Annotated in this window: 49 protein-coding genes (2 of these 49 cut by a window edge); 26 read left to right on the top strand and 23 right to left on the bottom strand. The window is 72.3% G+C overall.

Annotated features, from left to right (window positions below):
- From ACQEVC_RS21250 to ACQEVC_RS21265, 4 genes are all read left to right on the top strand, one after another.
- Positions 1-869: the 3' portion of a cysteine desulfurase gene (locus ACQEVC_RS21250; protein WP_432880155.1), read on the top strand. Its footprint begins 436 nt before the window's first position; 869 of the gene's 1,305 nt are visible here — the last part of the coding sequence; its start codon lies off the left edge, out of view; it ends in the stop codon at positions 867-869.
- Positions 869-1,357, top strand: a complete 489-nt coding sequence (gene sufU / locus ACQEVC_RS21255; protein ID WP_318399292.1) for a Fe-S cluster assembly sulfur transfer protein SufU — start codon at positions 869-871, stop codon at positions 1,355-1,357. Before ACQEVC_RS21250 ends, sufU begins: the two co-directional genes overlap by 1 nt.
- Positions 1,354-1,731, top strand: coding sequence for a metal-sulfur cluster assembly factor (locus ACQEVC_RS21260; RefSeq protein WP_318399293.1), 378 nt, complete (start codon positions 1,354-1,356; stop codon positions 1,729-1,731). The genes sufU and ACQEVC_RS21260 overlap by 4 nt, the downstream gene beginning before the upstream one ends.
- Before the next feature lie 87 nt (positions 1,732-1,818).
- Positions 1,819-2,772, top strand: a complete 954-nt coding sequence (locus ACQEVC_RS21265; RefSeq protein WP_432891600.1) for a DUF559 domain-containing protein — start codon at positions 1,819-1,821, stop codon at positions 2,770-2,772.
- Positions 2,773-2,824: 52 nt separating this feature from the next.
- Here the strand turns inward: ACQEVC_RS21265 and ACQEVC_RS21270 are convergent, their stop codons facing one another.
- On the bottom strand, positions 2,825-6,073 hold the full coding sequence (locus ACQEVC_RS21270) for a penicillin acylase family protein (protein ID WP_432880159.1): 3,249 nt from the start codon (positions 6,071-6,073) through the stop codon (positions 2,825-2,827).
- A gap of 260 nt (positions 6,074-6,333) precedes the next feature.
- On the opposite strand from ACQEVC_RS21270, the gene ACQEVC_RS21275 reads away from it, so the two are divergent.
- Complete coding sequence (locus ACQEVC_RS21275; protein WP_432880161.1) at positions 6,334-6,960, top strand: LysE family transporter; 627 nt, start codon at positions 6,334-6,336, stop codon at positions 6,958-6,960.
- A gap of 228 nt (positions 6,961-7,188) precedes the next feature.
- Positions 7,189-7,836 carry an acVLRF1 family peptidyl-tRNA hydrolase gene (locus ACQEVC_RS21280; protein ID WP_432880164.1) on the top strand — a complete coding sequence of 216 codons (648 nt, stop codon included), beginning with the start codon at positions 7,189-7,191 and terminating at the stop codon, positions 7,834-7,836.
- 25 nt (positions 7,837-7,861) lie between these two features.
- On the opposite strand, the gene ypfJ is transcribed toward ACQEVC_RS21280, so the two are convergent.
- The gene (gene ypfJ / locus ACQEVC_RS21285) at positions 7,862-8,773 is read right to left on the bottom strand and encodes a KPN_02809 family neutral zinc metallopeptidase (protein WP_432880167.1); all 912 of its coding nucleotides are present in this window, start codon (positions 8,771-8,773) and stop codon (positions 7,862-7,864) included.
- 243 nt (positions 8,774-9,016) lie between these two features.
- Here ypfJ and ACQEVC_RS21290 point away from each other — a divergent pair, with 243 nt between their 5' ends.
- The 4 genes from ACQEVC_RS21290 (at position 9,017) to ACQEVC_RS21305 (ending at position 14,306) form a co-directional block, all read left to right on the top strand.
- Entirely contained in the window at positions 9,017-10,624 is a 1,608-nt protein-coding gene (locus ACQEVC_RS21290) for an ABC-F family ATP-binding cassette domain-containing protein (RefSeq protein ID WP_432880169.1), read from the top strand.
- Between the two features lie 557 nt (positions 10,625-11,181).
- On the top strand, positions 11,182-11,409 hold the full coding sequence (locus tag ACQEVC_RS21295) for a helix-turn-helix domain-containing protein (RefSeq protein ID WP_007462679.1): 228 nt from the start codon (positions 11,182-11,184) through the stop codon (positions 11,407-11,409).
- A 46-nt stretch (positions 11,410-11,455) separates the two neighbouring features.
- Positions 11,456-12,220 (top strand): enoyl-CoA hydratase/isomerase family protein, encoded by a 765-nt coding sequence (locus tag ACQEVC_RS21300; protein WP_346259017.1) that lies wholly within the window; start codon positions 11,456-11,458, stop codon positions 12,218-12,220.
- Positions 12,221-12,350: 130 nt separating this feature from the next.
- Positions 12,351-14,306: an ABC transporter ATP-binding protein gene (locus tag ACQEVC_RS21305; protein WP_432880176.1), complete on the top strand. Its 1,956-nt coding sequence runs from the start codon at positions 12,351-12,353 to the stop codon at positions 14,304-14,306.
- Between the two features lie 4 nt (positions 14,307-14,310).
- Here the strand turns inward: ACQEVC_RS21305 and mug are convergent, their stop codons facing one another.
- The 7 genes from mug to ACQEVC_RS21340 form a co-directional block, all read right to left on the bottom strand.
- Positions 14,311-14,925: a G/U mismatch-specific DNA glycosylase gene (gene mug / locus ACQEVC_RS21310; protein ID WP_432880179.1), complete on the bottom strand. Its 615-nt coding sequence runs from the start codon at positions 14,923-14,925 to the stop codon at positions 14,311-14,313.
- A gap of 155 nt (positions 14,926-15,080) precedes the next feature.
- Positions 15,081-15,842: an SDR family oxidoreductase gene (locus ACQEVC_RS21315; protein ID WP_432880182.1), complete on the bottom strand. Its 762-nt coding sequence runs from the start codon at positions 15,840-15,842 to the stop codon at positions 15,081-15,083.
- 210 nt (positions 15,843-16,052) lie between these two features.
- Entirely contained in the window at positions 16,053-16,541 is a 489-nt protein-coding gene (locus ACQEVC_RS21320) for a hypothetical protein (protein ID WP_432880184.1), read from the bottom strand.
- A 1-nt stretch (position 16,542) separates the two neighbouring features.
- Positions 16,543-17,385 carry a DUF692 domain-containing protein gene (locus ACQEVC_RS21325; protein WP_432880187.1) on the bottom strand — a complete coding sequence of 281 codons (843 nt, stop codon included), beginning with the start codon at positions 17,383-17,385 and terminating at the stop codon, positions 16,543-16,545.
- Complete coding sequence (locus ACQEVC_RS21330) at positions 17,382-18,320, bottom strand: TIGR04222 domain-containing membrane protein (protein ID WP_432880190.1); 939 nt, start codon at positions 18,318-18,320, stop codon at positions 17,382-17,384. Before ACQEVC_RS21330 ends, ACQEVC_RS21325 begins: the two co-directional genes overlap by 4 nt.
- Before the next feature lie 119 nt (positions 18,321-18,439).
- A complete protein-coding gene (locus ACQEVC_RS21335) occupies positions 18,440-19,018 on the bottom strand; it encodes a TetR/AcrR family transcriptional regulator (protein ID WP_318399308.1) in 579 nt (192 codons plus the stop codon).
- An 86-nt stretch (positions 19,019-19,104) separates the two neighbouring features.
- Positions 19,105-19,902 (bottom strand): thioesterase family protein, encoded by a 798-nt coding sequence (locus ACQEVC_RS21340; RefSeq protein WP_432880192.1) that lies wholly within the window; start codon positions 19,900-19,902, stop codon positions 19,105-19,107.
- 72 nt (positions 19,903-19,974) lie between these two features.
- On the opposite strand from ACQEVC_RS21340, the gene ACQEVC_RS21345 reads away from it, so the two are divergent.
- The 3 genes from ACQEVC_RS21345 to ACQEVC_RS21355 all read left to right on the top strand — a co-directional run bounded on the left by ACQEVC_RS21345 (position 19,975) and on the right by ACQEVC_RS21355 (position 22,808).
- Positions 19,975-20,841, top strand: a complete 867-nt coding sequence (locus ACQEVC_RS21345) for a carbon-nitrogen hydrolase family protein (RefSeq protein ID WP_432880195.1) — start codon at positions 19,975-19,977, stop codon at positions 20,839-20,841.
- A gap of 83 nt (positions 20,842-20,924) precedes the next feature.
- Positions 20,925-21,569, top strand: coding sequence for an HAD family hydrolase (locus ACQEVC_RS21350; protein ID WP_432880198.1), 645 nt, complete (start codon positions 20,925-20,927; stop codon positions 21,567-21,569).
- 288 nt (positions 21,570-21,857) lie between these two features.
- Positions 21,858-22,808 (top strand): serine protein kinase RIO, encoded by a 951-nt coding sequence (locus tag ACQEVC_RS21355; RefSeq protein ID WP_432880201.1) that lies wholly within the window; start codon positions 21,858-21,860, stop codon positions 22,806-22,808.
- A gap of 4 nt (positions 22,809-22,812) precedes the next feature.
- Here the strand turns inward: ACQEVC_RS21355 and ACQEVC_RS21360 are convergent, their stop codons facing one another.
- Entirely contained in the window at positions 22,813-23,058 is a 246-nt protein-coding gene (locus ACQEVC_RS21360) for a DUF2630 family protein (protein ID WP_432880204.1), read from the bottom strand.
- 355 nt (positions 23,059-23,413) lie between these two features.
- Here ACQEVC_RS21360 and ACQEVC_RS21365 point away from each other — a divergent pair, with 355 nt between their 5' ends.
- From ACQEVC_RS21365 to ACQEVC_RS21380, 4 genes are all read left to right on the top strand, one after another.
- Positions 23,414-24,586 carry a pectate lyase family protein gene (locus ACQEVC_RS21365; RefSeq protein WP_432880207.1) on the top strand — a complete coding sequence of 391 codons (1,173 nt, stop codon included), beginning with the start codon at positions 23,414-23,416 and terminating at the stop codon, positions 24,584-24,586.
- Positions 24,587-24,590: 4 nt separating this feature from the next.
- Positions 24,591-25,631 carry a pectate lyase family protein gene (locus tag ACQEVC_RS21370; RefSeq protein WP_432880209.1) on the top strand — a complete coding sequence of 347 codons (1,041 nt, stop codon included), beginning with the start codon at positions 24,591-24,593 and terminating at the stop codon, positions 25,629-25,631.
- Between the two features lie 307 nt (positions 25,632-25,938).
- On the top strand, positions 25,939-26,583 hold the full coding sequence (locus tag ACQEVC_RS21375; RefSeq protein ID WP_432880212.1) for a hypothetical protein: 645 nt from the start codon (positions 25,939-25,941) through the stop codon (positions 26,581-26,583).
- A 6-nt stretch (positions 26,584-26,589) separates the two neighbouring features.
- On the top strand, positions 26,590-27,546 hold the full coding sequence (locus tag ACQEVC_RS21380; RefSeq protein WP_432880215.1) for a nucleoside-diphosphate kinase: 957 nt from the start codon (positions 26,590-26,592) through the stop codon (positions 27,544-27,546).
- Positions 27,547-27,562: 16 nt separating this feature from the next.
- Here ACQEVC_RS21380 and ACQEVC_RS21385 read toward each other — a convergent pair whose 3' ends face one another.
- The 4 genes from ACQEVC_RS21385 to ACQEVC_RS21400 all read right to left on the bottom strand — a co-directional run bounded on the left by ACQEVC_RS21385 (position 27,563) and on the right by ACQEVC_RS21400 (position 32,847).
- Positions 27,563-28,345 (bottom strand): TIGR03089 family protein, encoded by a 783-nt coding sequence (locus tag ACQEVC_RS21385; protein WP_432880218.1) that lies wholly within the window; start codon positions 28,343-28,345, stop codon positions 27,563-27,565.
- Positions 28,346-28,511: 166 nt separating this feature from the next.
- On the bottom strand, positions 28,512-29,423 hold the full coding sequence (locus ACQEVC_RS21390) for an NADP-dependent oxidoreductase (RefSeq protein WP_432880220.1): 912 nt from the start codon (positions 29,421-29,423) through the stop codon (positions 28,512-28,514).
- 139 nt (positions 29,424-29,562) lie between these two features.
- Positions 29,563-32,364 (bottom strand): aconitate hydratase, encoded by a 2,802-nt coding sequence (locus tag ACQEVC_RS21395; RefSeq protein WP_432891603.1) that lies wholly within the window; start codon positions 32,362-32,364, stop codon positions 29,563-29,565.
- Between the two features lie 270 nt (positions 32,365-32,634).
- Positions 32,635-32,847, bottom strand: coding sequence for a hypothetical protein (locus ACQEVC_RS21400; protein ID WP_432880223.1), 213 nt, complete (start codon positions 32,845-32,847; stop codon positions 32,635-32,637).
- Positions 32,848-32,900: 53 nt separating this feature from the next.
- Here ACQEVC_RS21400 and ACQEVC_RS21405 point away from each other — a divergent pair, with 53 nt between their 5' ends.
- Complete coding sequence (locus ACQEVC_RS21405; RefSeq protein WP_432880226.1) at positions 32,901-33,638, top strand: hypothetical protein; 738 nt, start codon at positions 32,901-32,903, stop codon at positions 33,636-33,638.
- The gene (locus tag ACQEVC_RS21410) at positions 33,635-34,321 is read left to right on the top strand and encodes a hypothetical protein (RefSeq protein WP_432880229.1); all 687 of its coding nucleotides are present in this window, start codon (positions 33,635-33,637) and stop codon (positions 34,319-34,321) included. Before ACQEVC_RS21405 ends, ACQEVC_RS21410 begins: the two co-directional genes overlap by 4 nt.
- Here ACQEVC_RS21410 and ACQEVC_RS21415 read toward each other — a convergent pair.
- Positions 34,281-34,595 carry an ankyrin repeat domain-containing protein gene (locus ACQEVC_RS21415; RefSeq protein ID WP_432880231.1) on the bottom strand — a complete coding sequence of 105 codons (315 nt, stop codon included), beginning with the start codon at positions 34,593-34,595 and terminating at the stop codon, positions 34,281-34,283. The genes ACQEVC_RS21410 and ACQEVC_RS21415 overlap by 41 nt on opposite strands.
- Before the next feature lie 176 nt (positions 34,596-34,771).
- Positions 34,772-35,665, bottom strand: coding sequence for a LysR family transcriptional regulator (locus tag ACQEVC_RS21420; protein WP_432880234.1), 894 nt, complete (start codon positions 35,663-35,665; stop codon positions 34,772-34,774).
- A gap of 71 nt (positions 35,666-35,736) precedes the next feature.
- Between ACQEVC_RS21420 and ACQEVC_RS21425 the strand changes: the two genes are divergently transcribed.
- Both ACQEVC_RS21425 and pulA read left to right on the top strand, forming a co-directional pair.
- The gene (locus ACQEVC_RS21425) at positions 35,737-36,633 is read left to right on the top strand and encodes a dihydrodipicolinate synthase family protein (protein ID WP_432880237.1); all 897 of its coding nucleotides are present in this window, start codon (positions 35,737-35,739) and stop codon (positions 36,631-36,633) included.
- A gap of 56 nt (positions 36,634-36,689) precedes the next feature.
- On the top strand, positions 36,690-42,326 hold the full coding sequence (gene pulA / locus ACQEVC_RS21430; RefSeq protein WP_432880239.1) for a pullulanase-type alpha-1,6-glucosidase: 5,637 nt from the start codon (positions 36,690-36,692) through the stop codon (positions 42,324-42,326).
- 61 nt (positions 42,327-42,387) lie between these two features.
- Here pulA and ACQEVC_RS21435 read toward each other — a convergent pair whose 3' ends face one another.
- Entirely contained in the window at positions 42,388-42,567 is a 180-nt protein-coding gene (locus tag ACQEVC_RS21435) for a hypothetical protein (protein WP_432880242.1), read from the bottom strand.
- 166 nt (positions 42,568-42,733) lie between these two features.
- On the opposite strand from ACQEVC_RS21435, the gene ACQEVC_RS21440 reads away from it, so the two are divergent.
- Entirely contained in the window at positions 42,734-42,973 is a 240-nt protein-coding gene (locus tag ACQEVC_RS21440) for a winged helix-turn-helix domain-containing protein (protein ID WP_432880245.1), read from the top strand.
- A 190-nt stretch (positions 42,974-43,163) separates the two neighbouring features.
- Positions 43,164-44,963 (top strand): glycoside hydrolase family 15 protein, encoded by a 1,800-nt coding sequence (locus ACQEVC_RS21445; RefSeq protein ID WP_432880248.1) that lies wholly within the window; start codon positions 43,164-43,166, stop codon positions 44,961-44,963.
- Here the strand turns inward: ACQEVC_RS21445 and ACQEVC_RS21450 are convergent.
- A complete protein-coding gene (locus tag ACQEVC_RS21450; protein ID WP_432880250.1) occupies positions 44,947-45,969 on the bottom strand; it encodes a phosphotransferase in 1,023 nt (340 codons plus the stop codon). The genes ACQEVC_RS21445 and ACQEVC_RS21450 overlap by 17 nt on opposite strands.
- A gap of 290 nt (positions 45,970-46,259) precedes the next feature.
- Positions 46,260-47,894: a peptide ABC transporter substrate-binding protein gene (locus tag ACQEVC_RS21455; RefSeq protein WP_432880253.1), complete on the bottom strand. Its 1,635-nt coding sequence runs from the start codon at positions 47,892-47,894 to the stop codon at positions 46,260-46,262.
- A gap of 260 nt (positions 47,895-48,154) precedes the next feature.
- Between ACQEVC_RS21455 and ACQEVC_RS21460 the strand changes: the two genes are divergently transcribed.
- A complete protein-coding gene (locus ACQEVC_RS21460) occupies positions 48,155-49,111 on the top strand; it encodes an ArsR/SmtB family transcription factor (RefSeq protein ID WP_432880255.1) in 957 nt (318 codons plus the stop codon).
- Between the two features lie 20 nt (positions 49,112-49,131).
- Here ACQEVC_RS21460 and ACQEVC_RS21465 read toward each other — a convergent pair whose 3' ends face one another.
- The 3 genes from ACQEVC_RS21465 to ACQEVC_RS21475 all read right to left on the bottom strand — a co-directional run bounded on the left by ACQEVC_RS21465 (position 49,132) and on the right by ACQEVC_RS21475 (position 53,036).
- Positions 49,132-49,614: a hypothetical protein gene (locus ACQEVC_RS21465; RefSeq protein ID WP_432880258.1), complete on the bottom strand. Its 483-nt coding sequence runs from the start codon at positions 49,612-49,614 to the stop codon at positions 49,132-49,134.
- 20 nt (positions 49,615-49,634) lie between these two features.
- Positions 49,635-51,368, bottom strand: coding sequence for a RyR domain-containing protein (locus ACQEVC_RS21470; RefSeq protein WP_432880260.1), 1,734 nt, complete (start codon positions 51,366-51,368; stop codon positions 49,635-49,637).
- 150 nt (positions 51,369-51,518) lie between these two features.
- Entirely contained in the window at positions 51,519-53,036 is a 1,518-nt protein-coding gene (locus ACQEVC_RS21475; RefSeq protein WP_432880262.1) for an aminopeptidase P family protein, read from the bottom strand.
- 213 nt (positions 53,037-53,249) lie between these two features.
- Between ACQEVC_RS21475 and asnB the strand changes: the two genes are divergently transcribed.
- Entirely contained in the window at positions 53,250-55,208 is a 1,959-nt protein-coding gene (asnB, locus tag ACQEVC_RS21480; RefSeq protein WP_318399334.1) for an asparagine synthase (glutamine-hydrolyzing), read from the top strand.
- Between the two features lie 80 nt (positions 55,209-55,288).
- On the opposite strand, the gene ACQEVC_RS21485 is transcribed toward asnB, so the two are convergent.
- Positions 55,289-56,416 (bottom strand): lytic polysaccharide monooxygenase auxiliary activity family 9 protein, encoded by a 1,128-nt coding sequence (locus ACQEVC_RS21485; protein WP_432880265.1) that lies wholly within the window; start codon positions 56,414-56,416, stop codon positions 55,289-55,291.
- Positions 56,417-56,961: 545 nt separating this feature from the next.
- Between ACQEVC_RS21485 and ACQEVC_RS21490 the strand changes: the two genes are divergently transcribed.
- Positions 56,962-57,332: the 5' portion of a PfkB family carbohydrate kinase gene (locus tag ACQEVC_RS21490; protein ID WP_432880269.1), read on the top strand. Its footprint extends 568 nt past the window's final position; 371 of the gene's 939 nt are visible here — the first part of the coding sequence; it begins with the start codon at positions 56,962-56,964; its stop codon lies off the right edge, out of view.

A 57,332-nucleotide genomic window follows, 5' to 3' on the forward strand; every position in this document is an offset into this window, starting at 1 on the left:
AGATGGAGCACCACTCCAACATCGTGCCGTGGCAGTTGCTCTGCGAGCGGACCGGTGCCACGCTGCGCTGGTTCCCGGTCACCGACGGCGGCCGGCTCGACGAGTCCGGGCTGGAGGAGCTGGTCAACGAGCGGACCAAACTGGTCTCGATCGTGCACATGTCCAACATCCTCGGCACGATCAACGCCACCGCCCGGATCACCGAGCGGGTCCGGCAGGTCGGCGCGCTGCTGCTGCTCGACTGCTCGCAGTCGGTGCCGCACCTGCCGGTCGACGTGGTCGACCTGGACGCCGACTTCATCGCGTTCACCGGCCACAAGATGTGCGGGCCGAGCGGGATCGGGGTGCTCTGGGGCCGGGGCGAGCTGCTGGCCGCGATGCCTCCGGTCTTCGGCGGCGGATCGATGATCGAGACGGTCGCGATGACCGGCTCGACGTACGCGCCGCCGCCGGCCCGGTTCGAGGCGGGTACCCCGCCGATCGCCGAGGCGGTGGCGCTGGGCGCGGCGGTGGACTACCTGACCGGGATCGGCATGAAGGCGATCCAGTGGCACGAGAAGGAACTGACCGCGTACGCGCTGGACGCCCTGGGGACCGTGCCCGGGCTGCGGATCTTCGGTCCGTCGGTGCCGGTGGGCCGGGGCGGGACGATCTCGTTCGCGCTGGACGGTATCCACCCGCACGACGTGGGTCAGGTGCTGGACGCCGAGGGCATCGAGGTGCGGGTCGGTCATCACTGTGCGCGACCGGTCTGCGTCCGGTTCGGCGTACCGGCGACGACCCGCGCCTCGTTCTACCTGTACACCACGACCAGCGAGGTCGACGCCCTGGTGCGCGGGCTGGAACAGGTACGGAAGGTGTTCGGGTAATGCAGGTCGACCAGCTCTACCAGGAGATCATCCTGGATCACTACAAGCATCCGCACGGGCGCGGGCTGCGCGAGCCGTACGCCGCCGAGGCGCACCACGTCAACCCCACCTGCGGGGACGAGGTGACCGTCCGGGTCGCGCTGGACGACGATACGCTCAGTGACGTGTCGTACGACGGTCTCGGCTGCTCGATCAGCCAGGCGTCGGCGAGCGTGCTGCACGAGCTGCTCACCGGCAGGCATACCGGGGACGCGTTCGCGGTGCACGCCGCGTTCGTCGAGCTGATGTCCGGGCGTGGGCAGGTCACCCCGGACGAGGAACTGCTCGGCGACGCGGTGGCGTTCGCCGGGGTGGCCCGCTATCCGGCGCGGGTGAAGTGCGCGCTGCTGCCCTGGATGGCGTTCAAGGATGCCGCGGCCAGGGCCGGAGTGGACGTCGAGGCCGCGGGCGAGGACAGTAACGAGCGGAGCGAGGTGAAGACGGCATGACTGATCAGGACACGACGACCGCGTCGGCCGAGTCGACGGGGTCGACCGGCAGGGCAGCGGTCGCCGACATCGAAGAGGCGATGAAGGACGTCGTCGACCCCGAGCTGGGCATCAACGTGGTCGACCTCGGTCTGGTCTACGGGGTGCACGTCGACGACGAGAACGTCGCGACCCTGGACATGACGCTCACCTCGGCGGCCTGCCCGCTGACCGACGTGATCGAGGACCAGGCCCGGCAGGCGCTGACCACCGGACCCGGCGGCGGCCTCGTCAACGACATCCGGATCAACTGGGTCTGGCTCCCCCCGTGGGGCCCCGACAAGATCACCGACGAGGGCCGCGACCAACTTCGCGCCCTCGGCTTCAACGTCTGAGCGCTCGACTGTCGCAGATCTTGACGAGTTGTTGTCGTGGGAACGACAACAACTCGTCAACATCTCCGGTGAACTTCCCCGGTGCGGATGCCGGGGGAGCAGGGCGGCGAGCTGGACTGGTTGTTGTTCGAGCAGGCGCAGGTGTTGGGGTGGGGGCAGGCTGTCGCGGCGCTCTCGCCCGGCAGGGTGCGGCACCTGCTCGCGACCGGGCGATGGCGACGGTGGTGTCGCGGCGTACTGGTGGCGCATCCGGGTGAGTTGACCCGGGCCCAGCAGCTCTGGGTGGCGGTGCTGTCGGTCGGCTCCGACGCGGTGCTCGCCGGACTGAGCGCTGCCGCCGAGGCGGGGCTGCGCGGTTTTCGACGGGAGCCGATCGACGTACTGGTGCCGGAGCGGCACAGCACCTCGACCGCCCGTCGCCGACTCGAACCCGGAATGCCCGGGGTACGGGTGCACCGGACCAGGTCGCTGCCGCCGGAGCAGGTGCAGGCGGCCCGGCCACCCCGGACCGGTACGGCCCGGTCGCTTGTGGACGCGGCCGGCTGGGCGCGTACCGACGACGAGGCGCGGTCGGTGATCGCGGCCGGTTGCCAGCAGCGCCTGGTGCTGCCCGGAGAGATCATCAAAGTGGTCGAAGAGCTGCCTCGGGCCCGTCGGCGGGCGCTGGTGCTGGAGACCGCCCGGGACGTCGAAGGTGGCGCGGAGGCCCTCTCCGAGATTGATTTCGTGCGGCTCTGCCGGCGGTACGGCCTGCCCCGGCCCGACCTACAGGAACGGCGCCGTGATGCCGGCGGTCGGGTGCGCTACCTGGACGCGTACTGGCGTCGCTGGGGACTGCACGTCGAGGTCGACGGTGCGTACCACATGGAGGTACACCACTGGGAGGCGGACATGCGCCGGCAGAACGAGGTGTGGCTGGCCGGCGACCGCCTACTCCGCTTCACGGCCCACCAGATCCGCCACCACCCCGCCCAAGTAGCTGATCAACTACAGCACGCCCTCACCGCCGCAGGCTGGCGCCGGGCAACCCGTAGACCTTGACGACTTGTTGTTGCACGAACGACAACAAGTCGTCAAGATCTCGCGGCCGACCTCAGTGTGCGTACGCCTGGAACTCCCAAAGGGAGAAGCCGTAGCCGGTGGCTCGGGTGAGGGCGTGCAGACGGAGGTGGCGGGCGGGGGTGGCGGGGAAGTCGACGTTGTCGGTGCCGCCGTCGCCGGCCGTGGTCGACCAGACCGGGTGCCAGCTCGTACCGTCGGTGGAGACCTCGATCCGGTACGACCGCGCGTACGCCGCCTCCCAGTGCAGCACCACCCGACCCACCGGCCGGGTCGACCCGAGGTCGACGGTGATCGACTGGTTGTCCGCCCAGGAGCTGGCCCAGCGGGTACCCGGATCGCCGTCCACCGCCCGGGCGGCACCGTTGCCGAGCTGGCTGCTCGACGCGCTCACCGGCCGCCCGGCGGCGAGATTGGTCAGCTCGTCGCCGCGCCCGGCCGGGAACGAGACCACCTGCTGGTACGTCGGCCGGTTCTGCCAGGCGATGGTGGCGTGCCGGATCCCGCCCAGCGGGGACTGCACGATGGCGTCGGCGCACCACTGGTCCCCGGCGGCGCAGTGCTCGTCGCCGGGATAGACCTCGGCCGCCGGCTGGGCAGCGGCGGTACGCAGGGTCTCCAGCAGGATCTGCCGGCAGGCGGCCAGGCTCCCGTCGCCGCAGTACGTCCGGCCGAGCCCGCCCGCGACCGGCTCGCCGAGCACCGCCCGCAGGTCGGCGTCAACATAACCCCACCAGCCGTACTGGAAGGACGAGCCCTTGTGCGTCTGGGCGTCGGCGGCCGAACCGGGCAGGTCCGGGGTGTCGCCCTGCTGGTGCCCGGAGGGGGACTCGTTGATCTGCATCGCGTTGACCAGCGCCCGGTAGAGGTCGCCGCCGAGCGGCCCGGCGAACTGGCCCCGGACCAGTAGCGGCCACCAGGCGTCGAAGACCCGGATCGCCTCGGCGTGCTGGTACGACTTCGAGCCGGCCGAGGTCTCCACCCGGAGCGCCCCGGCCTGCCGCCACGCCTTCAGCCGGCCGATCGCCCCGGCCAGGCCGGCGTCGCCGACCGGTTGGCTCTCCAGCACCCGGACCAGCTCGTCGAGCACCTCGATCCCGCGCAGGTCGGTCAGGCCGGCCCGCTGCACCAGCGCGGTCAGCGAGGCCCGGTCGAACTTCTGCCCGGCGTCGATCGCCGCCCGGATCGGCTTGTCCAGCAGGTCGCCCCGGTGTACCGGACCGAAGCTGAAGTTGCCGTCCGAGGCGCCGTAGTCCGCGGCCTGCTTGTTGTTCCAGCTCACGTAGTAGTCCTGGTCGACCGAGTTCGGGTGCGCCGACGCCGGGTGGTAGCTCGCGGTGTTGCCGGCCGGGTCGAAGCCCTGCCACTCGTACGCCGGCTCGGCCCGGATCGGCAGGTTCGGGTTCGACCCGGCGGCCCGCACCGGGTTCAGCCCGGAGTTGGCGTACGCCGCCTGGCGCGAGTTGACGTAGAACCAGTTGAAGGCGTACCCGATCTCGGAGGCCGCAGCGGTGAACTGGGCGGCGGAGCCCATCGCGGCGGGGTCGTTGAACATCTGGAACCCGATCGCCGAGTCGGCCTCGTGCCGGTACGTCGACCGGAGCTGGGTGAACGCGTGCGGCACCCCGCCGACCGTGCCCCGCCAGGCCACCAGCCCCAGCCTGGTCCGTCGGGCGATCATCGTGTACGAGCCGGCCGCCGTGCCGTCCGCGACGGTCGGCCGCCAGGAGTTGACGTGCGAGAGTTCCTCCATCGCCAGGCACTGCCCGCGATAGCGGTAGAAGTTGCTGGCCAGCGTCGGTGCGCTGCCGTCGGTGGTGCAGAGCGGCACCGCGTAGGTGTCGGTGATGTCCTGGGTGGCCGAGGTGGCGCTCCAGGCGTAGTCCTGGCCCCGGCCGAGCAGTACGTAGAGGTTGACCCCGGCGAACGCCGCCCCCCGGGCGCTGATCCCCGGCCCCTGCAACTCCTGCATCATCAGCAGTTGCGGCGCGAAGTAGCCGGTCTGCGGGCCGAATACCGCGATCGGGTGGCCGGTGGCCGAGTGCGCACCGGAGATCACGGCGGCGTTCGACATCCCCCGTGGTGTGATGGTCAGCCCCGACAGCGCGGCGGCCAGCTCGGACGGTCCGCCGGTGGCCTGCCGGGCCGACCCGCTGGGGTTGGCGGTGACCGCCTCCGGTCGGGCCGAGCCGGGGTCCGGCAGTACCACGCTGGGCGCGTCCGGGTCGGCGGCGCCGTACGGGAAGCTCTGCCCGTCGTGCAGGGTCAGCACCGTCTCCGGGTTGTTCTGCATCCGGAACGCGGTCCACACCCGGTCGCCCTCGACCGGACCGTACTTCGCCCGGGCGGCGATCCGGACCAGCGCCGACTGCATCTCGTGTCCGCCACCGCCGCCGAACAGCCCGCCGACCACGCCGGAGATCGCGATCAGGTCGGTCATCTGGAACGGCTCCGGCCCACCCGCGTTGGTGATCGCGTCCAGGTGCCCGGTCAGCACGTACTCGCCGGGGCAGTTGCGGTTGGCCATGCAGTGCCGGATGTAGGCGTTGATCCCGGCGATGTACTCCTGCACGTCGGCGTAGAGCTGCTCGCCCCGGGGACCCCGCTGGCGCAGCGCGGCGACCTGGGCCGCGAGGTCCGCCTCGGTGTACGGCGAGTTCCGCCAGACGCTCTGTTCGAGGGCCCGGTTGCCCGGTGCCCCACCGGCGAACGGGGTGAGGGTGCCCCGGCCGACGTGCCGGAGCAGGTCCATGGTGAAGAGCCGGTCCTCGGCGCCGACGTAACCGGCGCCGAACATCGTGCCGCCCCGGGTGGTACCGGTGACGTGCGGGACGCCGGTCGCCCGGTCCCGCAGCACGGTGACGTCGGCCCGTGGCGAGTAGCTGCGTTCGACCTGGCCGGGCGGCACCCCGAAGGAGGCGTCGTTGAAGAACGCCCCGAGCTGCTCCTCACGCAGCCCGGCGTACCCGTAGACCAGGTTGGCGTACCGGTCGAGCTGGTCGCCGGCGTGCCGGGGCAGCACCCCGAGCGCCTGGTTGGCCAGTACCTCGACCAGGGTGGCGTTGCCGTTCTGGCCCGGCGGCAGGATGTCGGCACACTCGCCCAGGCAGTAGTCGCCGGCCGCGAAGGCGATGGTGGCCGGCGCGTCGGCGGGGGCGGCGGGCGGCGCGGTGAGCGGGCCGGACGGCGGGGCGGCCGGTGCCGGGGCGGCGGTGAACGCGAGCACGGCCGCGCTGAGCACCCCGATCCCGGCGGCGGCGCGGCGGCGCTGACGGTGAGCCATCGGGAATCCTTCCGACGGTACGAGTGAATGTGAGCAACATTCAGCTACCGGATGGTAACGAGTTCACCGGGTCGATAGATAGTCCTGGATCGGCTCGGCAGCGCTGGCGGATAATCCGTCGCGGGCGGCCGCACGACCGGCCAGAATCGTCCCGTGATCACGCCTGCCTCGTGGACCTCCGCCTTCGCCGCCGTGCCCGACCGGGCCGCCCGGCGACAGCGGAAGCGCACCCGGTCGGCGTCGATCACCGCGGCACCGTCATGACCGACGCGCTCGTCGCCGGTTTGCTCGCCGGATACGGCGTCGCCATACCGGTCGGCGCCATCGCCATCCTCGTGATCGGACTGACCGCGCGTACCTCGATCCGGGTCGGCGCCGCCGCCGCGCTCGGGGTCGCCACCGCCGACGGGCTGTACGCGGCCGTCGCCGTGCTCGGCGGCGCCGCGCTGGCCGGCCTGATCGAGCCGATCGCCGAGCCGCTGCGCTGGGTAGCGGTCGGCGTACTGCTGCTGCTGGCCGGTACGGGTGCCTGGGGCGCCGTCCGGCACCGGACCGACCCGGGCCGGGCGGCCAGGACCGACCGGAGCCTGGGCACGCCACTGCGGGCGTACGGCGGGCTGCTGGCACTGACCCTGCTGAACCCGATGACGATCCTCTACTTCGCCGCCCTGGTGCTCGGCCGGCGGGCCGGCACCGACTGGTCGGGCGGTGCGGAGGCGGCATTCGCGCTCGCGGCGTTCGTCGCCTCGGCGAGCTGGCAGCTACTGGTCGCCTCCGGCGGTTCGCTGATCGGCCGGGTGCTCTCCGGACCCCGGGGAAGGCTGGGCACCGCGCTCGTCTCCAGCGCGCTGATCGCCGCACTCGCCGTCCACCTGCTGCTGCGCTGACCGGGACCTGCGGCCGGTCGCCGAAGCTCTCCGGACGGGACGCGCACCAGCCGGTGAAGTCGCCGACCCCCCGCACACCTCTTCCAGCAACTCGACCGCCGGGCCCACGACGAACCGGCGGTGCGGGCCGGGTACGACCCGGCGGCCGGTGCGACCTGCTGCCCGAAGCTTATGGACGGGCCGGACCCGGCGGCCGGGTGCCGGCGGTGGACGTCGTACCGTTCGGGGATGAACAGCCGACCCGCTGCCGGCGGCGGCCGGTGGGTGGACGTGCCCCCGGCCCGGCTCGCCCGCTGGCTCGACGGCTTCGCCGAGCGGCACGGCGGGCCGCCGGAGGTCGACGCCGGGCCGGACGGGTTGCGGCTGACCGCCCCGGACGGCACGCTCGCGGTGCTGCATCCGCCGCCGGGCGTGCCCGCCCCGGACGATCTGCCCGCCTTCGCGGCGCAGGTCGCCGCACCTCGGCGGCTGGGCCTGTTGCTGGCCCGCAAGGGTGCGGTGGCGGTCGGCGTCGCCGAGGGCGACCGCCTCGTCGTCTCCAAGGTGGACAGCCGCTACGTGCAGGGCCGCACGGCGGCCGGTGGCTGGTCACAGCAGCGGTTCGCCCGGCGCCGGGACAACCAGGCCAAGGCCGCCGCGGCCGACGGGGCGGAGCTGGCCGTCCGGCTGCTGCTGCCCGAGGCAGGCCGGCTCGCCGCCGTGGTGGCCGGCGGCGACCGGCGGGCGGTGGAGACCATCCTGGCCGACCGGCGGCTGGCCCCGGTGGCGGCGCTGCGGGCCGAGCGGCTGCTCGACGTACCCGAACCCCGGCACACCGTACTGGTCGACGCGATCTCCGCCGCCCGGGCGGTACGCGTGCTGGTCCGCGATCCGTAGCCGGCGATACTCCACGGCGCAGTGGTCAGCGGGCGGTGCCGAAGGTGTCGCAGGTGGTCGGGTCGCCGCTGGAGTAGCCGGTGCCGAACCACTTCTGCCGGTCGGCCGAGCTGCCGTGGGTGAACTGCGACTCGTCGATCCGGCCGCCGGACCTCCGCTGGATCGCGTCGTCGCCGATCGCCGCCGCCGTGTCCAGCCCCTCCTGGATGTCCCGCTCGGTGAGGCTGGTGAAGATCTTCACGCCCCGGTCGTCGGCGGTGCCGGTGGCGTTGCGGGCCCACGCGCCGGCGTAGCAGTCCGCCTGGAGTTCCAGCAGCACCGAGAGCCGGTTGGCCTCGTCGGGGCTGGCCTGCCGCTGGTCGCGTACCCGTTGCTCGGTGCCGAGCAGGTCCTGCACGTGGTGGCCGTACTCGTGCGCCAGCACGTACGGCTGGGCGAACTCGCCGGGGGCGCCGAGCTGCTCGGCGAGTACCCGGTAGAAGCTCAGGTCGATGTAGACCTGGTCGTCGAGCGGGCAGTAGAACGGCCCGACCCCGGAGTCGGCCTGGCCGCAGCCGGTGCTCACCGCCTGCGCGAAGAAGACCGTGTCGGATTCCTGGTAAGGCCGGTCGAAGTGCTGCGGCATCGCCCGCTGCCAGTACGCCTGGATGGAGTTGACGTAGAGGGTGTTGCGGCAGTCGAGCTGGCCCAGCGCGTCCTCGGCCTGGCACCGCTGCTCCAGCGCGGTGTTGTCGCCCTGCTCCTCGCCGCCCCCGCCGGTGAGCTGGCTGACCCCGAAGCCGCCGCCGACCAGGGTGACCAGGACGGCGATGATCAGGCCGACCACGCCGCCCCGGCCACCGCCGATCGGGATGGGGATCCCGGCCAGCCCGCCGCCGGAGCCGCGCCGGTCCTCCACCTGACTGGTATCGATCTGCGCGTCCTTGTTGAGTTCCATCCCGTACCCCGATCGCCCTGATCGCCGATGCCTCGCCCGATGTCTGCTCCTGCCCGATGTCGCGGTTTGTCGATACCCGGTGATCTTGATCGGTAATCCGGCCCCGGCTCCCGCCGGGCGCCCGGTACAATCGGACCGTGCTGCTCTGCGAAGGCTGAACGCCCCGAGCCGACGGATCCGTGGTCCGCCGGCTCGTTCGTGTGCCCTGAGTCAGCCTTCGACCCCGAGAGCGAGTCCTCCGACATGATCACTGCGAGCGGCCTGGAACTCCGTGCCGGCGCCCGGATCCTGCTGTCCGACACCACGCTGCGGGTCCAGCCCGGCGACCGGATCGGCCTGGTCGGCCGAAACGGCGCCGGCAAGACCACCACCCTGAAGGTGCTGGCCGGCGAGGGCCAGCCCTACTCCGGGCAGATCGACCGGCGCAGCCAGGTCGGCTACCTGCCGCAGGACCCCCGTACCGGCGACCTCGGGGTCACCGCGCGGGACCGGGTGCTCTCCGCCCGGGGGCTGGACGTGCTGATGGCCCGGATGAAGGAGATCGAGGAGCAGTTGGCCGACGGCAGCGGTGACGACCGGCTGGTCCGCCGGTACGGCGCGCTGGAGGACCAGTTCGCCTCCCTCGGCGGGTACGCCGCCGAGGCGGAGGCGGCGCGGATCTGCGCCAACCTCGGCCTGCCCGATCGGATCCTCGCGCAGACCATCGGCACCCTCTCCGGCGGCCAGCGCCGCCGGGTCGAGTTGGCCCGGATCCTGTTCCGGGACGCGGCCGAGAACGGCGGCGGGATCCTGCTGCTCGATGAGCCGACCAACCACCTGGACGCCGACTCGATCACCTGGCTGCGCGGGTTCCTCTCCGGGCACAAGGGCGGCCTGATCGTGATCAGTCACGACGCCTCGCTGCTGGAGGCCGTGGTCAACAAGGTCTGGTTCCTGGACGCGACCCGCTCGGTGGTGGACGTCTACAACGTCGGTTGGCAGAAATACCTGGAGCAGCGGGAGACCGACGAGCGTCGCCGCCGCCGGGAGCGGGCCAACGCCGAGAAGAAGGCCGGCGCGCTGATGGCCCAGGCCGACAAGATGCGGGCCAAGGCGACCAAGACGGTGGCCGCGCAGAACATGGCCCGCCGGGCCGAGAAGCTGCTCTCCGGGCTGGAGGAGGCCCGGGTCGCCGACAGGGTGGCCAAGGTCCGGTTCCCCAGCCCGGCGTCGTGCGGCAAGACGCCGCTGACCGCCACCGGGCTCTCCAAGTCGTACGGCTCGTTGGAGATCTTCACCGACGTCAACGTCGCCGTCGACCGGGGCTCCCGGGTCGCGATCCTCGGGCTCAACGGCGCCGGCAAGACCACCCTGCTGCGGATCCTCGGCGGGCTGCTGCAGCCGGACACCGGCGAGGTCCGGCCGGGCCACGGGCTGCGGCTGGGCTACTACGCGCAGGAGCACGAGACCCTCGACGTGGACCGCAGCGTGCTGGACCACATGCGCAGCGCCGCCAGCGAGCAGTCCGACACCGACCTGCGCAAGATCCTCGGCGCGTTCCTCTTCTCCGGCGACGACGTGGACAAGCCCGCCGGGGTGCTCTCCGGCGGCGAGAAGACCCGGCTGGCGCTGGCCACCCTGGTCTGCTCGGGCGCGAACGTGCTGCTGCTGGACGAGCCGACCAACAACCTCGACCCGGTGAGCCGGGAGCAGGTGCTCGATGCGATCGCCCGCTATCCGGGGGCGATCGTACTGGTCACCCACGATCCGGGCGCGGTGCTGGCGCTCAAGCCCGACCGGGCGATCCTGCTGCCCGACGGCGACGAGGACGCCTGGAGCGACGACCTGCTCGAGTTGGTCGAGCTGGCCTAGCGGCGGTCCCGCCGCCGGCCGGCGGCGGGATTCCGGGTACTGACCGACGACGATCTGCTGCGATCGGTACCGTCGCGCCGGTGACGACGTGACGATGAGGACGGTCAGTACGACAATGTCTCGGGGTTTGCCGGCGGCGAGCCACAGACGACACTGCGCGGACCGGAACACCATTCTGCGGAATCCGCCCCTACGGAATCCGAGCCGGCAACGAAACTCTCCGCGACGGGAGCCGAAACTTGACGTCGGCAGAACGAAACTCGCCGGATGATGAGGCGAAACTCCCGTTGCGTGGAAGGAAACTCGACCGGGGGCCGGGAAAACCGCGGCGACCCGGGTCGCGACCGGACGCTCGCGGCTCGAAATCCCTGCTGACGTGCGGTGGAAGCTCGGATGGTGGGTGTGGACGGCGTCGGTGGCGCAATCACTCAATCGGGAAACTGACACTGCTGTGCGTGTCGGTTGGCGCAGAGTTGATATCTAGCGCATGATCGTTCGAGGCGGTCTAATAGGTGGGACCGTATCGAACCGCACAGTCTGGGACGTGAGGAATCAACATGGCAGCCACTGGCACAGCCACCAGCACTGAGAAGGGTCGCCGGATCGTCGGAGCCGAGCGCCAGACGCTCGCCAAGGACCTGGTCAAGCGGTATACCTCCGGCGAAAGCATCCGCGCCCTGGCGGCCTCGACCGGCCGTTCCTACGGGTTCATCCACCGGGTGCTCACCGAGTCTGGTGTACAGCTTCGTCAGCGTGGCGGCGCGCGTCGTCGGAAGAAGGCGTGACCCGCTCAGCAGCCGGGTCCGGACCCGTACGCCCACGGACGTCTTCGTGACCGTCGGCGTACGACTCAACTGCGACGGGCCGGTCGCGACACTGACGTTGTGCCGGCCCGACGTACTCAACGCACAGACCCCACAGATGTGGCGGGCGATGCGCGACTTCTCCCGGGACCTCCCGGGCGACGTACGCGTCGTGGTGGTACGGGGCGAGGGTCGGGCCTTCTCCGCCGGGCTCGACCTCTCGGTGGCGACCGGCCGCTCCGGGGCGGAGAACTCGCTGGCCGAGATGGCCGCGTTGCCGCCGGAGGAGTGTGCCGAGCGGATCGCCGGCTTCCAGGCCGGGTTCACCTGGCTGCACCGGCCCGACCTGATCTCGATCGCGGCGGTGCAGGGGCACGCCATCGGGGCCGGCTTCCAGCTCGCGCTCGCCTGCGACCTGCGGGTGCTGGCCTCCGACGCCACGTTCGCGATGGCCGAGGTCACCCTCGGCCTGGTGCCCGATCTCGCCGGCACCAAGCGGCTGGTGGATCTGGTCGGCTACGCCCGGGCCCTGGAGATCTGCGTGACCGGCCGGCGGATCGACGCGGCCGAGGCGGAACGGCTCGGCCTGGCCACCGTGGTCGTGCCCCCGGACGACCTCGACGCGGCGGTCCAGGACCTGACCGCGGCGATCCTGAGCGGCAACCGGGACGCGGTGGTGGAGATCAAGGCGCTGCTCGCCGGCGCCTCCGGGCGCTCTCCGGCGGAGCAGCAGCGGGCCGAGCGCGAGGCGCAGGCCCGGCGTATGCGCGATCTTGTCGGAGCCGGCGAATAGGCTGGAGCCCGACGGCTGCATGATCAGCCGACGGGGTGTGTGATCAAGGGACCATTCGGGAAGAATCGGGCCGCCACTCCGGTTGTCGTAGTCGTCGAGGACGACTGGGAGGTCGCGCGTGGTGAACCCGATGGGTGCTGGTGCCAGCATGGGCGGTTGGAACATGCTGCGCTCGTTGCGCAACCGCGACGAGGTGACCGCACACCGGGTGAGCCGGCGCAGCGTACGGCGAATTGTCGAGTTCGCCCGGCCGTACCGGCGGGACATCGTGGTGTTCCTGGTCACGGTGGTGTTCGCCGCGGTCATCGGGGTGGCGACCCCGGTGCTGGCCGGTGACGTGATCAACGCGATCTCGCGGGGTGGCTCCGACGCGGGTGGCCTGGTCGTCCGGCTGGCCCTGGTGATCGCCGGCCTCGCGGTGGTCGACGCGCTGCTCTCACTGGCTCAGCGCTGGTATTCGGCGCGGATCGGCGAGGGGATCATCCTCAACCTGCGGACCCGGGTCTACGACCACGTCCAGCGGATGCCGCTGCAGTTCTTCACCCGCACCCAGACCGGGGCGCTGGTCAGCCGGATCAACAACGACGTGACCGGCGCGCAGCGGGCCTTCACCAGCACCCTCTCCGGGGTGGTCAGCAACATCATCCAGCTCGTGCTCACCGCCGCCGTGATGTTCACGCTCTCCTGGCAGATCACCGCGCTCTCCCTGGTGCTACTGCCGATCTTCATCATCCCGGCCCGCCGGGTCGGCCGCCGGCTGGCGGAGATCACCCGGGAGTCGTACGACCTCGACGCCAAGATGAACGCCACCATGACCGAGCGGTTCGGGGTGGCCGGGGCACTGCTGGTCAAGCTCTTCGCCCGGCCCGACGTCGAGGCGCGACGGTTCGGCGACCGGGCCGAGCGGGTCCGCGACATCGGCATCCAGTCCGCGATGTACTCCCGCACGTTCTTCGTGGCGATGCTGCTGGTGGCCTCGCTGGCCCAGGCCCTGACCTACGGCCTCGGCGGCTGGCTCGCCGTCCAGGGCAACGTCAGCGCCGGCACGGTGGTGACGCTCGCCCTGCTGCTCACCCGGCTCTACGGCCCGCTGACCGCGCTGTCGAACGTCCGGGTGGACGTGATGAGCGCGCTGGTCTCCTTCGACCGGGTCTTCGAGGTGCTCGACCTGACCCCGTCCATCGCCGAGAAGCCGGGTGCGGTCGAGATCCCGCGCGGCGCGCGGCGGCTGGAGTTCTCCGACGTACGGTTCCGCTATCCCACCGCCGCCGAGGTGTCGCTCGCCTCGCTGGAGGAGGTCGCCACGCTGGACCGTAGGGTCAACGAGCCGGTGCTGCGCGGCGTCTCGTTCACCGTCGAGCCGGGCCAGCTGGTGGCCCTGGTCGGGCCCTCCGGTGCCGGCAAGTCCACCACCTCGATGCTGGTCTCCCGGATCTACGACGTGACCGACGGGGCGGTCCGGGTCGGCGGCATCGACGTCCGGGACGCCACCCTCGACTCGCTGCGCGACACCATCGGGGTGGTGACCCAGGACTCGCACCTGTTCCACGAGACGATTGCCGAGAACCTGCGCTACGCCAAGCCCGACGCGACCGACGACGAACTCTGGGCGGCGCTGCGCGGCGCCCAGGTGGAAGAGCTGGTCCGCTCGCTGCCGGACGGGCTCGACACCATGGTCGGCGAGCGGGGTTACCGGTTCTCCGGCGGCGAGAAGCAGCGCATCGCCATCGCCCGGCTGCTGCTCAAGGCCCCGTCGATCGTGATCCTCGACGAGGCGACCGCACACCTCGACTCCGAGTCGGAGGCGGCGGTGCAACGGGCGCTGTCGGTGGCGCTGAGCGGGCGTACCGCGCTGGTCATCGCGCACCGGCTCTCGACCGTACGGGAGGCCGACCAGATCCTGGTGCTGGACCGTGGGCGGATCGTCGAACGGGGCCGGCACGAGGAACTGGTCGCCGTCGGCGGCCTCTACGCCGAGCTGTACCGGACGCAGTTCGCCGTCGCCGACTCCCCGGCCCCGTACGCCGACGCGGTCGGCCCGGAGCCGGTGATCACGATGCCGCGCCCCGACTACGACCCGGTCTGACCGCCTACTGCGCCAGCGGCGCCGGCTCCGCCAGGGTCGCCGCCCGCAGCGCCGCGAACTCGGCGGCCAATCCCGGCCCGGTGTAGTGCGCGTTCAGCCCGCTCGGGTTCGGCAGCACCCACAGCCGCGCCCCGCCGAGCGTCTCCGGTTGCCGGCCGATCCTCGCGGTACGCCGCTCGAACGCCGTCCGGTACGCCGTGACCCCGAGCACCGCCACCCAGCGCGGCCGGTACCGCCGGAGCTTGCGGACCAGCAGCCGCCCGCCCTCGACGAGTTCCTCCCGGGTCAGTTCGTCGGCCCGCGCGCTGGCCCGGGCCGCCAGATTGGTGATGCCCAGCCGGTAGCCGAGCAGTTCGGCCTGGTCGGCCGGGTCCACCAGGTGCGGCGTGAACCCGCCCCGGTGCAGGGCGGGCCAGAACCGGTTGCCGGGCCGGGCGAAGTGCCAGCCGGTCGCGGCCGAGTAGAGACCCGGGTTGATTCCGCAGAAGAGCACGTCCAGGTCCGGGGCGATCAGGTCGGGGAGCAGCCGATCGGCCGCCGCCGCCACCTCGGCCGGGGTCGGTCGGGGCCGGGACGGCCGGTCCGCCGTCAAGGCCGTTGGTTCTTCCGGGCCGCCCATACCACCACCAGCACCACAGCGGTCACCACCATCAGACAGCAGAGCCCCCCGACGACGGCGGCCACGATTATGCCGACGCTCGAAATCACGCTCACCTCCCCGACGGGTGGCAACACTATCCCGGCCCACAACGGGGTCGGCGGGCGGAGACCAGCTCAGAGGCCGCGCAGCGCGCCGCCGTCGACCGGGATGGTGACCCCGGTCAGATAGCTGGCGGCGGGGGAGAGCACGAACGCCGCCACCCGGCCGAACTCGTCCGGGTCGCCGATCCGGCGCAGCGGTATCGCCGCCTCCGCGTCGGCCCGGGCCCGTTCCGGGTCCCCGCTGGCGGCGAAGAGTTCCCGGTTGCGGTCGGTGAGGATCCGGCCCGGGAGCAGGCTGAGTACGCGTACGCCGCGCGGACCGTACTCGTCGGCCATGTCCTTGGCCACCCCGGCCAGCCCCGGCCGCAGCCCGTTCGAGATGCCGAGTCCCGGAATCGGTGCCCGCACCGAGTTGGAGAGCACCAGGCCGAGCGCGCCGCCGCTGGGCAGTACCGCCGCGATCGTCCGGGCGGCCCGGACCGTGCCGAGGAAGACGGTCTCGAAGGAGTCCCGCCACTGCGCGTCGGTGGCCTGGGCGGCGCTGCCCGGCGGCGGTCCGCCGACCGAGACGAGGCCGCCGTCGAGCCGACCGAACCGTTCCAGGGCGGTGTCGACCAGCCGGGTCGCGGTGTCCGGGGTGGCCAGGTCGGCGGTGAGCCCCAGCACCCGGTCGTCCGGGCCGAGCCGTCCCGCCGCCGCGGCCACCTGGTCGGGGTCCCGGGCCGAGATCACCACCCGGGCACCGTCGGCCACCAGGGCCCGTGCGGTGGCGAAGCCGAGTCCCTTCGAGGCGCCGGTCAGCACGTACACCCGGTCCGCGAGTCCGAGATCCATGGAGGGGATCCTATGACCCGGGCGGCGCCGAGTCGATCTTCGGGTCCCGGTGGGTGCGAGGAGTGAGCCGGGTTTGCGAGCCCCGCAGTCACGAACGGAAGGCGGTCCCGGTGGGTGCGAGGAGTGAGCCGGGTTTGCGAGCCCCGCAGTCACGAACGGAAGGCGGTCCCGGTGGGTGCGAGGAGTGAGCCGGGTTTGCGAGCCCCGCAGTCACGAACGAAAGGCGGCCCGGGAGCCGGGCACGGTCCACATCCGTACCCGACCGGCGACCTGCACCACCAGCACGTTTCCGGTCCGGCGCAGCGCCGGGCGCCGGCGCCGGCGTGCGGACGTGCGGCCGTCGTACCGCCAGCCGGCCTCCCGGACCGCGAGTTCCTCGGCGGCGGGCCCTGGCAGCGCTCCCTCGGCGGCCAGGTGCCGGGCCAGGTCCCAGCCGTCCCGGACGGAACCCGAGGTCGGGCGGTCCGCCGCCCAGGCGGCGAAGACGGCCGACCAGCGCCGGCCGTGCATGGCGGCGAGCAGCGGCCAGTGCCGGGCTACCTCGCCGGCCCGCTTGTGCAGCAGCGCCGATCGGGCCACCCCGACCAGCCGGGCGTCGAAGCCGGGTGGCAGCGGCGCCCCGGCCACCAGCGCGGCCACCAGCGCGGCCTGCCGGTCGGCCAGCGTCCCGGCCGGCCCGGTGCGGGAATCGGCGGTCATCTCAGGTCACCGCCGGGTAGCCGGAGGCAGCGGCGATCGCGTCGAGTTCGGCGCGCAGCGCGGCAGCCGGTGGATAGTGCCCGTCGCGCTCCAGCAGCAGCGCCGGCGGCCGGTGCCGGGCGCAGAGCTCGGCGACCAGGTGGAGTACCTCCTGCGGCACCGGGTCGGTGTGCGTGTCGTGGTAGATCCCGTCGCTGGCCGCCCCGCCCGCGACGTGTACGTAGCCGACCCGGTCCAGCGGCAGCCGGTCGAGCAGGTCGACCGGGTCGGTGCCCCGGTTGTGGGCGTTGGCGTAGACGTTGGCGATGTCCAGCAGCAGTAGCGCGCCGGTCCGGTCGAGGATCTCGGTGAGGAAATCCGCCTCGTCCAGCTCGTCGTCCGGCCAGTCGAAGATGGCGGCGATCGGCTCCAGGGCCAGCGGGACGGAGAGCTCGGCCCGTACCCGGGCGACGTTGCCGACCACCGCGTCGACGGCCTCCCGGGTACGCGGCAACGGCAGCAGGTGCCCCGCCTCGATCCCACCGGCCCGGACGAAGGCGATGTGCTCGCTGGCCAGCGGCGCGTCCAGCAGCTCGGCGGCCCGGGCGAACTGGCGTACCCGGGCCGGCTCGACCGGGTCGGCACCGCCGAGGGAGAGCCGCACCCCGTGCGGTACCACCGTCACACCGCGGTCGCGCAGCTCGACGAGGCCCGGCGGTGGCCCGGCGGCGGGGATCGACTCGGCGATCACCTCGACGAAGCGCAGGCCGGGCAGCTCCGCGACGAAGCCGGCGATCTCGGGCCGCCAGCCGATCCCTACCCCGTATCCGGTCTCCGGCAGTGGCACACCGTCCCCGGTCGTCATCCGCCGCACCCGCCGCATCCGCCGCATCCGCCGCCGCATCCGCCGCCCCCCGAACCGTCGCCGCCGGAGCTGTCGCCGCCGGAGCCGTCGCCGGTGCTGCCGGCCGTCCAGCCGCTGCCGCCGGCTGCCGAGCCGCTCATCGCACGCTGCACCTCCGCCTCGACCGCGAACGCCGGGTCGAACTCGACCAGCGCGGCCGTGCCGAACAGGGCGATCCCCAACGCCGCGCCGGCCGCGCCGTAGGTGGCGTAGGCGGGCGAGTGCCGGGGCGCGAGATACTGGTGCTGCCCGCGTAGGTCGCGCAGCAGCGCGTTCGCCGCCCGGGTCCGCCGGGGGACCGCGCAGAGCAGCACCACGCTGGTGGGTGCGAGCACCAGCAGACTCAGCCCGAGGTAGCCGACCGGCTGGCCGCCGGCCAGACCGGCGACCAGTCGGGCCAGGCCGACCGCCAGCAGCCCGAGCAGCAGTACCGGGCCGATCCGGGCGACGGGACGGGCCGCCGGGGACAGCGCCAGGCCGCTCCGAGCCAGGTCGGCCCGGAGGTCGGCGAGCGCCGCGCGGACCCGGGGATCGTTGTCGAGCGCCCGTCCGCGTACGCCCTGCGCGGCCGCCCGGTGCACGGCGGCGTCGAGCGGCGTGGCCCGGATCGGCAACGGCCCGGTCTGCGCCAGCCGGTGCTGCGGGATCGTGCCGACCGCCCCGGCGGCCCGCAGCCCGCCGAGCGTGGCGTGCACGGCCAGCCGGTCACCGCCGGACAACCAGGCGAGCTGGACGGGGTGCAGTCGCTCCGCCCCGGGCGGGCGGCGCCCGGCGAACCCGATCAGCCGGTGCAGCAGGGTGCCGAGCAGGATCAGTCCGGCGATAGTGAGGTAGAGGGTCAGGAAGACCGGCCCGGGAACGTCCCAGGTCTCGGCCTGCACCGTCAGCACGTCCATGGGGTGCCTCCGCGTACGGGGGGTCGGACTGCCACCATTGTGGATCAGGTACGCCAGCCGGCTCGGTCGCGGTTCGGCTAACCTGCCACCGGCCGACCGCGCCGTCCGGGCGACCGCGTTCAGCCGCCCGGCCGGCGGACCGCCTCTTCGACCAGGTCCAGCACCGGGCCGAGGTCGCCGGCCGGCCGGGCCATCGCCAGTTGCAGGACCAGGCCGTCGTAGGCCAGCTCCAGGAACCGGGCCAGCGTCTCGATCGGTACGTCGTCGCGCAGCACCCCGGCGTCCCGTTGCCGGGCCAGCCGCTCCCGGGTGGCCTCGGCGAGGCTCGCCGAGCGTTCCGCCCAGCGCTTCGCGAACTCCGGGTCGGTGCGCAGTCGCCGGGACACCTCGAGTTGACTGCCCAGCCAGCCGGTGGTGTCCGGCGAGGTGGCACCGGCCAGCAGGTCGCGCATGACCTGCACCAGACCGTTGCGGGCCACCGTCGCGACCATGGCGGCGGCGTCGTCTTCGGCGACCGCGAGGAAGAGCGAGTCCTTGTCCCGGAAGTGGTGGAAGATCGCTCCCCGGGAGAGCCCGGTCGCCTCTTCGAGCCGGCGCACCGTGGCACCCTCGTAGCCGTGTCGGGCGAAGCAGGCCCGGGCCGCGCCGAGGATCTCCTGACGGCGGGCGTCGAGCTGGTCCTGACTTACCCTGGGCACCATCCGATCGTGCCAGGCAGCGACCCGGTATGCAATCCGTACGTACGTCTTGGGTTGTCGTACGACCCGGCGCCCCGAACACCGGCTCAGCCGGTGCGGCGTCCGACCATCAGGGCCTGGGCACCCCGACCCAGCGGGCCCCTGGCGTCGGAGAGCACCGTCTCGGCCAGCCCGGACCCGTGCCCGTCCAGGGTCGTGCCGGCCCGTACGTGCACCCACTCGTCGACCGGCTGTCGGTGCAGGTGCACGGTCAGTTCGGTGTTGATGAACCACCACTGCTCCATGTCCAGCAGCCGGCTCAGTCCGTTGCCGGAGTCGGCGAGCAGGGCGACCCGTTGCAGCGGGCTCGGCTCTTCCCCGGCCACCAGCGGGATCCGTTGCCGGGCCCACGCCGAGGCCGGGCCGGGGTGCTCGAAGTGACCGTCGACGAACCGCCAGTCGACCGCCCGCAGGTAGCCGATCTGCCAGCGCGGCTCGGTGAATTCGGACGGCTCCACCGGCCGGGGCGGTGGCGGTACCGGAGCGGTGACCACCTCGGCGGGCAGGTCGACCGGGGTACGCCGGATCCGCCACACCCGGGCCCGCAGCACCACCCGTCCGGCGGCGTGCAGTTCGGCCTCGACCAGTTCGACCGAGCGTCCGGGCCGGGCAACGGTGGCCCGGACGGCGACCTCGGCCACCGGCACGCCGCCGAGGAACTCCACCGTCAGTCGGGTGACCTGGGCCGCCCCGTCCAGCGAGCTGGGTGCCCGTTCCACGGCACGGGTCAGCAGCGCGCACGGCGGTCCGCCGTGTTGCAGGCCGCTGCTCCACGGCCCCTCGGTGGCCGGGGTGGCGACGTACCGCTCGGGGTCGTCGGTGGGCAGGAAGAAAGCGTCGGGCACGGGCCGATTTTCCTCGCCGGCGGCAGTTTCGCAAGATCGGCGCCGGATCCCCGCCCGGCTATCATCGCGGCCGTGACCCAGACCACCGCCGGACCGCCGGCCGCAGCACTGCCCGTCGCCGCGGTCCAGGCCGAGGCGGAACCCGGGAACGTGGCCGGGAACGCCGGCTCCGCCGCCCGGCTGGTCGGGCGGGCCGCCGACGACGGCGCCCGGGTCGTCGTACTTCCGGAGCTGTTCCTGCCGGCGTACCACCCGCCGACCCTGGCCGGCGATCCGGCCGGTACCGACGTGGCCGCCGACCACGACGGGCAGGTGGCGGATTCCCGGCTCGATCCGCTGCGCGCGGTCGCCCGGGACCGCCGGGTGGTGGTAGCGGTCGGCGCGGCGGTCCGGCACCCGGACGGCAGCCGGACCTGCTCGGCGCTGGTGGTGGACGGCGCGGGCCGGGTCAGCGCCGGATACGCCAAGCAGCACCTCTGGGGCCCGGACGAGAACGCGCTGTTCACGCCCGGGCGGTGCGGTGCGACCCTGCTGGTCGACGGTTGGCGGCTCGGGCTCGGGGTCTGCTACGACGGCTGTTTCCCCGAGCACGGCCGGGCGGCGGCGGCCGACGGGGCGCACGGCTATCTCTGCCCGAGCGGTTACCTCGTCGGCTCCGAACACCGGCGTGACCTCTACTACCGGGCCCGCGCGCTGGACAACACCATGTACGTGGTCTTCGCCAACGCGGTCGGTGGCGCGGCCCCGTGGCGGTTCAACGGCGGCGCGGCGATCTACGACCCTGAGGGCCGGGTGCTGCGCCGGGCCGCGGACTCCGGTGCCGCCGTCGTCGTGGCGCGGTTCGACCCGGCCGAACTGCACCGGGTACGCGACGCGCACCGGATGCTCGCCGACCGGCTGCCCGGGCAGGGCGGGGTACGGACCCGGTTGACCGGTTGACCGCCTGTTGTCAGCTTGGCCAACCCGGGTTGTTTACATGCTGGGACTGTTGTCCGACCGGGTGCGTCCCGTACTGTGCGCAAGTGCCGCTGTTGCTCCTCGATCTGGACAACACTCTGCTGGACCGGGCGGGCCCGTTCCGGACCTGGGCGCAGAGGTTCCTGGCCGAGATCGGAGCACCCGAGAGCGACATCGACTGGCTGCTCTCGGTGGACGCCGACGGCCTGACCAACCGCTGGGACGTGGCCGACGCGATCCGCGACCGGTACCGCCTCCGGATCCCCTCCATTGACCTGGTCGAGGCGCTGCACGAGGGAGTGGTGGAATACACCCGGCTCGATCCGTTGGTCGCCTGCGCGCTGCGGATCGCTGACGAGGCCGGCTGGGTGCCGGTGGCGGTCACCAACGGCACGGAGCGGCTCCAGGAGATGAAGATCAGGCGTACCGGCCTGGACCGCTATCTGGCGGACTGGGTGATCTCCGAGGAGGTCGGGGTCAGCAAGCCGAATCCCCGGATCTTCGCGCTCGCCGCCGAACGGGTCCGGATGCGGCTGCGCGGTGCCTGGATGGTCGGGGACAGCCCGGAGGCCGACATCGGCGGAGCCGCCGCGGTCGGGCTGCCCAGCGTCTGGCTGCACCGGGGCCGCCGCTGGATGGAACGCCGGTACGCACCGACCAAGACCGTGGACGGGCTGATCGCCGCCGTCGCCACGGTGCTCGCCGGCTGATTCCGATCCGCCCCCGCAGCCCGACGTCGACGTCGGGCGAGCGGTCCGACACCGTGCCGGCGATCGTGACGGCCACCAGGAGGGCCGAGCCCGGCCGCGCGGCGGTAATTCGGTTGACCGCCGTTCGCCGGACCGGCGAGCATTGCGCGTCGGAGGACCCTGCCTGGTCTCTCCGGGTCGTATCGCATCCCGGGCACCGCCCGGCCGAGTGGAAGGAGGGGTGACAGTGGCTGTCGTTGTGCTGCGCTCTCGCCTGTTCTCTTCCGACTCGACCAGAGGATTCCTCCAGTGCCACGCGATTATGACGACTATTCCGGTTCGGCCCGCTCCCGTGGCGGCCGCACCGTCCGCCGGTTCGACGACGACGAGCCGCGCCTCCTGAAACGGAACCGGCACGCCACGACGGCCGCGTTCGACACCAACACCGACACCGACACACCGGATGTCGGTGACCGCTGGTCGACCTGGGACCAGGCGGTGCACGGGCCGGAGCCGCATCCCGACTGGCTGGTCACCGAGCTGGCCGCCGTCGACACCGAGCTGGGTGTGCTGAAGACCGGCAAGGAGGCGGACGTGCACCTGGTCCGCCGGGCCGTACCGGACAGCGACCGGAGCTGCCTGCTCGCCGCCAAGCGCTACCGCGACCCCGAGCACCGCCTCTTCCACCGGGATGCCGGCTATCTGGAGGGGCGCCGGGTGCGTCGGTCCCGGGAGAACCGGGCGATGGAGGGGCGTACCGCGTTCGGCCGGCAGATGATCGCCAGCCAGTGGGCCACCGCCGAGTTCGCCGCGCTGACCCGGCTCTGGCAGGTGGGGTTGGAGCTGGGCAGCATCGCGGTGCCGTACCCGGTGCAGCTCATCGGGACGGAGCTGATGCTCGAGTTCGTCGGCGATCCGGTGCAGGGGGAGGCGGCGCCCCGGCTGGCCCAGCTCCGGCCCGACCCGGTGCCGCTGCGCCAGCTCTGGGACCAGCTCGTCGACGCGCTGGTCGTACTGGCCCGGGCCGGGTTGGCGCACGGCGACCTGTCGCCGTACAACCTGCTGGTGCACTCCGACCGGCTGGTGCTGATCGACCTGCCGCAGGTGGTGGACGTGGTCGCCAACCCGAGCGGGCGGGAGTTCCTGGCCCGGGACGTACGGGTGGTGGCCGCCTGGTTCGCGGCGCGGGGGCTCCCCGGCGAACTGGTCGACCCGGGCGTGCTGACCGAGCAACTGCTCCGGGAGGCGGGGCTGCGCTAGAGGTTCACTGGAGGTATTTCTCGACCTCGTTCACGCTGCGGGCTCCGGTGGTGTCCGGGTCGGTGCCGGCCTGGCGGGCGGCCCGGCGCCGCCGGAGCAGGTCCCAGCACTGGTCGAGCGACTCCTCCAGCTCCCGCAGCCGGCTCCGGTCGTCGTCGGTCGAGTTCTCGACCTGCTGGGCGTGGTTGCGGAGCCGGTGTTCCTCGTCGACCAGTTCGGAGATCCGGCTCAGAATCGTCCTGTCGTCCATGCCCAAGATCCTGGCACAGCGTCGAACGCGCCGCCCACCATCCGCGCGGGTGATGGGCGGCACGCGGTCCGGCGCCGTCGGGCCTGGCCGGGGACGCATTCATTGACATAGTTCTCTTCGGTTTCTATGGTGGCGATAGGAAAGCGCTTTCCAACTTCCGTCCGATGCACCGCCCCCGCGTCTTTCCACCGCCTGCGACGTGCGGAGACCCCCCGTCCGGCCGGCGTACCCGCACGGGCCGCCCCCCGGTGGCGCCGCCCGCCGCAACCGCACCCCACCGCGCCGGTCGAGCCTGCTCCGCGCACACCGCCACACCGCCGCGTATCCCCGCCACCACCGGAAAGGCAGAAGACTCGTGACCTCACCGAGCAGCAGCACCGGCACCACCGCCCCGGGCAGACCGGCCGGCAAACGCTGGCGGCGACCCGCCGCCGTCGGGCTCGCCGTCGCGCTGACCGCCGCCCTCGGTCACGGCCCCGGTACCGCACAGGCCGCCACCCTCGGCACCGACACCGGCGACGTCACGGTCGAGGCCGCCCCGCCCGGATCGCCCGCCACCTCGTCGACGGCCAGCATCTCCGGACCGGTCGTGCCGGTACCGGCGGGCCCGGCGGACGGCTTCGCCAGCGTGAACGCGCTCGGCCAGGACGGCACCACCGGAGGCGCCGGTGGGCCGGTCGTCACGGTGAACAGCACCACGGCCTTCCTCGACTACATCGCCCGACCCGGCCCGTACGTCATCCAGGTCGCCGGCACCATCACCCTGCCGACCGGCACCAGCGACGGCATGCACGACGTCACCTCGGACAAGACCATCGTGGGCATCGGTGCGAACGCGACCCTCTCCGGCGGCGGCCTCAACATCGGCCTGCCGGTGGACGACGACACCACCACACCGCCGGCCGACGCGGTGCACAACGTGATCATCCGGAACCTGCACCTCACCGGAGCCACCGACGACCTGCTCAACGTGCAGATGTTCTCGCACCACATCTGGATCGACCACAACGAGTTCTCCAACGGCGACGACGGCGCGGTCGACATCAAGCGCGGCTCCGACTACGTCACCGTCTCGTGGAACCACTTCCACGACCACGACAAGACGCTGCTGCTCTCGCACGACGAGGACGCCGGGCCCCAGGACATCGGGCGGCTGCGGGTGACCTACCACCACAACTGGTTCAACGCCTCCGACCAGCGGCACCCCCGGGTGCGCTTCTCGGCCATGACGCACGTCTACAACAACTACTACTTCGAGAACAGCTACGGCGTGGCCTCCACCTACGACGCCGCGGTGCTCGTCGAGAACAACTACTTCTACAGCGTCAACAACCCCGGCCGGGTCGAGTTCAGCGGCGACCTGGGCCGGATCGCCGAACGCGGCAACATCCTGGTCGACTGCAACCACCCGATCGAGACCCGGGGCACGGTGCCCGAGCCGAGCGGCTTCTACCGCTACCAGCCGGACGACGCGGCCGACATCCCGACCATCGTCCCGGCCGGTGCCGGGGTGGGAAAGCTGGGCTGACCCGATGAACGGAAACCTCCTCGCACGCCGGGCCCCGGGCTGGCGCCCCCTCGCCACCGCCCTCGCCGGAACGCTGGCCGTGACGGTGACCGCCGTACCGGCCGGCGGCACCGGGCCGGCCCGGGCGACCCCGCCACCGGCCACCGCGCTGGCGGTCCCGGTCGGGCAGCCGGACGGCTTCGCCGGCGTCAACGCGCTCGGCCAGAACGGCACCACCGGCGGAGCCGGTGGAGCGGTGGTCACCGCCACCAACTCGACCGACTTCCTGGAGTACATCGACACGGTCGGGCCAATGGTGATCCGGGTACAGGGAACCATCCAGATCAGCAGCAAGCAGGGCGTACGGCCGAACAAGACGATCATCGGCGTCGGGTCGAACGCCACGATCAACGGCGGCGGGCTGGACTTCTACCGGTCGTACAACGTGATCGTCCAGAACCTCAACTTCACCAACGCCGAGGACGACGCGGTCAACGTGGGGCAGGAATCGCACCACATCTGGATCGACCACAACCGGTTCACCGGCGCGGTGGACGGCTCGGTCGACATCGTCCGGGGCGCCGACTACGTGACGGTCTCCTGGAACCACTTCGACCACGCCGACAAGAGCATGCTGATCAGCCACTCCGACGGGGCCGCCTCGACCGACGTCGGGCACCTCAAGGTCAGCATCCACCACAACTTCTTCGACAACAGCCGGCAGCGGCACCCCCGGGTCCGGTTCGGCGAGCCGGTGCACGTCTACAACAACTACTTTCTCGGCAACGAGCTGTACGCCGTCGCCTCCACCGAGAACGCCGGCGTGCTGGTCGAGGGGAACTACTTCGAGAACGTGCCGTACCCGCTCTACTCGGCCAGCGGCTATGCCGACAGTGGACCGGGGCGGGCGGTACAGCGGAACAACATCTTCGTGAACTCCGGCGTACCGGAGACCGCGGGTTCGGTGGTCGAGCCGCGCACGTACTACGCGTACCAGCTCGACGCGCCGGCCGGGGTGCCGGCCTCGGTCCGGGCCGGTGCCGGTACCGGAAGGATCTCCGGCTGACCCGATCCCCAGGCTGACCCGGTTTCTTGACTGACCGGTCAGTTCGTGGCCGGCCGGGGCGGACGGTCGGGAGGTGGGTCCCGGCCGTCCGCCAGTGCCCCCGCGCGGCTCCGGCCGCGCGGGGGCACTGCGTGTCGCCGGGCGGTGACCGGCGCTGCTATTTGGGCATTCGGCTCCAACCGGGGTGTCCGTTTGATATGAACTACCAAACTCGGTGCCGGGATGCCTGCAGATCGGGCATTCTCGATGCCGGGAGGCAGTCCTGTCCTCAGGGGACCAGACCCGGAACGGAAAGAGCCCGAACATCATGGACCAAGCTACGTTGCCGACCCCGCTTCGCGAGGCTGTCACGGTCACCACGGCCGGGGCCACCGGAGTGGCCCGGCTGGTGATCCAGGGTCTGCTCGACCTGATCGACGATTCCGCCGCGGCGGCCGACGCGACCGAGTTCCTGACGGCCCGGCTGCCCGGCTACGCACCGATGTGGCACATCGCCAACGCGGTACGTTCCGCCGAGCCGGCCGAGGCGCTCCGCCGGATCCGGGCCGAGCTGGACCACGCGGTGGAGAACACCGTGAAGGCGGCGGTCACCTGGGTCGGCGAGCAGGGTGTCCCGGTCACCTACGCGCCGAGCAGCTCGATCGTCAAGCAGATCCTGGCCCAGTTGCCGGAGTCGCTGCGTACCGGTGAGCCGGCGATCGCGCTGGCCGGCGCCGACGCGATCGGGCCGGACACCGTGCTCAACATCCGGGGTACCCGGGAACTGGCGGAGACGCTGCCCACCCTGATCGTCACCACCGCGCTGAAGCTGGTCCCCGCGCCGGTCTTCGCCCGCCTCGGCGCGCCGGTCTTCGAGCACATCCCGCTGGACGGCTTCGTCGGCGTGGTGCTCGACGGCGAGCTGCTCAGCCCGGGAGAGGTCGGACGGCGAGCCGCGGAACTGCGTGAGTGATCCGCGATGGCCACCCCCGGCGCCGAGGAGATCCCCGCCTTCCTGTCGACGCTTCCCCAGAAGCGGTCCCTCTACGCGGTCGACACGTACTTCCGGGAGAGCTTCGAAGACCTGCTCGCCGTCGGTGCTGGCCGGATCGAGGAGTTCTGTCACGACCACGCGCTGCTGCTGCTGAAGCCGGACGCCGTGGTCAGCCGCCGGCTCGGCCCGGTGCTGCGCTGGGTGCTGGCGTACGGCTTCAGCATCGTCTGGGCGGCGACGGTGACCATCGACCGGCACGGCGTACGGGCGCTGTGGCAGTACGGCCTCAACGCCGCCAGCCGGGACCGGCGGGACGCCGCCGACCTCTACGTCACGGCGTGCGAGTGCCTGCTCCTGCTGCTCGCCCTGCCCGGCCGTCCCGAGCCGGCCTCGCTGGTGCTCAGCACCGCCAAGGGGCCGGCCGACCCGGTCCGCTGCCGGCCCGGGCAGCTCCGCTACGACGTCGGCAGCTTCAACTACCAGCTCAACCTGGTGCACGCCGCCGACGAGCCGGCCGACCTGCTCCGGGAGCTGGCCGTGCTCTGCAACCACGAGACCCGGGCCGGTCTCTACCGGCGCACGCTCGGCGGCACGACGGGTCCGTCCCCGGACGGCCGGTCGGAGGCGTTCGCCCTGGCCGACCGGCTGGAGGCGGCCACTCCGGAGGTGGATCTCCAACTGGACCGGACCCTCGGCGAACTGGCCGACGTCGCCGAGGCACGTCGACGGGACGGTACGGGCACGGCGGCCGGGGAACTGGTGTCGCTGATCGGCCGGATCCGGGCCCGCTGCTCCCGGGACTGGCGCACGGTGGTGCGGCTGGCCGAGACGAGCGGGGTACCGGTCAGCCGGTGGCAGCGGATCGTGCTCGCCACCCACCTGCTCGACCCGTACGTGCCCGGCGCGACCAGCCTGCTGCCGGACACCTCCACCACCGGCTGAAGCCGAGGCGGGACGGTCAGAGCACCCGGGTCACCCGCTCGGCCCGGCTGCGCCGCTGCACCACCGTGGGGTCGAGGTTGGCGCAGAGCACCACCGTGGCGCCGGCGGCCAGCGGTGCCAGCAGCCACTTCACCGGGTGCTCGTGCGCGGCCGCGTCGACCAGTACCCGGTCGCCGGGGTGCAGCCCGAAGACCTCGTCCGCCATCCCCCGGGCCAGCCGGCCCCAGTCGGCGTAGCTGGTGCCGTCCACACTGGCCGGGTCGTCCGGGTGCAGCGGCACGTACGGCCGCAGGTTGGGGTCGTGCCGGCGTACCTCGGTGAGGTAGTCCCGGTAGCCGGCCGGCGGCTCGCCCAGCGGGGCGGCGTCCGGGGCGAAGCCGAGCACGAAGCGGTGCGCCGCCTCGGGTACGTGGTCGAGCCAGTCGTCGATCCGGCCCAGCGCGGCGTACGTGACGTCGAACGGCTCCTCGACGCCCGGACCGAGCCGGGGCAGCCCGGCGGTGGCGGTGCCGTGGAAGCTCACCGACACCCCGGCCGACCAGGTGCCGAGCAGTACGGCGGCGGTCTGCCAGTGCGGCGGCAACAGCACCGCGGCCCGGGCACCGATGCCCAGCCCGCAGCCGTGGACCAGCAGGTTCGCCGTCCGGGCCACCCACTCGGCCAGCGCCTCGGCGGTCAGTTCGGTGCGTTCCCCGGTCGCGTCGTCGTAGTAGGTGAGCAACGGCCGGACCGGATCCGTCGCCAGCGCGGACGCGAAGGGCGCCGGTACCCCGCCCACCCGGGCCGAACTCTGCCGCACGGAGTCCCCCTGCCTCGTGGTTTCCGGTGGTGGCGCGCGCCGGAGCCGGCCCGCGCCGCACCGACGATACCGGTCCGGTCGCCCCGCCCAGGAAGCCCCGCCAGCCTCCCGGTCTGGTCCGTCGCGGGTGCGGGCGGATGCGCCGGGCTGTTCAGGGTGAGAGGGCTCAGTCGATGGTGAGCACCAGCTTGCCCCGGCCGTGGCGCGTCTCCACCTCGCGGTGCGCCTCGGCGGCGTGCTCCAGCGGCAGCGTCCGGCGGACGTGGATCCGCAACTCGCCCCGGGTGTGCCGGTCGACGAGTTCGGCCAGCCGGCGCGCCGACCGGAGGTTGCGGCTGAGCCGGACGCCGAGTTCCTCGGCCCGGTCGTGCTCGACCAGGGTGACGATCCGAGTCCGGTCCGGCACCAGCTCCAGGCTGACCCGCAGCGCGTCGCCGCCGGCCCCGTCCAGCGCCGCGTCCACCCCGTTCGGCGCGAGCGCGCGGATCCGGTCGGCCAGGCCCGGCCCGTACGCCACCGGGGTCGCGCCGAGTGACCGCAGGTAGTCGTGGTTGCCCGGGCTGGCGGTACCAAGCACCGTCACGCCGGCCGCCACGCCGAGCTGCACCGCCACCGTGCCGACCGAACCGGCGGCGGCGTGCACCAGCAGTGTCTCGCCGCGGGCGAGGCCCAACTCGCCGAGGGCGATGTGCGCGGTCTGCGCCCCGGCGGTGAAGCCACCGGCCACCTCCCAGGGCATGCCCGGCGGCTTGGCGGTGATCTGGTCGGCCGGGATCACCAGGTATTCGGCATAGCAGTTGAGCTGTCCGAAGCCCAGCACCTCGGCACCGACCCGGACGTCGGTGACGTCCGGCCCGAGCTGGTCGACGATGCCGGCGAACTCGTTGCCGGGCACCCTCGGCAGGCCGCCCGTCATCCCCGGCGGCGTCCAGCCGGCCCGGACCGCGCAGTCGTACGGCTGGACGCCGGCCGCCTTCACCCGGATCCGTACCTGGCCGGGACCGGGCACCGGAGTGGGCAGCTCCAGCAGCCGGAGCACCTCCGGACCGCCGTACTCGGTGAAACCTGCCGCTCGCATCGGACATCCTCCCCGTCGTCGTATGGACGGGCCGAGTCTGCGCCCTCAACCTCGATTGAGGTCAAGCCGCCGGAAACGGGCCGGGCCGGTCACCCCAGTCGGGGTGACCGGCCCGGTCTCGCGGAACTGGCGGGTTGACTCAGGCGGCCAGCATCTTGCGCAGCACGTACCGCAGGATGCCGCCGTGCCGGTAGTAGTCGGCCTCGCCCGGGGTGTCGATCCGGACCACCGCGTCGAACTCGACACCGGTGTCCGTGGTCACCCGGACGGTACGCGGGATCCGGCCCTCGTTCAGCGCGGTCACCCCGCTGATCGAGAACGTCTCGGTGCCGGTCAGCCCGAGCGAGGCCGCGTCGGTGTCGGCCGGGTACTGCAACGGCAGCACGCCCATCCCGATCAGGTTCGACCGGTGGATCCGCTCGTACGACTGGGCGATCACCGCCCGCACGCCGAGCAGCATGGTGCCCTTGGCCGCCCAGTCCCGGGACGAGCCGGAGCCGTACTCCGTACCGGCCAGGATCACCAGCGGGATGCCGGCGGACTGGTACGACACCGAGGCGTCGTAGATGGAGGTCTGCTCGCCGGTCAGGTGGTTGACCGTGAACCCGCCCTCGACACCCGGCACGAGCTGGTTGCGCAGCCGGATGTTGGCGAAGGTGCCCCGGATCATCACCTCGTGGTTGCCCCGCCGCGACCCGTACGAGTTGAACTCGTGCCGGGGTACGCCGTGGTCCGCCAGGTATTTGCCGGCGGGGGAGTCGGGCTTGATCGAGCCGGCCGGCGAGATGTGGTCGGTGGTGACCGAGTCACCGAGCTTGGCCAGCACCCGGGCGCCGGAGATGTCCACGACCGGCGTCGGTTCGCGGTCCATGCCCTCGAAGTACGGGGGCTTGCGCACGTACGTCGACTCGCCGGCCCAGGCGAAGGTGTCGCCCTCCGGGGTGGGCAGCGAGCGCCACTGCTCGTCCCCGGCGAAGACGTCGGCGTAGTCCTTGGTGAACATCTCGCTGCGCAGCGCGTTCGCGATGACCTCGTCGATCTCGGCGGCGCCGGGCCAGATGTCCCGCAGGTAGACCGGCTGCCCGTCGGCGCCGGTGTCGATCGGCTCGTTGGCCAGGTCGATGTCCATCGTGCCGGCCAGCGCGTACGCCACCACCAGCGGCGGGGACGCCAGGTAGTTCATCTTGACGTCCGGGTTGATCCGGCCCTCGAAGTTCCGGTTGCCGGACAGCACCGACACCACCGACAGGTCGTGCGAGTTGACCGCCGCCGAGACCTCCTCGGGCAGCGGGCCGGAGTTGCCGATGCAGGTGGTGCAGCCGTAGCCGACCAGGTGGAAGCCGAGCTTCTCCAGGTAGGGGGTGAGGCCGGCCCGCTCGTAGTAGTCCATCACCACCTTGGAGCCGGGGGCCAGGGTGGTCTTCACCCACGGCTTACGGGACAGCCCCCGGTCGACGGCGTTCCGGGCCAGCAGCGCGGCGCCGATCATCACCTGCGGGTTGGAGGTGTTGGTGCAGGAGGTGATCGCGGCGATCACCACCGCGCCGTGGTCCAGCTCGTATTCCACGCCGTCGTCGCCGGTGACCCGGATCGGGTTGCTGGCCCGGCCCTTCGCCCCGGTGGCGGCGGAGACCAGCTCGCGCGGCGCGTCGGCCGGGTCGTTGACGGCGTTGGCCGGCGGGTCGCTGGCCGGGAACGACTCCTCACTCGCCTCGTCGGCGTGGCCGTGCGCGCCGACGCCGTCACCGACGTAGTCGATCAGCGCGGACCGGAACAGCGTCTTGGCGTTGCCGAGCGGCACCCGGTCCTGCGGGCGCTTCGGGCCGGCCAGCGACGGCTCGATCGTCGACAGGTCGAGTTCGAGCCGCTCGCTGTAGTCGGGCTCGGCGGCCGGGTCGTGCCACATGCCCTGTTCCTTGGCGTACGCCTCGACCAGCGCGACCTGCTGCTCCGAGCGCCCGGTGAGCCGCAGGTAGCGGACCGTCTCCTCGTCGATCGGGAAGATCGCGACGGTGGAGCCGTACTCCGGGGACATGTTGCCGATGGTGGCCCGGTTGGCCAGCGGCACCGCGCTGACGCCGGGGCCGTAGAACTCGACGAACTTGCCGACCACGCCGTGCTTGCGCAGCATCTCGGTGATGGTCAGCACCAGGTCGGTGGCGGTGGTGCCGGCCGGCGCCTCGCCGTGCAGCTTGAAGCCGACCACCCGGGGGATGAGCATGCTGACCGGCTGGCCGAGCATGGCGGCCTCGGCCTCGATGCCGCCGACGCCCCAGCCGAGCACACCGAGCCCGTTGACCATGGTGGTGTGCGAGTCGGTGCCGACCACGGTGTCGGGGTACGCCTGGCCGTCGCGCTCCATGATCGTCCGGGCGAGGTACTCGATGTTGACCTGGTGCACGATGCCGGTGCCGGGCGGGACGACCTTGAACTCGTTGAAGGCGGTCTGGCCCCAGCGGAGGAACTGGTAGCGCTCCTTGTTGCGGCCGTACTCCAGCTCGACGTTGCGGGCGAAGGCGTCCTGCCGGCCGAAGAGGTCGGCGATCACCGAGTGGTCGATCACCAGCTCGGCCGGTGCGAGCGGGTTGACCTTGGTCGGGTCGCCGCCCAGCTCGCGGACCGCCTCCCGCATGGTGGCCAGGTCGACCACGCAGGGCACGCCGGTGAAGTCCTGCATCAGTACCCGGGCCGGGGTGAACTGGATCTCCACGCTGGGGTCGGCGGTGGGGTCCCAGTCGCCGAGCTGCCGGATGTGCTCGGCGGTGATGTTCGCGCCGTCCTCGGTGCGGAGCAGGTTCTCCAGCAGGATCTTCAGGCTGTACGGCAGGTGCTCGTGCCCGGGTACCGTATTGATCTTGAAAATCTCGTAGCTCGCGTCTGCGACGCGCAGCTGGCTCTTCGCACCGAAGGTGTCGAGGCTCGCCACGTCGTACTCCTTCACGCTGTCTTCGTCCCGGCCCGTGCCGTCGGTCTCCGGGGGCGGGTCCGGCCGGCCTCCCGGCCGGCGGGCGACCGGGCGTAGTACCGAGTCTTTCCTACCCATTACCTGGGCACCGGGCTCAGGTAACCCTTACCGACCTTCGTTCGATTCAACAAAACCGTACGTCCGTCTTGCTATAAACGCAAGTCTGTCCGGATTCCGGGACGCCGAGGCCTCGGGTCAGGGCTCGACCGCGCCGAAGCTCGCTGGCCAGCGGGCGGATGGGCGCACTTACTGCGAGGTTTGGGATTTGTTCGGGCCGTCGGTCGGGCCACTGTCGGTGGAAGTCGCCTCACCGACCGCCTCGGCGTGCCGTTCCCGCAACCGGTCGCGGATCTGATCCGGGGTGTACGCCCGGCGGCGTCGCTCGGCCCGGGCCAGCACCACCCCGGTGGCGGCCACCCCGACGACGCTCGCCACACCGATTACCTTCCACCAGCGCATCCGCCTAGGGTAGTCGGCAGGCCCGGGCGGACGGGCGGACCGAGGTGGGAGCGATGGCCGAGGAGCGCAGCGAACTCAGCCTCGACGAGGCGGTCGAGCTGACCCGTACCGGCGACGTCTGGGTCTTCCGGGGGCGCAGCGTGCCGGATCGGGCGATCCAGTTCACCACGAACAGTCCGGTGAACCATGTCGGAATGTCTGTGGTCATCGAGGACCTGCCGCCGTTAATGTGGCACGCCGAACTCGGCCGGTCGTTGCCCGACATGTGGTCGGGCAACCATCACCGGGGCGTGCAACTGCACGACCTGCGCGACGCGGTCCGGATCTGGGGAGTCCGGTACGGTCAGCGCGCCTGGCTGCGGCAACTCGAACCGCCGGTCGACGACGAGATGGAGAACGGGGTGCTGCGTACCATCGCCCGCCTGGACGGAACGCCGTTCCCGTCCACCGCCCAACTCGCCTGGCGGTGGCTGCGTGGCCGGGCGCCCGCCGTGCGCCGCCGACCGAGCGACAGCACACTGAACCTTTTCCAACCTGAACCGCGCGGCGCTCACACACCGCGTCCGACCTCGCGCGCCGACGGACCGCAAGGAGAGGTTGAAAAAGGTTCACTGGAGACGGCGTACTGCGCCGAGGTGGTCGCGGCGACCTACCAGGCGATGGGGCTGCTCCCGGCCGGACGCCGGCCGAACTGGTACGACCCCGGGCGGTTCTGGAGCGGCGACGACCTCGAACTCTCCGCCGGACGGCGGCTCGGCAACGAGATCTCGGTGCGGATCCCGGCTCGGTGAGCGCACCCGAACCGACCCGGCCGCGGTTGCTGGCGGCGGCGCCGTGGATCGTCGTGCTGGCCGGCGTCCTGGTCATGATCGTGCTCTTCGCGTTCGCCAGCGGACTCTTCCCCGGCGACCGGCGCACCTCCGGCGCACCCGATCCGGCCTGGCCGTTCGCCCCGGGCGCGACCCCGGCACCGGGGGCGTCCGCCACCGACCCGGCGACTCCGGGCGGTTCGCCGCCGGCCGGTTCGCCGAGCCCGACGCCGACCTCGACCAAGCCCAACGGCGGCAAGCCGGCGGCGTCCCGGGCCGCGCCGCCGCGTACCACATCGGCGCAGGCCCGGCCGACGACCTCCGCGCCGAGGCCGCCCGAGCCGCTGACCGGCCGCTATCGGGTACTCGCCGACTACCGCGACTCGTTCATCGCCGAGGTGCTGGTCCGGAACGAGGCCGGCTCGGCGCAGTCCTGGACCGTGGAGCTGCGGTTCCGCGACGAGGTCGACGACCTGCGGGGCTTCTGGGTCGAGGGTGCGCCCCGGCCGTCGGTGGACCGCGACGACGGGCGGTGGATCTTCCGGAGCGGGGCACCGCTCTCCAGTGGACGTTCCGATCCGCTGCGGTTCCAGTTCGAGCGCTGGGGCGACGGCGAGCGGCCGATCAGCTGCACGGTGAACGGTCGGGCCTGCGAGATCCAGTAGTCGCCCGGAGCAGTTCGGCGGTCTCCCGGTGGCCAGCGTGTACCGCCCAGTCCAGCGGTGTGGCGCCGGTGCCGGAGTCCTCCCGGCGGTCCGGGTCGGCGCCGTACGCCAGCAGGGCCACCACCTGCGGCACGTCGTCCCGGAGCACCGCCGACGCCAGCCGCTTGCCGAGTTTCTTGCGTCGTCGTGCCCCGAGCTTCGTCCACTGTCGTCTCCGTACCGGGCCAGGGTAGGAGCGCCGGCCAGCCGGTGCCGCCGGATTTCGCGCGCCCACCGTCGATTCCGCCGATAGCGCGGTGTCGGACCGAGCCCGGGCCGGGACGAGCCCGGGGCCGGAGTGGCCCGGATGGGTGACGGGGGAGTGGTCGCTGCGCAGACTGTCGAGCTGGGTGCACAGCCGGGGCGGGCGCGGCGTCGCGGAGCGGGTGGTGCCGGCGAGACCCGGCCGGGTCAGCGGCCGAGGAAGGTACTGGTGGCGGCGCGGATCGCGGAGACGAAGGCGGCGGTCGCCGGATGGCTGGCGCCGCCGCGCCGGTACGCGATCCGGGTCCGTCGCCGGGTGTCCAGCGGCACCAGCCGGACTCCGACCGGTGGCTGCGCCGCGGCGAGCTGCGGGATCACCGAGACCCCCTGCCCGGCGGCGACCAGGGCCAGCACGGTGGCGAAGTCGTCGGCGTGGTGCCGGGCCAGTGGGGTGAAGCCGGCGGCCCGGCAGACGTGCAGGGTCGCCGTGTGACACAGGGTGCCGGGACTGGCCAGGATCCAGGCGGCGTCCCGGGTGTCCCGGAGCGGGTCGGCGGCTTCGGGGGCGCCGGCGGGCACGGCGAGGAAGACCGTCTCGTCCAGCAGCGGCACCGTGTCCAGCCCGGGATCGGACTCCACCGGTACGACGTCGTAGTCGTGCAGCAGGCCCACGTCGAGTCGGCGTTCGCGCAGCCCGGCCGGTACCGCCACCGGGTCCAGTTCGGTCACCCGCAGTTCCAGCCCGGGATGCTGGTGGCCGAGTGCGACCAGGGTGGCCGGGAGCAGCGTACGGACCGCGGTGGGGAAGGCGCCGATCCGCAGCGGGCCGGTCGGTCCGGTGGCGACCGCGGCGAGCGCGGCCGTGGTCTGCTCCAGCGCGGTGAGCACCGTCTCGGCGTGCCGGACCAGCACCCGGCCCGCCGTGGTGAGGGTGACCCGCCGTCCGGTGCGCTCCAGCAGCGGTACGCCCGCCTCCCGCTCCAGCACGGCCAGTTGCTGGGAGACCGCCGACGGGGTGTAGGTGTGCGCCTGCGCGACGGCCGCGATCGTGCCGAGCCGGGCGAGGTCGCAGAGCAGCCGGAGCCGACGTACGTCGAGCATCAGCAAAGCTTACGCTTCTGTTCAGAAAGCGATGCTAGACCTTACGGGTCTGCCTACCGGACGCTGTGATCATGACGTTAACCGGTGTGTACGTACCGCTGATCACCCCGTTCGACGCCACCGGTGCGGTGGCGCTCGGCGCGCTCGAAGCCCTGACCCACCAGGTGCTGGCGGCCGGTGCGGCCGGCGTGGTGGCCCTGGGCACCACGGCGGAGCCGGCGTCGCTGAACGTCCGGGAGCGCCAGGCCGTGGTCGACGTCGTCGCCCGGGTGTGTCGGGAGCGGAGCGCCCCGCTGATCGTCGGAGCCAACGCGGTGGAGGCGGTGGCGGCGCTGCCCGGCCGGGCCGAGGTGGTGGCGGCGCTGAGCGTGGTGCCGCCGTTCCTGCGCCCCGGCGAGGCGGGGGTGATCGCGCACTTCGCGGCGCTGGCCGCCGCCAGTCCGGTGCCGCTGGTCGTCTACCACGTGCCGTACCGGACCGGTCAGCACCTCTCCACGGGTGCGATCCGGCGGCTGGCCGCGTTGCCCGGGGTGGCCGGGATCAAGTACTCGGTCGGCGGCATCGACAGTGGCACCGTCGAGTTGCTGGCCGAACTGCCGCCCGACTTCGCGGTGCTGGGCGGTGACGACGCGCTGATCTCGCCCTTGCTGGCGCTCGGCGCGCACGGCGGCATCCTGGCCTCGGCACACGTCGGCACCGCCGCCTTCGTGGAGCTTGCCGAGGCGTGGCGGTCCGGCGGGACGGCCCGGGCCCGGGCGCTCGGGCACCGCCTAGGCACGCTCTCCACCGCGCTCTTCGCCGAGCCGAACCCCACAGTGATCAAGGCGGTGCTGCACGCGCAGGGCCGCATCCCGACCCCCTCGGTACGGCTGCCGCTGGTGCCGCCCCGCCCGGAGACCGTACGGGCGGCGGTGCGGCTTGCGCAAGATGATGGATGGCTGACGCTTTCGTTGCAAGGTCTTGCATAGGCTTTCCGCAAGGGACTAGCGTGCGGGCGAATTCAGCGACCAGAGGAAGGCCGTCGATGAAGCCGCTGCCGTCGACCGTCGTGCCACGCACCGTCCTGCCGCGTACCGTCCTGCTGGTCCTCGCCGCCGCGCTCACGCTTCCGCTGGCCGGAGCCGGCGCGGTTGCCGGACCGGAGTTCAGCCCGGCCGGTCGGCCGGGGGCGGCCGGCGACCGGGACGTGACCGGCGACCGGGACGCGGCTGGCGGCCGGGACGTGATCGGCGACCGGGACGCGGCTGGCGACCGGGACGTGATCGGCGACCGGGGCGCGGCCGGCAGCGCCGCGCTCGCCGCACAGTGGACGGCGGAACCGTCGGCCGATTCGCTGCTCGACGCGGCCGCCGCCGACCGGGGCCGGGCCGAACAGTTCTACTTCGCGCTGCCGGACCGGTTCGCCAACGGCGACTCCCGCAACGACCGGGGCGGGCTGACCGGCGACCGGCTGCGCACCGGGCACGACCCGACCGACAAGGGCTTCTACCACGGTGGCGACCTGCGCGGCCTGCTGGAGCGGCTGGACTACATCCAGGGGCTCGGCACCACCGCGATCTGGCTGGCCCCGGTCTTCGCCAACCGGCCGGTGCAGGGCAGTGGAGCGGACGCCTCGGCCGGCTACCACGGCTACTGGATCACCGACTTCACCCGGGTCGACCCGCACTTCGGCACCAACGACGACCTGCGCAGGCTGGTCCGGGAGGCACACCGGCGGGGCATCAAGATCTATCTGGACGTCATCGTCAACCACACCGCCGACGTCATCCGGTACCCCGGTGGCCAGACCGGCTACCAGGACAAGGCGAGCCGGCCGTACCGGGACGCGCAGGGACGGCCGTTCGAGGACCGCAACCACGCCGACGGCAGCCGTGGCTTCCCGGCGGTGGACCAGGAGTCCTTCCCGTACCGGCCGACGGTCGCCAGCGGGGCGGACCGCCGGGTCAAGGTGCCGGCCTGGCTGAACGACCCGACCATGTACCACAACCGGGGCGACTCGACCTTCGTCGGCGAGAACAGCGAGTACGGCGACTTCGCCGGCCTGGACGACCTGTGGACCGAGCGTCCCGAGGTGGTCCGGGGCATGACGAAGATCTTCGCCGACTGGGTCACCGAGCTGGGTGTCGACGGCTTCCGGCTGGACACCGCCAAGCACGTCAACCTGGAGTTCTGGCCGCAGTTCCGGGCCGGTGTCGAGCGGGCCGCGCAGCGGGCCGGCAAGCCGGACTTCTTCATGTTCGGCGAGGTCTACGACGCCAACCCCGAGGTCACCTCGACGTACGTTCGCCGGGGCGGGCTGCCGGCCACCCTCGACTTCACCTTCCAGGACGCCGCCCGGGGCTACGTGGCGAGCGGCGGCTCGGCTAAGGCCCTCGCTCACGGCTTCGCCGCCGACGACCTCTACACCGCCCGGGACACCGACGCGGGTCGGCTGCCGACCTTCCTCGGCAACCACGACATGGGCCGGATCGGGTCGTTCATCGCGAACGGCGGCACCGACCCGGCCAGCCATCTGCGCCGGGACCAGCTCGCACACGAGCTGATGTTCCTCACCCGGGGACAGCCGATCGTCTACTCCGGCGACGAGCAGGGCTTCACCGGGCCGGGTGGGGACAAGGACGCCCGGCAGGACATGTTCGCCTCCCGGACCGCCGACTACCTCGACGACGACCTGCTCGGCACCGACCGGAGCCACGTCGTCGACCAGTACGACTCCGCGCACCCGCTCTACCGGACCATCGCCGAGCTCGGTGCGCTGCGCAGGGCGCATCCGGCGCTGCGCGACGGCATCCAGGTAACCCGGTACGCCGCCGACGGCCCCGGGGTCTTCGCCTTCTCCCGGATCGCCCCCGCCGACCGGGTCGAGTATGTCGCCGCCGTCAACAACGCCCCGACCGCGCAGACCGTCACCGTCGACACCTGGTCGGCCGGCACCCGGTTCACCGGCCTCTACGGTTCCGAGGTGACCGCACAGGCCGGTCCGGACGGGAAACTGACCGTCACCGTGCCGCCGCTGGCCGCCGTCGTGCTCCGGGCGGGCGCCCCGATCGCCCGGCCGACCGCCGCGCCGAGCGTCCGGATCACCGACCCGGCACCGGACGCGGCCGTGCCGACCCGGGCCGGGGTGGTCGCCCAGGTCACCGGGGACCCGTTGGCCACCGTCACGGTGGCGGCCCGGGTCGACGGCGGCCCGTGGACGCTGCTCGGCCAGGCCCGCAACCAGGGCGGGCCGGTACCGTACCGGGTGTACCACGACCTGCACGGGTTGCCGGGAGGTGCCCGGATCGAGTACAAGGCGGTGGTGCGGGACTCGTCGGGGCGTACCGGCACCGCCCGGTCGACGGCGACGGTGGGCACCCCGCCCCGGGCCGACGCCCGGGACTGGCTGGTGGTGCACTACCAGCGGTCGGCCGGCGGGTACCCCGACTGGCAACTGCACGCCTGGGGCGACATCGACCCGGCGTACCAGACGCCGTGGCCGACCGGGCAGCCGTTCGCCGGGGAGGACTCGTACGGCCGGTTCGCCTGGGTGAAGCTGAAGCCGGGTGCCGGCAGCGTCGGCTTCCTGGTGGTGGACGCCGCCGGCAACAAGGACGTCGCGGTGGACCGCAGCGTCGACGTGACCCGGACCGGCGAGATCTGGCTCAGGCAGGGCGACCCGACGGTCTATCCGAGCCGCCAGGCGGCCACCGGCGAACCGGACCCACCGGTGGACGAGAGCGTGGCGGTGCTGCACTACCGCCGGGCCGACAACGACTACGCCGGCTGGGGGCTGCACGTCTGGGACGGCGCGGCGAACCCGACCGACTGGGCCGACCCACTGCCGCCGGCCGGCCGCGACGAGTTCGGGATCACCTTCCGGGTGCCGCTGGCAGCCGGGGCGACCGGGCTGAGCTACATCATCCACTCTGGAGACACCAAGGACCTGCCGGACGACCAGCGGCTGGACTTCGCCGGCGCCGGTCGGGAGGCGTGGCTGCTCGCCGGCACCCCCGGCCGGCTGTTGCCGGCCACCGGCAGCGCCGCTCCGGACCTCGACATCACGAAGCAGCGGGCACACTGGATCGACCGGTCCACCCTGCTCCGGCCACCGGGGCAGCCCACCGACGGCCGGCGCTACGCCCTGGTCAGCGCCCCGAACGGCGGGTTGGCGGTGCGGGACGGCGAGCTTGTCGGGACGTACGCCGAACTGCCGTTGCGGGCGGTGCCGGGCGGGCCGACGGAGGCCCAGCGCGGGAGGTTCCCGCATCTGTGGCAGTTCCAGGCCCTCAAGCTGGACCCGCGCGACCAGGCCGAGGTGCCGGCGGCGCTGCGCGGGCAGCTCGTGCTGACCGAGCGGGACGCCGCCGGGGCGCTGCTCGGCGCGACCGGGGTACAACTGCCCGGGGTGCTCGACGACATCTACGCGCCGGCCACCGCAGCCCGGCTCGGCCCGGCCGTCGACAAGGGACGGCCCAGCCTCGCCGTCTGGGCACCGACGGCCCGGAACGTCACCCTGGAACTCTTCGACTCGCCCGGCGCGGCGGCCCGGGCCGTGCCGATGCGCCGCGACGACCGCACCGGCGTGTGGTCGGTACGCGGCGATCGGAACTGGCTCGGCCGCTACTACCGGTACCGGGTGCAGGCGTGGCAGCCGGCGGCACAGCGGATCGTCACCGCCTCGGTCACCGACCCGTACTCGCTGGCGCTGACCGCGAACTCCACGCACAGCCGGCTCGTCGACCCGACCGACCCGGCGCTGGCCCCGGACGGCTGGGCGGGGCTGCGCAAGCCGGCGGCGGTGCCACCGACGCGTACCCAGATCCAGGAGGTGTCGGTCCGGGACTTCTCGATCGCCGACGCGTCGGTGCCGGCGGAGCGCCGGGGCACGTACCTGGCCTTCACCGATTCGGCGACCACCGGGATGCGGCACCTGCGGTCGCTGGCCGACGCCGGAGTCAGCCACCTGCACCTGCTGCCGGCCTTCGACTTCGCGACCATCCCGGAACGCCGGGCCGACCAGGCCGCGCCGCCCTGCGACCTGGCGGCGCTGCCGGCCGACTCGGACCGCCAGCAGGAGTGCGTCGGCGCGGTCCGGGACACCGACGGCTACAACTGGGGGTACGACCCGCTGCACTACACCGTCCCGGAGGGCGGGTACGCGGTCGACCCGGACCGGCGCACGGCGGAGTTCCGGCAGATGGTGGCCGGAGTCAATGCGGCCGGGCTGCGGGTGGTGCTGGACGTGGTCTACAACCACACCTCGGCGGCCGGCACCGACCCGAGATCGGTACTGGACCAGATCGTCCCCGGCTACTATCACCGGCTGCTCGACGACGGTACGGTCGCCAACTCCACCTGCTGCGCCAACACCGCCCCGGAGCACGCCATGATGGGCAGGCTGGTGGTCGACTCGGTGGTGACCTGGGCGAAGGCGTACAAGGTCGACGGGTTCCGGTTCGACCTGATGGGGCACCACCCGAAGGCGAACATCCTGGCGGTGCGGGTCGCGCTGGACCGGTTGACGGTGGCCCGGGACGGCGTGGACGGTCGGGCGATCCTGCTCTACGGCGAGGGCTGGGACTTCGGCGAGGTGGCCGGCGACGTCCGGTTCGTCCAGGCGACCCAGGCCAACATGGCCGGCACGGGTATCGGCACCTTCAACGACCGGCTGCGGGACGCGGTACGCGGCGGCGGGCCGTTCGACGCCAACCCCCGGGTGCAGGGCTTCGGCTCGGGGCTGTTCACCGACCCGAACGGCGACCCGGTGAACGGCACCCTGCCGGAGCAGCGGGCCCGGCTGCTGCACCAGCACGACCAGATCAAGGTCGGGCTGACCGGCAACCTGGCCGGCTACCGGTTCGTCGCCTCGGCCGGGGAGACGGTGACCGGGGCGGAGGTCGACTACAACGGCGCGCCGGCCGGCTACACCGCCGCCCCGGGCGAGGCGGTCACGTACGTGGACGCGCACGACAACGAGATCCTGTACGACGCGCTGGCGTACAAGCTGCCGGTCGGGACGGGAGCGGTGGACCGGGCGCGGATGCAGGTGCTGTCCCTCGGTACGGCGGTGCTGAGCCAGGGGACCGGCTTCACCACGGCGGGAAGTGAGCGGCTGCGCTCGAAGTCGCTGGACCGCAACTCGTACAACAGCGGGGACTGGTTCAACCAGATCCGCTGGGACTGCGCCGACGGGAACGGGTTCGGTGTCGGGCTCCCGCCGGCCGCCGACAACGCCGACAAGTGGCCGTACGCCCGGCCGCTGCTGGCCGACCCGAAACTGGTACCGGACTGCGCGGCGATCGAACTGGCCGAGGAGCGCTACCGGGAACTGCTGCGGGTACGGGCATCGTCGCCGGTCTTCGGGCTTACCGACGCGGCCCAGGTGCAGCAGCGGGTGTCGTTCCCGCTCTCCGGGGTGGACGAGACGCCGGGTGTGCTGACGATGAGGCTGGACGGGGCGGGGCTCGACCCGCGCTGGCGGTCGGTGACGGTGGTCTTCAACGCGACTCCGGCGACGGCGACCCAGACCGTTGCCGGGTTGCGCGGTGCGGCGGTGACGCTGCATCCGGTACTGCGGGACTCGGCGGACCCGGTACTCCGTACGGCGTCCTTCGACCGCTCCAGCGGCACCTTCACCGTCCCGCCCCGTACCGTCGCCGTGTACGTCGAGCCGCGCTGATCTGGAGGCGAGGCGCGGGGCGGGAGTTGTAAGCATTCGCTGCCCGGCCAGCCGGTTCGGGTCACGGCTGGCATGGGCACTCGCAGCGCCAGTCCCGGAGCGCGGCGGCCGGATGCCGCGCCGGGTCATCCTCAATGCAGTTGTGCGCCTCGTCCCCGGCGGCCAGTGCGGTGGCGCACCGGACGCACAGGTGGAGCGGCACAGAAACGTTGGTCACGCTCGGGTCGGGCTTCCAGGACACGGACGCGCTCCTTGCACCGAAGACGGCAGGCCCGGCCACGGAGCCCTGGTCACGTAGCCGGGCCGCCTTTCGCCCCGCCTGGTTTGCCGACCGGAGGGGCCTGCTGTTGAACCTCCCACAGCTAGCCTTGGGTAGTCAATGGCTTCCCGTCGGTGCTTTCCTATAGGTGCCGACCGGAGGGATCACCGTGCCACCGCGCTACCGCTACGAGGAAATAGCCGATGACCTGGAGAGGCGAATCGAGGCGGGAGAGTTCCCGCCCGGCTCCAGACTGCCGAGCCGACGAGAACTGATCGAGCACTACGGCGTCACGGAACCGGTCATCGACCGGGCCATGCAGAACCTTCGCGCCAAGGGCATCACCGAGACCCTGCCCGGCGTCGGGGTGTACGTCCGGGAGCGTTGAGGGGCAACGCCGCCGAATCGGCATCGTGAACACGCTGGCGCTGACCTCGGTGCGGAGGCCAGCCGGAGTCGGGCGCGGGCGGCGGGCGGTTAGGTCGGTCGGAGCCGGGGTAAGCGACCGCCCGGAGACGTAGGGGTGGGCAGAGGCGACCGGGGTCGCCGGACATCGACCAGCCGGGGGGTGGCGTGCCATGTGCGCCCGTCGGATCGACGAGTACGGCTATCTCGCCGACGGCCGGTCCGGGGCGTTGGTCGGCCGGGACGGGTCCGTGGACTGGTGGTGCCCGCCCCGGTTCGACGCGCCCTCGGTCTTCGCTCGACTGCTCGACGAGAGCGGTGGGCACTGGTGGATCCGCCCGGCAGGCGAGTACCGGGTCGAGCGGAGCTACCTGGACGACACGCTCGTGCTGCGTACGGTCTTCCACACCGAGGGCGGGTCGGTGGCGGTCACCGATGCCCTGGCCCTGGGCCACGGCCGGGGGCACGAAATCGGCCGCAGCCCGCCCGGCCTGCTCCTGCGGCTGGTGGAAGGGCTTGCCGGGCAGGTGCCGATGGTGATGTCCTACGCACCCCACTTCGAGTACGGCCGCGTGCGGGCCTATCTCGAACGGCGCGGCCAGACCGTGATCGGGACCGCCACCGGCGGCACCCTCGGGATGACCGCGAGCGTGCCGGTGGACTGCCACGAAACCACGGCCTCGTCGTCGTTCACCATCGGGCCGGGCCAGCGGGAGACCTTCTCGTTGGCCTACTGGTCCAGCTACCGGGAAGACGCGCCGATACCTCCCGACGTGTCGGCGGCGCTCTCCGACACGGTTGAGGCCTGGCGCTCCTGGATGGCGGAGCACGACTACACAGGGGAGCATTCGGAGCTGGTACGGCGCAGTACGTTGCTGCTGATGGGATTGACCTACCAGCCCAGCGGCGGTGTCGTCGCGGCGGCGACCACCTCTGTGCCGGTGCGGCCGGAGGGTCACGACAATTACGACTACCGCTACGTGTGGCTGCGCGACTTCAGTCTCACCCTGCGCATGCTGTCCGTCGCGGCCTGCCCGAAGGAGGCGGACAGGCTGTTCTGCTGGGTGGCCGAGTCGATCGGCGACGCACGGCTGGCACCCGTACCGATCATGTTCGGCGTGGAGGGAGAGCGGGATCTGGCCGAACGTGAACTCGGGACGTTGGGCGAGCCGGGCGAGAACGATCCGGTGCTGCTCGGCAACGACGCCTGGCACCAGCGCCAGCAGGACGTACTCGGCCAGGTGCTCGACGCCGCGTGGTTGCTGCGCAAGCGCCTCGACCCCATGCCCAAACCGGTACGGCGGATGCTGCGGTCCCTGACCCAGCGCGCGGTCGAGACGTGGCGGCTACCGGATTCGGGCATGTGGGAGCTGCGGGGCGAGGAGCGGCATTACCTCACGGCCAAACTGGGATGTTGGATCGCACTGGACCGGGCCGTACGGTTCGACGCCATGCTGGGCGAGCCGGCCGAGGTGGCGCGGTGGGCGGCCGCCCGCGAAGAGATCCGGGAGGCGATCCTGCGGTACGGCTGGAACCCCCGGCTCGGTGTCTTCACCGACGCGTTCGGGTCGGACCGGCTGGACGCGTCGGTTCTCGTCCTTCCCCTGGTCGGGTTCATCTCCGCGACCGATCCGCGGATGCGCGCGACGATCGAGCGGATCGAACGGGAGTTGACCACCGACGGGCTGGTCCGGCGCTGGTCCGGCGACTCCGCCGGCTTCGTCATCTGCTCGTTCTGGTTGGTGGGTTGTCTCGCGCTCCTGGGCGAGCAGGATCGGGCCGACGCGCTCTTCACCCGGATGGTGGCCCGCGCCAACGACCTCGGCCTCTTCGCCGAGCAGATCGACCTGCGTACCGGTGAGCAACTGGGCAACTTTCCGCAGGCGTTCTCGCACATCGGGCTGATCTCGGCAGCCTGGCGGCTCACCTCGGCCAAGACGGGCCGGCCCACGCCGATCACCACGGTGATTTGAGGTGCCCGGCCGGCAGGGTGCTGATGTGCTCCAGCACCGAGCGGAGGATCGCGTACGACTCGTCGTCGTCCTCGGTCCCGGTGTGCGGGGCCCGGAACCGGCTCGTCTCCTCGGCGACGTCGGCAAGATGCCACCAGCCGCGATGCAGCTCCAGCATCTCCGGCAGCGGCGTCACGCCGGTGGCCTCGGCATAGGCGTCGAGCACCGACCCGTCACCGGGCTCCATCAGCCAGAGGTCGCGCTCGGGCGGCGCGACCCGTACGGTGTCCCAGTCGATCAGCCGCCAGCCGTCGGCGGTCCGCATGGTGTTGCCGGGATGCGGCTCACCGTGGGTGAGGACCATCCGGTCCGGTCGGGCACGGGCCGCCAGCACGAGTTCGGCGTGCCGGGCGAGCAGCCGGCGTACCGGTGCCGCGTGCGCGACGAGCAGCCGGGCGGCGAGCCGGGCGTACGGGCCGGTGTCGGGGACGTCCCCGGTGCCGGCCAGGCCGACCTCCAACTCGTCCCGGTGCGGGATGGCGAAGTCGTCGACCGGGGCATCGTCGCGGGCCGCCGCCGGCGCCGCGTGCACGGCGATCACCCGATCGAGTACGCCCCGACGGTGCGCGGGGGAGGCCCACTCGGCCCACCGGAAGCTCTCCCCGTCGACGTACGGGTAGACCGCGACGCCGAACCGGTCGCCTGTCCGGACCAGTGGCTCGCCGTCCCGGGTCGGAATCGGGGCCACCACGAACCCGCAGCCGTGCTCGTGCAGCCGCCTGGCGGTGCCGAGCGCGGCCCACAGCCGGGCGTACGCCGCGTCCAGCGGGTCGGCCAGGGTGAGCCGCTTGGTGGCCAGGTCGTCGACGGAGACGAACCACCGGCCGCCCTCGGTATCGACGACCTCCCAGTGGTGGCTGCCCCGGCCCACCGCGCGGTATTCGAGCGAGGCGATCCCGAGCCCCCACTCCCGGACCAGCGCCGACCGGAGCACGTCCTCGGGAAGGTCGTCCGGCGGCGTCAGCACCCGTCCACCCTGTTACCGGGGCGGTACGGCGGGCAACCGGTTTTCCCAACCGGGTCTACCCGGGGCAGGAGGATCAGCTTCCCGGCGTACCCGGGGCGGCGAGCGCGAGGCGCACCGGTCTCATGGCGGCAGGCTACCGATCCCGCGCCACCGCCGAGGCCCCACCCTGCCGCTCCTGAGCCGGCCGAACCGCTGCACCCGTCCCCGCCACCGGGCGGCACCGGTGGCGGAGAACGGGGCAGCGGGTACGGGGGTGCGACGGAGCGCTCAGCCCGCCGCGAGTGTGTCGGTCAGCCGGTCGCCTCGATCTTCAGCAGGTCGACCTGACCGAACGCGTCCAGCTCGACGTTGCGGACCCGGGTGGAGTGGCCGAAGTTGTTCTGGCCGAACCGGAGCGGGATCACCGGCATCTCCCGGGCCAGGATCTGCTCCGCCTCCTGGTACTTCTTGATTGCCTCCTCCTGGTTCGGCGCCCGCTCGCCGTCGGCGACCAGCCGGTCGAACTCGGCGTTGCTGAAGCCGTAGTAGTTCGACGACCCGTCGGTGGTGTAGAGCGGCCCGAGGTAGTTCTGCATCGACGGGTAGTCCATCGACCAGGCCATCCGGAACATCCCGACCGGGGTCTTCACCTCCACCTTGTTCAGCAGGTCGGCGAACCTCGCCTCCGGGGTACTGGTGCAGTCCACCCCGAGGTTGTTGGCGAGCTGGTTGCAGGTGGCTTCGATCCACTCCTTGTGGCCGCCGTCGCCGTTGTAGGAGATCTGCAACTTCGCCGGCCCGCCGGCCGCCTGGTAGTCGGCCTTCGCCCGGGCCGGATCGAACTGGCACGCCTCGCCGCAGGTGTCCGGCCGGGCACCGGCGACCAGCGGGGAGACGAAGGACCGGGCCGAGGTCTGCGAGTCCTTGAAGATCGTCTTTACCAGTTCGTCCCGGTCGATCGCCATCGAGATCGCCTTGCGTACCTCCGCCTTGGCGAATTCCGGCTGGAAGGTGGGGAAGGCGAGGAACTGGAACGACGACAGCGGGCTCCTCTTGAACCGGTCACCGAGGTCGCCCGACACGGTGCCCAGCGCCTCGATCGGCACCTGCCGGGTCACGTCGTTGTTCCCGGCGAGCAGGTCGGCGTAGTCGGCGGTCAGCACCTGGTAGATCTGGAAGACCACGCCGCCGACCTTCGGCTTGGGGCCGGGGTGGGCGTCGTACCGCTCGACCTCGATCCGGCTGTCGTGCTGCCAGGTGCCCTTCATCTTGAACGGGCCGTTGCCGATCGGGGCCTCCTCGAAGCCCTCCTTCAACACCCCGTCCGAGGCCCAGGCGGCGTTCGGCAGCGGCGCGAAGACGTGGTAGCCGAGCACCGACTCGAACTCCGCGAACGACCCGGAGAGGGTGATGGTGAAGGTGAGGTCGTCGACCTTCTTCAGGCCGGTCAGCTTCCGGGCCTTCGGCTCCGGGCCCTTCTGCGGACCCTCGCCGTCCGGGTCCGTCGACTGGAGGTCGTCGTACCCCTCGATCTGGCCGAAGAAGTACGCCCCGCCGTTGGCGTTCGGCCCGTACGCCGCGTGGTTCCAGGCGTTGATGTAGCTGTCGGCGGTGACCGGCTCGCCGTTGTGGAAGGTGTACCCGCCCTTCAGCTTCACCGTCCACAGTGTGTTGTCGGTCGACTCGATCGACTCGGCGGCCACCTCGAACGGCTTCTTGTTCTCGTCGAACTCGACCAGCGGGGTGTAGAGGGCGGCCAGCACCTGCGCCCCGGCGCTCTCGGTGGTGTTCGACGGGATCATGTGCTGCGGCTCGGCGATCCCGATCCGCACCACGGCGTCGGCGTCCGGGGTGCTCGAGTCCTCGCCGTCGCCACTGCACCCCGTCGCGGCGAGTACGACGGCCAGCGCCGCCGCGCTCCAGGTCATCCGTCTGGACACCGGCATGAGGACTCCTTTACATCGGCGCCGCACCGCGAGCACCGGACGGCGTGACCTCGCCGGGCGCGACGGTCGTCCGTCCGGCCGGACCGGGCCATCACCGGCCGGCTCCTGCCTCCCAGTTACGAGCCGATCAGCCCGTGCCGGCAATGCTTTTGACTGGGTCCAAACCGTCCGGAGAGCCGACAACTGGGCGGCGAGGTGATCGCGTCTCGTCAGCAGACAACAGCCGGCCGGTGCGGCTCGGCCGAGGCGTGGAGGTGGTGATGATCCGGATCTGGTTGGGCCCCGAGGACATCGCCCGGACCCGGATCGCACCCGTGCCCCTCCCGCTGTACGAGGTCGTCGTCAGCCTCGCCGGAGCGCCGGCCGACGGCCCGGCCGATCCGCTCGCCGGACCGGAACTCGCCGGCTGGCTGCGCGAGCTGGCCGAGTCGACCGGTGTCGGCCCGGGCGGCCGGCGCAGGTCGACGCCGGTCCCGGTCTCCCGGGCCGGTTCGGCCGACCTGCTCGCCCCGCTCTCCGAGGACCGGACCCTGGAGGGCGCGCTCGCCTGGCTGCTCACCAGCTCGGCACGCCGGGCCCGGAGCCTTGCGGCGGCGGTTCGCGGCTACTACGACCGCCGGGTCGCCGCCGAACTGGCGTCCTGGGAGTCGGTGGTCCGGCTCGACGTCAACGAGCGCAGCCGTGCCCTAGCCACCGGCGGGGTGGAGGCGCTGCTGGCGATGTTCGACCCGTGGGCGGCATGGCGTAACCCGGTGCTCTCGGTGACCTCCGCCGTCGACCTGGACCTGCGGCCGAACGGCGCCGGCCTGCTGCTGGTGCCGTCGGTCTTCGCCCGGAAGCTCTGGATCGGCGGTCAACCGGACTCGGTCGTGCTGGCCTATCCGGTACGCCGGCCCCGCACCCCGGGCGGTCGTGCCCCCGGGCACCGGCCGGTTCCGGCGTACGCGCTCGGCGCCGCGGCGGCCACCGGCGATCCGCTGACCGCGCTGCTCGGGCGCTCCCGGGCGGCGGTGCTCCGGGCCGCCCTGGTCGGGGCGAACACCACCGACCTGGCCCGCCGGGCCGGCATCAGTACCCCGTCCGCGTCGCAGCATGCCAGCGTGCTCCGCGACGCCGGGCTGCTGCGCACCACCCGGCACGGCAAGGCCGCCCACCACACGCTCACCCCGCTGGCCCGCGCCCTGCTCACCGGCAACGACGCCGTCAGTCGCCGCTGACGGGCCTCGCCGCCCACCGGTCAGCGGCGGCGGGCGCCGGCCGGCCAGAGCACGGTCACCGGGAGGTTCCGGGACTGCGCCGCCCGGACCACGTCCGCGGTGTCCCCGACGTCCGCCGACGGGTTGCCGTCCCAGACCGCGAAGAGCCGCTCGCACCGGCGCAGCATCTCCAGGCTCGCCGCCAGGTACGCCTCCCGCCCGGAGCGCGGAAACGGCATGTACGACACCGAGGTGGCCCGGCACAGCAGCTCGTCGAAGGCGGACAGGTTGTGCGCCCGTACCGCCCGCTGCCGGTAGTCCCGGGCCGGGATCACCGCCTCGTAGCTCCCGCCGCTGGCCAGTACCGCCCGGGCGAAGAGCTGGTCGGCGCCGTCGGCGAGGCAGGTGATGCCGTGCAGCTCCGGCCCGGCGTACGGGCGAAGCTCCTCGGCCAGCCGGGCGTAGACCAGCTCCGCCGTGCCGTCGGCGAGCACTACGTGCCCGGTGACACCGATGCGGGCCATCCAGCACCGTCCGTTCGTGGTTACGCGTGCCCGACGCGGACGATCCGAAAGCCCGCGTCGGCCAGGATGACCGGAAGTTCCCGGACCGCCTCGTGGTTACGCTCCCGGAGATCTTGCCGTAGATCCTCCCAGGGGCTCAATGCCGGATGCAGTCGTCGCTCGTCGTCGCGGTGTGGCGCGTACCGCCACCCGCTCGCCACCTGCTCCGCCAGCCAGCGCTGGTGCTCCAGGACGGCCAGCCGTTCGATCTCCGGTTCCTCCAGGGCGTGCTCGTCGCCCGGCCCGACCCGGGGCGACAGGGCGCAGCCCAACTCACGCAGTTTCCGGCCGATGTCCTTGGCCTGGGCCCGGTTGGCCCGGCGCAGCGACTCCGGCAACTCCTCCCAGGGCACCAGGGCGGGATTGCCGCCGGGCCGATCACCGTGCCGGCGCCGGGCCACCACGTAACTCTCGTGGATCACCCGGGCCAGCCGTTCGACCAGGTCGTCTCCGATCAGCGCCGGGTCGCAGGCGGCGTGCACCACGCCGTAGAGCCGGAGCGCGCCGGAGAGGTCGTCGAGGACGCCGAGGCCGTGCCCGCTGCCGAACGCCTCCCGCAGGTTGGCCAGCCGGTCCAGCCGGACCACCATCGAGCCGGGCCCGCCGTGCCAGAGCTGCTCGGCGGTGAGCGCGGTCTTCAACGCCCGCTCCTCGTCGTCGTAGCAGATGAAGACCCGGTCCGGTGGGAGCGGGAAGCCGGCCCGGGGAAGCTGGCCGAGCAGCTCAGGGAGGCCGCCGTCGAGCGGGATGATCCGGCAGACCCGGGACAGGAACGGATAGCGGTGGGTGAGTTGGGCCGCCGCCTCGGTCGCCGCCTCGTCGACCAGGACCAGCGGGACCAGCCGGGCGCCGTGCGGGTCGCGTACCCGCCACCGCCGGGCCAGCTCGACGAGTACCGCCCGGCCGAACGCGGTGGCGCCGAGCACCACCACCCGGGGCGGCCGGCCGTCCACCGCGGTCAGCGGATCCTCGGCGAAGAGCTTCCGGGCGGCCAGGTCGTCGATGTTGAAGAAGTCCAGCCGGGCACCGGGGTGCCGGGCCAGCCCCAGGTGCCGGGCCTGGAGGGCGAGACAGAGTTCGGGGTCGGCGACCTGGGCGTACACCGCCAGTGGGGACCGGCCGTGCCGGGCGGCGGCCAGCCCGATCGCGGCGTTGGTCGCGCTGTCGTCGGTGCAGGCGTAGACCGCCTTGGCCCGCCCGATGCCGGCGCCGCGCAGCACGTTCGGGTCGCGGGCGGCCCGGGCCACCCGGCCGGTGCCGGACGGCGTCGTGTCGTCGGAGCGGACCGCCACCACCCGGTGACCGGCGGCCTGGAGCCGGCGGGCCAGGGTGTCCGCCACCAGGCCGTCGCCGCAGACGATGACGTGCCCCCGGGCGTTGCGGTCGCGCAGCCGGCGCAGCTCGGTGGCGAAGAGCAGCCGGCAGGCCTCCACCACGGCGTACGCGGTGACGGCCGGTGCCGCGAACCGGGCGAAGTCCAACAGCGGCGGAAACGGCCCACCCTCGTCCAGCGGCGGAGAGCCGAGTACGAAGAGCTGGAGGTCGTAGTAGATCAGGTCGTACGGGTTGTCGCCGTACCCGCCGATCCGGTTGATGTGCTGATAGAGCCCGATGTAGCCACAGACGAAGGCGACCACCCCGGCGAGCGCGAACACCAGTCTGAGCACACTCTTGGTCGGTGCGCGGGGCGGCTCGCCGAGGCTGTTTCCGGGCACCACACCTCTCCTGCTGTCCAGGTGCGACGACGCAGCGCCATCGTACCGTCGGGGTTTGCCCGCAGCGAACGTGAAACGATCGAGGGATTCTTCGTACCGGCGCGTCGCCGGCCGGGGAGGTGCCCGGCCGGCGACGCACGCCGGCTCGGGTCAGCCCGGCAGCCGGAATCCGGCGGCGCGCTGGGCCGCCAGCCACGCCTCCACCTCGTCGGCCCGCCGGGGCAGCCCCGCCGAGAGGTTGACCGCGCCGTCCGCCGTCACCAGTACGTCGTCCTCGATCCGGATGCCGATCCCGCGCAGCTCCGCAGGGACCAGGTCGTCCTCGGGCTGGAAGTAGAGCCCCGGCTCGACGGTCAGCACGTACCCCTCGCCGAGGGTGCCGTCCCGGTAGCTCTCCTTGCGCGCGTTGGCGCAGTCGTGCACGTCGAGCCCGAGCATGTGCCCGAAGCCGTGCAGCGTCCACCGGCGGTAGACCATCGACGTCTCGTCCATCGCCTCGTCGACGCCGACCGGCAGCAGGCCCAGCTCGGCGAGCCCCTCGGCGAGCACCCGCATGCAGGTCCGGTGCACGTCCTTGAAGGTCACCCCGGGCCGGATGAAGTCGATGCCGGCCTGCTGGGCCGCGTACACGATGTCGTAGACCTGGCGTTGCAGCGGGGAGAAGGTGCCGGAGACCGGCAGCACCCGGGTCACGTCCGCGGTGTAGAGGTGCCGCCCCTCCACGCCCATGTCCATCAGCAGCAGCTCACCCGGGCGGGTGATGCCGGTGTTGTGGATCCAGTGCAGGATCGTGGCGTGCTCGCCGGAGCCGACGATCGAGTTGTAGCCGACGTCGTAGCCGTCGTGCCGGGCCCGCAGCCCGAAGACCCCCTCCAGCAGCCGCTCGCTGACCGGTCGGTCGGCCGGCAGCACCCGGGCGACGTCCTCGAACCCGCGTACGGTGGCGTCGATCGCCTCCTGGAGCTGGGCGATCTCCCACTCGTCCTTGACCAGCTTCTGCTCCGACAGCAGCGCGGCCAGCTCGCGGTCCCGGCCCAGCGGGGGCTCGGAGTCCTCGGCCGCTCCGCTCTTCGGCGGCTCGTACGGCCGCACCGCACCGTCCACCGCCCGGTCCAGCCCGCGTAGCACCCGGGTCCGCCCGGGGGCGCAGTCGGCCAGCGCCGCCGGCAGGTCGGCCAGGGGCGCGGTCTCGATGCCCAGCTCGGTCGCCTTCTCGGCCAGGGTGTGCCGGCGGCCTACCCAGAGTTCGCCGTCCCGGCTGCGGAAGAACTCGTCGCTCTCCCGGGACGACCGGGGACGCATGTAGAGCACCGCGTCGTGGCCGGAGCCGTTCGGGCGCATCACCAGCACGCTGCCCGGGTCGTGGTCGCCGGTCAGATAGACGAAGTCGCTGCCGGGGCGGAACCGGTGGGCGGTGTCGTTGGCACGTACCTTCTCCGGGCCGGTCGGGATCACCAGGGTCTCGCCGGGGAGCGCGGCCGAGAGCGCCGCCCGCCGCTTGGCGTGGTTGGGTACCTCGGGGCGGGGACCGACCGGCAGGGTAGTGTCCCGCCAGCCCTGCCGCATGAACTCAAGGAACTTCTCCGGAAAGTCCGGGTCGTGTGACTCGGTCCGGGTCCCGTCCACCTCGGCCGGCTCCGCCGTGATGTCGGTGCGCTCGTCTGACATCGCCGCTCCTCCCTCGTCCGGCCCGTTCCGCGCGAGGGTGATCGGCGCGCGGCCGGGGGATCGATCCGATTCCCCGCCGGCCGGCGACCCGGTCCCTCGTCCGGCTGACCTGATCTGCGCTTCTGGCGTGCCCCGACCGTACCGTGCCTGGACGGGTCGTTCTCGGTGGCGGTGCCGGCACAGCGGGCGGGTCCGCGTGGAAAGATGACCGCCATGTGCGGACTCCTGGCCTTCTTCAGCGCGCACGGCAACGCCGGCGCACATCGAGACGCCCTGGCCGGTGCGTTGGAATGCCTGCACCACCGGGGACCGGACGAGACCGGTGTAGAGGTGATTTCCACCCCGGACGGGTACACCGACGCCGTCTTCGCGCACAAGCGGCTCTCGATCATCGACGTGGCGCTCAGCCACGAGCCGCTGCCGTACGCGGGTGGCCGCTACCTGCTGACCTTCAACGGCGAGATCTACAACTACATCGAGCTGCGCGAGGAGCTGGCCCGGGACTACGGCGCCCAGTTCGCCACCGCCGGCGACGGCGAGGTGATCGTCGCCGGCTTCCACTACTGGGGAGAGCAGGTGCTCACCCGGCTGCGCGGGATGTTCGCGTTCGTGATCTGGGACCGCCAGCAGCGCCGCGCCTTCGGTGCCCGGGACTACTTCGGGATCAAGCCGCTGCACTACCTCCAGACCCGGGACGGGGTCTACCTCGCCTCGGAGAAGAAGGCGCTGCTGCCGTTCGCGCCGTCGGCGCACGCCGGGGACGCCGGGGTGGACACCGCGAACCTGTCGCACTACCTGACGTTGCAGTACGTCCCCGAGCCCGGCACCCTGCACCAGGGCATCAACCGGATCGGCTCGGGGGAATACCTCACCTGGAGCCCGGGCCGGCAGATCGAGGTGCGCCGCTGGTACCGGCCGGTGTTCCGGCCCGCACCGGTGCAGGAGCCGCAGAAGCTCTACGACCGGATCCGGGAGACGCTGCGGGAGAGTGTCCGGATGCACATGCGGGCCGACGTGCCGGTCGGCTGCTTCCTCTCCAGCGGCATCGACTCGACCGCCGTGGTGGCGCTGGCCCGGGAGTTCAACCCCAACATCCTCACCTTCACCGTCGGGTACGACGTGCCCGGTTACTCCGAGATCGAGGTGGCCCAGGACTCGGCCCGGCACCTCGGGGTCACCACCATCCCGACCAAGATCGGCCCCCGGGACATGATGGAGGCGCTGCCGAAGATCGTCTGGCACCTGGACGACCCGGTCGCCGACCCGGCCCTGGTGCCGCTCTACTTCGTCGCCAAGAAGGCCGCCGAGCACGTCACGGTGGTGCTCTCCGGCGAGGGTGCCGACGAGTTCTTCGGCGGGTACACGATCTACCGGGAGCCGCTCTCGCTCGGCGCGGTCAACGGGCTGCCCGGCGGGGTGCAGAAGGGCCTGCGCGCGGTCTCCAAGGCGATCCCGCAGGGGGTCAAGGGCAAGAGCTTCCTGGAGCGCGGCACCACCCCGATCGAGGAGCGCTACTACGGCAACGCCCGGATGTTCACCGAGGAGGAGAAGCAGAAGCTGCTCCGCCGGTACGACCCGGGGGTGCGCTACACCGACGTCACCGCGCCGATCTACGCCGAGTGCACCGAGCTGGACGACGTGACCAAGATGCAGTACGTCGACCTCTACACCTGGCTGCGCGGCGACATCCTGGTCAAGGCGGACCGGATCTCGATGGCGCACTCGCTGGAGGTGCGGGTGCCGTTCCTCGACCGGGAGGTGTTCGAGGTCGCCGCCGGCATCCCGGTGGACCTGAAACTGCCGCCCCGCTCCGACGCGACGAAGTACGCGATGCGGCAGGCGTTGCAGGGCGTGGTGCCGCCGGCCATCGTCAACCGGCGCAAGCTGGGCTTCCCGACCCCGACCCGGGTCTGGCTGGCCGGCGAGATGTACGACTGGGCCCGGCACATCTTCTCGATCTCCGGCGCCGGTGACCTGCTCGACCTGTCGTACGCGATGCGGCTGCTCGACGAGCACAAGCGGGGCGAGGCCGACCACTCTCGCAAGATCTGGACCGTGCTGATCTTCTGTGTCTGGCACGCGATCTTCGTGGCCCGCACCCTGGACCCGGGCATCCAGCGCAACCAGTCGGCCCTGCTGACCAAGCCGGTGGTCGGCTCGATGGTGCGCTGACCACCCGGTCGACTCCCGGAGCGGAGAGCGAACGGGCCCGGCGCCGCCGACGCCGGGCCCGTTGCGTGGTGCGGTGGTGGTTACGAGCTGGTGCAGGCCAGCGTCGGGGCACCGCTGGTGTTGCCGCTGCCCACGAAACCGAAGGTGGCGCTCGCACCGGGGGCGAGGCTGCCGTTGTGAGCGACGTTCCGGACGGTCACCGTACTGCCGCTCTGGGTGTGCGTGCCGTTCCACAGGCTGCCGATGGTCTCGCCGTTCGCCCAGGTCCAGCCGGCCGTCCAGCCGCCCAGCGTGGCGGTGCCGCTGTTCCGGACCGTCACCTCGGCCTGGAAGCCACCGCTCCAGCTACCGGTCGACCGGTACGTCGCGGTGCAGGCGCCGGTGCCCGGGTTGTTGGTCGGCGGGTTGGTCGGGTTGCCGGTCGGCGGGTTGGTCGGGTTGCTGCCGCCCGGGCCGGCCCCGGTGACCTCGCCGTTGCCGCCGTCGAAGACCACGTCGGAGCAGCCGAAGAAGTTCTCGGCGCTGTCCGAGCGGACCCAGCGGGAGTAGATGATGTGCCGGCCGCTCTTGCCGGTCGGCAGCCGCCCGCTGAAGTAGTAGTGGCCCTCGTTGCTGCCGACCGCGCCCTGCTGCGGCGGGTTGGTCACCGTCAGGAACGGCGTGGACTCCAGGTCGCCCCAGCTCAGTGCCTGGGTCGGGCTGAAGCCGTCCCGGGTCACGTAGAAGTAGAACGTGCCGGGGTGGTGTGCCCAGTTGCTGTACTTGAAGTTGAAGTTGCCACCGGCGGTCAGGTGGGTCAGCGGCCAGTCGTTGCGGGCCAGGTTGTAGCCGCTGAAGCTGCTGTTGCCGCCGCTGCAGAGCTGCCCGTCCGGTACGAAGCCGGTGGTCCGGCCCGCCGCGTCCGAGCGCAGCACGCTGAACCAGTTGTAGAGCGAGTTGGCCCCGCTCTGCGCCACCGCGGCCGCACAGGCCGGGTTGTTCGGCCTGATGTCGCCCTGCGGGCTGAGCCCGTCCTTCCAGCAGAGGAAGGTACGGCTGCCCGGTGCCATGGCGGCACCGTGCGCGGTGACCGGAGTGGGATTGACCACCGTGATGACACCGGCGGTGAGCGCGGCCACGGCACCGAGTACCGCGATCCTGCGTAGACGTTTCACCGAGTTCTCCTTCTGGGGGCAGTGAACCTTCGGCAACCTCCCCTTGCGGTCCATGGCGGCCGTAGGTGGAAAACGGGCGCACTCGCCGCGCTGTTCGGCTTGAAAAGGTTCAGTGTCGCAGCTGGTAACCGACGCTGCGGACGATCTGCGGGGGACCCGCGACACGGCGGGCGCCCGCTTCCGACACTGGTTGCGGTATCGCCGGTCCGCCCCGCCAGAGGTGGTGGGCTGGTATCTGCCGGACGGCAGACGGGCGACACGGCGCACAGTCCGATCACGGATGTGTGCCCTTCGCGTGGCCCCTTGCCGGCACCCGGCACAGCGCGTCAGCCCCCGCACTGGCTCGGTACGGGCAATCGCATCACGGAACCCGGCCCGAGGCAATAGGAATCTCTCGATGAAATGTTTCCCGGCGGAACGGCTGGCCACCGGGTCGGACGTCCGGCCGATCCGTCCGGTCCACCGTCGCAGATCATGCTCTCCGGGCGGGAGCCGCGGCCGAGTCAGCCCGGTGGGCTCGACGGAACCGCCGGTGTGCCAGGGTCAGGGGGAACACCGGACTCGGCCGGTGCGATGCGGTGCGGTGCGGGAGGGTTCGGATGGGATACGCGGTGGTGCTGGGCGAGGCCCTCGTCGACCTGCTGGACGGCGAGCACGACGGGCAGCCCGTCTACCGGCAGGCGATCGGCGGGGCCCCGCTGAACGTGGCCGTCGGGGCGGCCCGGCTCGGCGCGGAGGTGGAGTTCGCCGGCTCGCTCGGCGACGACGTACTCGCCGGGCGGATCGCCGACTTCCTGGCCGTCGCCGGGGTGGGCCGGCGGGGCGTGGTGGTCCGCCCCGTGCCCACCGCGCTGGCCGTGGCCACCTTCGCCGGGGCGGAACCCGACTTCCGGTTCTACGGCGAACCGCTCTCCTACGGGCTGCTCGGGCCGGACGATCTCGACGTACCCCTGGTCGAGGGCGCCTCGGT

It is taken from the genome of Plantactinospora sp. CA-294935, assembly GCF_050936445.1.
In the GTDB taxonomy this organism is placed as follows: domain Bacteria; phylum Actinomycetota; class Actinomycetes; order Mycobacteriales; family Micromonosporaceae; genus Plantactinospora.

Bases quoted from the DNA above. Each gene is read 5' to 3' on its own strand.
- sufU (WP_318399292.1), top strand. From the start codon at position 869: ATGCAGGTCGACCAGCTCTACCAGGAGATCATCCTGGATCACTACAAG.
- ACQEVC_RS21260 (WP_318399293.1), top strand. From the start codon at position 1,354: ATGACTGATCAGGACACGACGACCGCGTCGGCCGAGTCGACGGGGTCG.
- ACQEVC_RS21265 (WP_432891600.1), top strand. From the start codon at position 1,819: ATGCCGGGGGAGCAGGGCGGCGAGCTGGACTGGTTGTTGTTCGAGCAG.
- ACQEVC_RS21270 (WP_432880159.1), bottom strand. From the start codon at position 6,073: ATGGCTCACCGTCAGCGCCGCCGCGCCGCCGCCGGGATCGGGGTGCTC.
- ACQEVC_RS21275 (WP_432880161.1), top strand. From the start codon at position 6,334: ATGACCGACGCGCTCGTCGCCGGTTTGCTCGCCGGATACGGCGTCGCC.
- ACQEVC_RS21280 (WP_432880164.1), top strand. From the start codon at position 7,189: ATGAACAGCCGACCCGCTGCCGGCGGCGGCCGGTGGGTGGACGTGCCC.
- ypfJ (WP_432880167.1), bottom strand. From the start codon at position 8,773: ATGGAACTCAACAAGGACGCGCAGATCGATACCAGTCAGGTGGAGGAC.
- ACQEVC_RS21290 (WP_432880169.1), top strand. From the start codon at position 9,017: ATGATCACTGCGAGCGGCCTGGAACTCCGTGCCGGCGCCCGGATCCTG.
- ACQEVC_RS21295 (WP_007462679.1), top strand. From the start codon at position 11,182: ATGGCAGCCACTGGCACAGCCACCAGCACTGAGAAGGGTCGCCGGATC.
- ACQEVC_RS21305 (WP_432880176.1), top strand. From the start codon at position 12,351: ATGGGTGCTGGTGCCAGCATGGGCGGTTGGAACATGCTGCGCTCGTTG.
- mug (WP_432880179.1), bottom strand. From the start codon at position 14,925: ATGGGCGGCCCGGAAGAACCAACGGCCTTGACGGCGGACCGGCCGTCC.
- ACQEVC_RS21315 (WP_432880182.1), bottom strand. From the start codon at position 15,842: ATGGATCTCGGACTCGCGGACCGGGTGTACGTGCTGACCGGCGCCTCG.
- ACQEVC_RS21320 (WP_432880184.1), bottom strand. From the start codon at position 16,541: ATGACCGCCGATTCCCGCACCGGGCCGGCCGGGACGCTGGCCGACCGG.
- ACQEVC_RS21325 (WP_432880187.1), bottom strand. From the start codon at position 17,385: ATGACGACCGGGGACGGTGTGCCACTGCCGGAGACCGGATACGGGGTA.
- ACQEVC_RS21330 (WP_432880190.1), bottom strand. From the start codon at position 18,320: ATGGACGTGCTGACGGTGCAGGCCGAGACCTGGGACGTTCCCGGGCCG.
- ACQEVC_RS21360 (WP_432880204.1), bottom strand. From the start codon at position 23,058: ATGGACGACAGGACGATTCTGAGCCGGATCTCCGAACTGGTCGACGAG.
- ACQEVC_RS21370 (WP_432880209.1), top strand. From the start codon at position 24,591: ATGAACGGAAACCTCCTCGCACGCCGGGCCCCGGGCTGGCGCCCCCTC.
- ACQEVC_RS21375 (WP_432880212.1), top strand. From the start codon at position 25,939: ATGGACCAAGCTACGTTGCCGACCCCGCTTCGCGAGGCTGTCACGGTC.
- ACQEVC_RS21380 (WP_432880215.1), top strand. From the start codon at position 26,590: ATGGCCACCCCCGGCGCCGAGGAGATCCCCGCCTTCCTGTCGACGCTT.
- ACQEVC_RS21390 (WP_432880220.1), bottom strand. From the start codon at position 29,423: ATGCGAGCGGCAGGTTTCACCGAGTACGGCGGTCCGGAGGTGCTCCGG.
- ACQEVC_RS21400 (WP_432880223.1), bottom strand. From the start codon at position 32,847: ATGCGCTGGTGGAAGGTAATCGGTGTGGCGAGCGTCGTCGGGGTGGCC.
- ACQEVC_RS21405 (WP_432880226.1), top strand. From the start codon at position 32,901: ATGGCCGAGGAGCGCAGCGAACTCAGCCTCGACGAGGCGGTCGAGCTG.
- ACQEVC_RS21420 (WP_432880234.1), bottom strand. From the start codon at position 35,665: ATGCTCGACGTACGTCGGCTCCGGCTGCTCTGCGACCTCGCCCGGCTC.
- ACQEVC_RS21425 (WP_432880237.1), top strand. From the start codon at position 35,737: ATGACGTTAACCGGTGTGTACGTACCGCTGATCACCCCGTTCGACGCC.
- pulA (WP_432880239.1), top strand. From the start codon at position 36,690: ATGAAGCCGCTGCCGTCGACCGTCGTGCCACGCACCGTCCTGCCGCGT.
- ACQEVC_RS21445 (WP_432880248.1), top strand. From the start codon at position 43,164: ATGTGCGCCCGTCGGATCGACGAGTACGGCTATCTCGCCGACGGCCGG.
- ACQEVC_RS21455 (WP_432880253.1), bottom strand. From the start codon at position 47,894: ATGCCGGTGTCCAGACGGATGACCTGGAGCGCGGCGGCGCTGGCCGTC.
- ACQEVC_RS21460 (WP_432880255.1), top strand. From the start codon at position 48,155: ATGATCCGGATCTGGTTGGGCCCCGAGGACATCGCCCGGACCCGGATC.
- ACQEVC_RS21465 (WP_432880258.1), bottom strand. From the start codon at position 49,614: ATGGCCCGCATCGGTGTCACCGGGCACGTAGTGCTCGCCGACGGCACG.
- ACQEVC_RS21475 (WP_432880262.1), bottom strand. From the start codon at position 53,036: ATGTCAGACGAGCGCACCGACATCACGGCGGAGCCGGCCGAGGTGGAC.
- asnB (WP_318399334.1), top strand. From the start codon at position 53,250: ATGTGCGGACTCCTGGCCTTCTTCAGCGCGCACGGCAACGCCGGCGCA.
- ACQEVC_RS21485 (WP_432880265.1), bottom strand. From the start codon at position 56,416: ATGGACCGCAAGGGGAGGTTGCCGAAGGTTCACTGCCCCCAGAAGGAG.